General features: G+C 70.6%; 49 protein-coding genes and 3 pseudogenes (1 of these 52 running past the window's edge). 26 read left to right on the top strand and 26 right to left on the bottom strand.

Translation table 11 applies throughout. The features are described 5' to 3' along the window. The 4 genes in view from ACIRO3_RS35680 to ACIRO3_RS35665 are tightly spaced (at most 50 nt apart) and all read right to left on the bottom strand, a layout consistent with a single transcriptional unit that may run on beyond the window. Positions 1-658, bottom strand: the 5' portion of a protein-coding gene (locus ACIRO3_RS35680; RefSeq protein WP_404143804.1) for an SDR family NAD(P)-dependent oxidoreductase. Its footprint begins 95 nt before the window's first position; the window shows 658 of its 753 coding nt (coding positions 1-658); its start codon is at positions 656-658; the stop codon falls past the left edge of the window. A gap of 50 nt (positions 659-708) precedes the next feature. Then, the gene (locus tag ACIRO3_RS35675) at positions 709-1,650 is read right to left on the bottom strand and encodes a sugar kinase (protein WP_404143802.1); all 942 of its coding nucleotides are present in this window, start codon (positions 1,648-1,650) and stop codon (positions 709-711) included. Beyond that, entirely contained in the window at positions 1,647-2,273 is a 627-nt protein-coding gene (locus ACIRO3_RS35670) for a bifunctional 4-hydroxy-2-oxoglutarate aldolase/2-dehydro-3-deoxy-phosphogluconate aldolase (protein WP_404143800.1), read from the bottom strand. Before ACIRO3_RS35670 ends, ACIRO3_RS35675 begins: the two co-directional genes overlap by 4 nt. Further along, entirely contained in the window at positions 2,270-3,232 is a 963-nt protein-coding gene (locus ACIRO3_RS35665) for an SMP-30/gluconolactonase/LRE family protein (protein ID WP_404143798.1), read from the bottom strand. The genes ACIRO3_RS35670 and ACIRO3_RS35665 overlap by 4 nt, the downstream gene beginning before the upstream one ends. A gap of 139 nt (positions 3,233-3,371) precedes the next feature. Here ACIRO3_RS35665 and ACIRO3_RS35660 point away from each other — a divergent pair, with 139 nt between their 5' ends. Continuing rightward, positions 3,372-4,622 carry an ROK family protein gene (locus ACIRO3_RS35660; RefSeq protein WP_404143796.1) on the top strand — a complete coding sequence of 417 codons (1,251 nt, stop codon included), beginning with the start codon at positions 3,372-3,374 and terminating at the stop codon, positions 4,620-4,622. Between the two features lie 22 nt (positions 4,623-4,644). On the opposite strand, the gene ACIRO3_RS35655 is transcribed toward ACIRO3_RS35660, so the two are convergent. Then, positions 4,645-5,625 (bottom strand): LacI family DNA-binding transcriptional regulator, encoded by a 981-nt coding sequence (locus ACIRO3_RS35655; RefSeq protein ID WP_404143794.1) that lies wholly within the window; start codon positions 5,623-5,625, stop codon positions 4,645-4,647. Between the two features lie 537 nt (positions 5,626-6,162). On the opposite strand from ACIRO3_RS35655, the gene ACIRO3_RS35650 reads away from it, so the two are divergent. The 8 genes from ACIRO3_RS35650 to ACIRO3_RS35615 all read left to right on the top strand — a co-directional run bounded on the left by ACIRO3_RS35650 (position 6,163) and on the right by ACIRO3_RS35615 (position 19,220). Further along, a complete protein-coding gene (locus ACIRO3_RS35650; protein WP_404143792.1) occupies positions 6,163-7,176 on the top strand; it encodes a DUF4073 domain-containing protein in 1,014 nt (337 codons plus the stop codon). A 358-nt stretch (positions 7,177-7,534) separates the two neighbouring features. After that, the gene (locus ACIRO3_RS35645) at positions 7,535-9,487 is read left to right on the top strand and encodes an RICIN domain-containing protein (protein ID WP_404143790.1); all 1,953 of its coding nucleotides are present in this window, start codon (positions 7,535-7,537) and stop codon (positions 9,485-9,487) included. A gap of 60 nt (positions 9,488-9,547) precedes the next feature. Continuing rightward, positions 9,548-10,552, top strand: coding sequence for a DUF916 domain-containing protein (locus ACIRO3_RS35640; RefSeq protein ID WP_404143788.1), 1,005 nt, complete (start codon positions 9,548-9,550; stop codon positions 10,550-10,552). 280 nt (positions 10,553-10,832) lie between these two features. Continuing rightward, positions 10,833-11,675: a calcium-binding protein gene (locus ACIRO3_RS35635; RefSeq protein WP_404143786.1), complete on the top strand. Its 843-nt coding sequence runs from the start codon at positions 10,833-10,835 to the stop codon at positions 11,673-11,675. A gap of 67 nt (positions 11,676-11,742) precedes the next feature. Next, a complete protein-coding gene (locus ACIRO3_RS35630; RefSeq protein WP_404143784.1) occupies positions 11,743-12,534 on the top strand; it encodes a calcium-binding protein in 792 nt (263 codons plus the stop codon). A gap of 233 nt (positions 12,535-12,767) precedes the next feature. Next, positions 12,768-13,712 (top strand): AraC family transcriptional regulator, encoded by a 945-nt coding sequence (locus ACIRO3_RS35625; protein WP_404143783.1) that lies wholly within the window; start codon positions 12,768-12,770, stop codon positions 13,710-13,712. A 122-nt stretch (positions 13,713-13,834) separates the two neighbouring features. Next, positions 13,835-14,719 carry a carbohydrate-binding protein gene (locus ACIRO3_RS35620; protein WP_404143781.1) on the top strand — a complete coding sequence of 295 codons (885 nt, stop codon included), beginning with the start codon at positions 13,835-13,837 and terminating at the stop codon, positions 14,717-14,719. A 412-nt stretch (positions 14,720-15,131) separates the two neighbouring features. After that, positions 15,132-19,220 carry a hypothetical protein gene (locus ACIRO3_RS35615; protein WP_404143779.1) on the top strand — a complete coding sequence of 1,363 codons (4,089 nt, stop codon included), beginning with the start codon at positions 15,132-15,134 and terminating at the stop codon, positions 19,218-19,220. Between the two features lie 82 nt (positions 19,221-19,302). On the opposite strand, the gene ACIRO3_RS35610 is transcribed toward ACIRO3_RS35615, so the two are convergent. From ACIRO3_RS35610 to ACIRO3_RS35595, 4 genes and pseudogenes are all read right to left on the bottom strand, one after another. After that, positions 19,303-19,722 (bottom strand): DUF402 domain-containing protein, encoded by a 420-nt coding sequence (locus ACIRO3_RS35610; RefSeq protein ID WP_404143778.1) that lies wholly within the window; start codon positions 19,720-19,722, stop codon positions 19,303-19,305. A gap of 738 nt (positions 19,723-20,460) precedes the next feature. Then, positions 20,461-20,646 (bottom strand): hypothetical protein, encoded by a 186-nt coding sequence (locus tag ACIRO3_RS35605; protein ID WP_404143776.1) that lies wholly within the window; start codon positions 20,644-20,646, stop codon positions 20,461-20,463. Positions 20,647-20,663: 17 nt separating this feature from the next. Next, positions 20,664-21,053, bottom strand: coding sequence for a hypothetical protein (locus ACIRO3_RS35600; protein ID WP_404143774.1), 390 nt, complete (start codon positions 21,051-21,053; stop codon positions 20,664-20,666). 151 nt (positions 21,054-21,204) lie between these two features. Next, positions 21,205-21,846: pseudogene (locus ACIRO3_RS35595) on the bottom strand (IS5 family transposase); the annotation flags it as partial. Between ACIRO3_RS35595 and ACIRO3_RS35590 the strand changes: the two are divergent. Further along, positions 21,823-22,099 (top strand): annotated as a pseudogene (locus tag ACIRO3_RS35590) (transposase); the annotation flags it as partial. The pseudogenes ACIRO3_RS35595 and ACIRO3_RS35590 overlap by 24 nt on opposite strands. On the opposite strand, the gene ACIRO3_RS35585 reads toward ACIRO3_RS35590, so the two are convergent. Continuing rightward, the gene (locus ACIRO3_RS35585) at positions 22,085-22,561 is read right to left on the bottom strand and encodes a DUF4265 domain-containing protein (protein ID WP_404143772.1); all 477 of its coding nucleotides are present in this window, start codon (positions 22,559-22,561) and stop codon (positions 22,085-22,087) included. The pseudogene ACIRO3_RS35590 and the gene ACIRO3_RS35585 sit on opposite strands and share 15 nt — an antisense overlap. Before the next feature lie 191 nt (positions 22,562-22,752). Continuing rightward, the gene (locus ACIRO3_RS35580) at positions 22,753-23,829 is read right to left on the bottom strand and encodes a lytic polysaccharide monooxygenase auxiliary activity family 9 protein (RefSeq protein WP_404143770.1); all 1,077 of its coding nucleotides are present in this window, start codon (positions 23,827-23,829) and stop codon (positions 22,753-22,755) included. A 1,060-nt stretch (positions 23,830-24,889) separates the two neighbouring features. Between ACIRO3_RS35580 and ACIRO3_RS35575 the strand changes: the two genes are divergently transcribed. Together ACIRO3_RS35575 and ACIRO3_RS35570 are read left to right on the top strand one after the other, a co-directional pair. Then, complete coding sequence (locus ACIRO3_RS35575) at positions 24,890-26,236, top strand: right-handed parallel beta-helix repeat-containing protein (RefSeq protein ID WP_404143768.1); 1,347 nt, start codon at positions 24,890-24,892, stop codon at positions 26,234-26,236. 140 nt (positions 26,237-26,376) lie between these two features. Then, positions 26,377-27,015, top strand: coding sequence for a TetR family transcriptional regulator (locus ACIRO3_RS35570; protein WP_404143766.1), 639 nt, complete (start codon positions 26,377-26,379; stop codon positions 27,013-27,015). A gap of 500 nt (positions 27,016-27,515) precedes the next feature. On the opposite strand, the gene ACIRO3_RS35565 is transcribed toward ACIRO3_RS35570, so the two are convergent. After that, positions 27,516-28,307 carry an SGNH/GDSL hydrolase family protein gene (locus ACIRO3_RS35565; RefSeq protein WP_404143765.1) on the bottom strand — a complete coding sequence of 264 codons (792 nt, stop codon included), beginning with the start codon at positions 28,305-28,307 and terminating at the stop codon, positions 27,516-27,518. Between the two features lie 374 nt (positions 28,308-28,681). Between ACIRO3_RS35565 and ACIRO3_RS35560 the strand changes: the two genes are divergently transcribed. Both ACIRO3_RS35560 and ACIRO3_RS35555 read left to right on the top strand, forming a co-directional pair. After that, on the top strand, positions 28,682-29,191 hold the full coding sequence (locus ACIRO3_RS35560) for a hypothetical protein (RefSeq protein WP_404143763.1): 510 nt from the start codon (positions 28,682-28,684) through the stop codon (positions 29,189-29,191). Positions 29,192-29,267: 76 nt separating this feature from the next. Next, positions 29,268-29,369: pseudogene (locus ACIRO3_RS35555) on the top strand (transposase); the annotation flags it as partial. Here ACIRO3_RS35555 and ACIRO3_RS35550 read toward each other — a convergent pair. From ACIRO3_RS35550 to ACIRO3_RS35540, 3 genes are all read right to left on the bottom strand, one after another. After that, positions 29,349-29,495, bottom strand: coding sequence for a hypothetical protein (locus ACIRO3_RS35550; protein ID WP_404143811.1), 147 nt, complete (start codon positions 29,493-29,495; stop codon positions 29,349-29,351). The pseudogene ACIRO3_RS35555 and the gene ACIRO3_RS35550 sit on opposite strands and share 21 nt — an antisense overlap. A 238-nt stretch (positions 29,496-29,733) precedes the next feature. Further along, a complete protein-coding gene (locus ACIRO3_RS35545; protein WP_404143762.1) occupies positions 29,734-30,852 on the bottom strand; it encodes a hypothetical protein in 1,119 nt (372 codons plus the stop codon). Positions 30,853-31,384: 532 nt separating this feature from the next. Then, positions 31,385-31,951, bottom strand: a complete 567-nt coding sequence (locus ACIRO3_RS35540; RefSeq protein WP_404143760.1) for a TetR/AcrR family transcriptional regulator — start codon at positions 31,949-31,951, stop codon at positions 31,385-31,387. A gap of 173 nt (positions 31,952-32,124) precedes the next feature. Here ACIRO3_RS35540 and ACIRO3_RS35535 point away from each other — a divergent pair, with 173 nt between their 5' ends. From ACIRO3_RS35535 to ACIRO3_RS35510, 6 genes are all read left to right on the top strand, one after another. Then, entirely contained in the window at positions 32,125-33,735 is a 1,611-nt protein-coding gene (locus tag ACIRO3_RS35535) for a CocE/NonD family hydrolase (RefSeq protein ID WP_404143758.1), read from the top strand. A gap of 119 nt (positions 33,736-33,854) precedes the next feature. Further along, positions 33,855-34,808 carry an ABC transporter permease gene (locus tag ACIRO3_RS35530; RefSeq protein ID WP_404143756.1) on the top strand — a complete coding sequence of 318 codons (954 nt, stop codon included), beginning with the start codon at positions 33,855-33,857 and terminating at the stop codon, positions 34,806-34,808. Then, positions 34,805-35,662: an ABC transporter permease gene (locus tag ACIRO3_RS35525; protein ID WP_404143754.1), complete on the top strand. Its 858-nt coding sequence runs from the start codon at positions 34,805-34,807 to the stop codon at positions 35,660-35,662. Before ACIRO3_RS35530 ends, ACIRO3_RS35525 begins: the two co-directional genes overlap by 4 nt. Beyond that, positions 35,659-36,654 carry an ABC transporter ATP-binding protein gene (locus ACIRO3_RS35520; protein WP_404143752.1) on the top strand — a complete coding sequence of 332 codons (996 nt, stop codon included), beginning with the start codon at positions 35,659-35,661 and terminating at the stop codon, positions 36,652-36,654. Before ACIRO3_RS35525 ends, ACIRO3_RS35520 begins: the two co-directional genes overlap by 4 nt. Next, complete coding sequence (locus tag ACIRO3_RS35515) at positions 36,647-37,435, top strand: ABC transporter ATP-binding protein (protein WP_404143751.1); 789 nt, start codon at positions 36,647-36,649, stop codon at positions 37,433-37,435. The genes ACIRO3_RS35520 and ACIRO3_RS35515 overlap by 8 nt, the downstream gene beginning before the upstream one ends. A 382-nt stretch (positions 37,436-37,817) precedes the next feature. After that, positions 37,818-38,699, top strand: coding sequence for an SGNH/GDSL hydrolase family protein (locus tag ACIRO3_RS35510; RefSeq protein ID WP_404143749.1), 882 nt, complete (start codon positions 37,818-37,820; stop codon positions 38,697-38,699). Positions 38,700-38,927: 228 nt separating this feature from the next. Here ACIRO3_RS35510 and ACIRO3_RS35505 read toward each other — a convergent pair whose 3' ends face one another. Both ACIRO3_RS35505 and ACIRO3_RS35500 read right to left on the bottom strand, forming a co-directional pair. Continuing rightward, positions 38,928-40,376: an amidase gene (locus ACIRO3_RS35505; RefSeq protein ID WP_404143747.1), complete on the bottom strand. Its 1,449-nt coding sequence runs from the start codon at positions 40,374-40,376 to the stop codon at positions 38,928-38,930. A 29-nt stretch (positions 40,377-40,405) separates the two neighbouring features. Next, a complete protein-coding gene (locus ACIRO3_RS35500; protein WP_404143746.1) occupies positions 40,406-42,052 on the bottom strand; it encodes an ABC transporter substrate-binding protein in 1,647 nt (548 codons plus the stop codon). Positions 42,053-42,417: 365 nt separating this feature from the next. Here ACIRO3_RS35500 and ACIRO3_RS35495 point away from each other — a divergent pair, with 365 nt between their 5' ends. Next, complete coding sequence (locus ACIRO3_RS35495; RefSeq protein WP_404143744.1) at positions 42,418-42,879, top strand: DUF3237 domain-containing protein; 462 nt, start codon at positions 42,418-42,420, stop codon at positions 42,877-42,879. 216 nt (positions 42,880-43,095) lie between these two features. On the opposite strand, the gene ACIRO3_RS35490 is transcribed toward ACIRO3_RS35495, so the two are convergent. Next, entirely contained in the window at positions 43,096-43,509 is a 414-nt protein-coding gene (locus ACIRO3_RS35490; RefSeq protein WP_404143743.1) for a MarR family winged helix-turn-helix transcriptional regulator, read from the bottom strand. A gap of 207 nt (positions 43,510-43,716) precedes the next feature. Here ACIRO3_RS35490 and ACIRO3_RS35485 point away from each other — a divergent pair, with 207 nt between their 5' ends. From ACIRO3_RS35485 to ACIRO3_RS35470, 4 genes are all read left to right on the top strand, one after another. After that, positions 43,717-44,628: an SDR family oxidoreductase gene (locus ACIRO3_RS35485; RefSeq protein WP_404143742.1), complete on the top strand. Its 912-nt coding sequence runs from the start codon at positions 43,717-43,719 to the stop codon at positions 44,626-44,628. A gap of 1 nt (position 44,629) precedes the next feature. Then, positions 44,630-45,517, top strand: coding sequence for an amidohydrolase family protein (locus ACIRO3_RS35480; RefSeq protein ID WP_404143740.1), 888 nt, complete (start codon positions 44,630-44,632; stop codon positions 45,515-45,517). A 10-nt stretch (positions 45,518-45,527) separates the two neighbouring features. After that, positions 45,528-47,075, top strand: coding sequence for a long-chain fatty acid--CoA ligase (locus ACIRO3_RS35475; protein ID WP_404143739.1), 1,548 nt, complete (start codon positions 45,528-45,530; stop codon positions 47,073-47,075). Positions 47,076-47,143: 68 nt separating this feature from the next. Further along, the gene (locus ACIRO3_RS35470; RefSeq protein WP_404143737.1) at positions 47,144-47,602 is read left to right on the top strand and encodes a MaoC family dehydratase; all 459 of its coding nucleotides are present in this window, start codon (positions 47,144-47,146) and stop codon (positions 47,600-47,602) included. 112 nt (positions 47,603-47,714) lie between these two features. Here the strand turns inward: ACIRO3_RS35470 and ACIRO3_RS35465 are convergent, their stop codons facing one another. From ACIRO3_RS35465 to ACIRO3_RS35435, 7 genes are all read right to left on the bottom strand, one after another. Further along, positions 47,715-48,689, bottom strand: a complete 975-nt coding sequence (locus ACIRO3_RS35465; protein WP_404143735.1) for a Gfo/Idh/MocA family oxidoreductase — start codon at positions 48,687-48,689, stop codon at positions 47,715-47,717. A gap of 1 nt (position 48,690) precedes the next feature. Further along, a complete protein-coding gene (gene ligA, locus ACIRO3_RS35460) occupies positions 48,691-50,001 on the bottom strand; it encodes a protocatechuate 4,5-dioxygenase subunit alpha (RefSeq protein WP_404143733.1) in 1,311 nt (436 codons plus the stop codon). Positions 50,002-50,025: 24 nt separating this feature from the next. Continuing rightward, the gene (locus ACIRO3_RS35455) at positions 50,026-50,946 is read right to left on the bottom strand and encodes an amidohydrolase family protein (RefSeq protein ID WP_404143731.1); all 921 of its coding nucleotides are present in this window, start codon (positions 50,944-50,946) and stop codon (positions 50,026-50,028) included. A 19-nt stretch (positions 50,947-50,965) separates the two neighbouring features. Then, on the bottom strand, positions 50,966-51,655 hold the full coding sequence (gene ligK, locus ACIRO3_RS35450) for a 4-carboxy-4-hydroxy-2-oxoadipate aldolase/oxaloacetate decarboxylase (protein ID WP_404143729.1): 690 nt from the start codon (positions 51,653-51,655) through the stop codon (positions 50,966-50,968). 17 nt (positions 51,656-51,672) lie between these two features. Then, complete coding sequence (locus ACIRO3_RS35445; RefSeq protein ID WP_404143727.1) at positions 51,673-52,698, bottom strand: amidohydrolase family protein; 1,026 nt, start codon at positions 52,696-52,698, stop codon at positions 51,673-51,675. A 51-nt stretch (positions 52,699-52,749) separates the two neighbouring features. Next, positions 52,750-53,970 carry a 4-hydroxybenzoate 3-monooxygenase gene (locus tag ACIRO3_RS35440; RefSeq protein WP_404143725.1) on the bottom strand — a complete coding sequence of 407 codons (1,221 nt, stop codon included), beginning with the start codon at positions 53,968-53,970 and terminating at the stop codon, positions 52,750-52,752. A gap of 111 nt (positions 53,971-54,081) precedes the next feature. Further along, complete coding sequence (locus ACIRO3_RS35435) at positions 54,082-54,849, bottom strand: IclR family transcriptional regulator (protein WP_404143723.1); 768 nt, start codon at positions 54,847-54,849, stop codon at positions 54,082-54,084. A gap of 75 nt (positions 54,850-54,924) precedes the next feature. Between ACIRO3_RS35435 and ACIRO3_RS35430 the strand changes: the two genes are divergently transcribed. After that, positions 54,925-55,623 carry a substrate-binding domain-containing protein gene (locus ACIRO3_RS35430; protein WP_404143721.1) on the top strand — a complete coding sequence of 233 codons (699 nt, stop codon included), beginning with the start codon at positions 54,925-54,927 and terminating at the stop codon, positions 55,621-55,623. Between the two features lie 620 nt (positions 55,624-56,243). On the opposite strand, the gene ACIRO3_RS35425 is transcribed toward ACIRO3_RS35430, so the two are convergent. Next, a partial coding sequence (locus ACIRO3_RS35425; protein WP_404143719.1) for a hypothetical protein occupies positions 56,244-56,570 on the bottom strand: 327 nt, incomplete at its 5' end.

Below are 56,570 nucleotides of genomic sequence, written 5' to 3'. Positions count from 1 at the left end.
CGGCGGCCACTTCGTCGGGGCGGCCCAGCCGCCCAAGGGCCGTGGCCCGGGCGGAGAGCAGGCGCCCCTCCTCGTCCACGTCCGCCCAGTTCTCGGTGAGGATGGGGCCGGGGAGCACTGCGTTGAAGCGCACCTCGGGCCCGTATTCGACGGCGAGTTGCCGGATGAGCGCGCAGATGCCGCCCTTGGCCGCCGCGTAGGCCGGGTGGCCGGGCAGGCTGCACAGCGCGTGCACGCTGGACGTGGCGATGAAGGATCCGCGGGCGGCGCGCAGGTCGTCCAGGAACGTCCGCACGGCCAGGTAGGGCGCCTTGAGGTTGACTGCCAACTCACGGTCCCAGCCGCTTCCGGTCAGCTCGTGGGCGGGTGCGTCGGTGTGGATGAAGGCGTTGCTGTGCACGACGGCCACCGGGCCGAACAGCGCGTGGGTGCGGTCCTTCAGGTGGCTCCACTCCTCCTCGGAGGAGACGTCGCACCGGATGAACTCGGCGCGACCGCCGTCGGCGCGGATCTTCCGGGCGAGTGCGGTACCGGCCTCCTCGGCGACGTCGGCGAGGACGACGGTCGCTCCTTCGGTGGCCAGGCGTACCGCGCTTGCGGCGCCGATGCCGGACGAGGCGCCGGTGACGACGACGGTTCGCCCTGTGAATCGGTTCATGGGTTGTCTTTCCTGTGTTCTCGTGGGCCTGGGCGCCGGGGCACGTCCGGTCAGCGGGTGACGTCTTCGCCGTGCAGGAGGTCGAGTTCGGCGCGTCGGGGCAGGCCCTCCCAGTCGCCGGGCGAGGCCACGGCGAAGGCACCGCATGTCGCGGCGAGTCGGAGGCGGTCGCGGAGGGACGCGCCGTCGAGGAGTCCGGCGAGGTATCCGGCGACGAAGGCGTCCCCGGCTCCGATCGGGTCCACCAGGGTGACCGGCACGATGTCCTGAACGGCCTCCTCGTTGTCCGTGGCCGCGAGGGCTCCTCCAGCGCCGAGCTTCAGGACGGCCTCGCGCGGGCCGAGTCCGAGCAGGGTGCGCGCCATGGTGGCGGGGTCGGCGTCGGGGACGACCAAGGCGGCCTCGTCGGGGCCGGCGAAGACGATGTCGGCGAGGTGGACGAGGTCGGAGAGCTCGGCCGCGGCCTCCTGCCGGGACCACAGCCGGGCCCGGTGGTTGAGGTCCAGGGAGACGGTGACGCCGGCGGCGCGGGCGAGGTCGACGGCGCGCCGGACCGCGGCGCGCGGGGCGTCGCCGAGGGCCGGGGTGATGCCGGTGACGTGCAGTACGCGGGCCCGGGTCACGAGTTCGGGGTCGATGTCCTCGGGAGCGAGGCGGGAGCCGGCGAGGCCGCGCCGGTAGTAGGTGACGCGGGTGTGGTCCGGTGTACGGCGCTCGCGCAGCATGAGTCCGGTCGGCGCGGTGTGGTCGACGCGGGCGCGGGTGACGTCCACGGCTTCGCCGCGCAGCCCGTCGAGGATCATCGTGCCGGCGCTGTCGTCTCCGACCCGGCCGGTCCAGGACGCCTGGTGTCCGAGGCGGCTGACCCCGATGGCGACCGTGGCTTCCGCGCCGGCGAATCCCAGACGGAGCGAGGTGCCGGTGGCGAGCGGGCCGGGCCGGTCGGGGGCCAGGACGGCCATGGTCTCCCCGAGGGTGACGAGGGCGCTCATGAGCGGATGCCGTCCAGCAGCGTGGCGGCCCGTTCGCGCAGCGCGTCCAGGTCGCCTCCTTCGCAGGCGTCTCCGACCAGCGGGCTTCCCATGCCCAGGGCGCTCGCCCCGGCCGCCAGGTAGGCGGGGGCCTGGTCGAGTGCGATGCCGCCCGTGGGGATGAGCGGGATGTGCGGCAGCGGGGCACGGATGGCCCGCAGGTACTCCGGGCCTCCGGTGGATGCGGGGAAGAGCTTGACCATGGTGGCGCCTTCCGTCCACGCGGCCACGATCTCGCTGGGCGTAAGGGCCCCGGAGAGCACGGGGACGGCCAGGCGGCGCGCCTCCCTGATGACGTCCGGGCAGACGGCCGGGGTGATGAGGTAGGTGGCGCCGGCCTCCACGGCGCGCGCCGCGTCGGAGGGGGTCATGACGGTCCCCGCGCCGAGGGCCAGTCCGGCGGGCTTGGACCCGGCGTACTCGCGCAGCGCGTCCAGGACGCCCGGTGTGGTGAGCGTGAACTCGACGGCTCGGATGCCCGCGTCGTGGAGGGCGTCGGCGGTGGCGGCGAAGTGGCGGGGTGAGTGCGAGCGCAGGATGGCTATCGCGGGGGCCGCGGCGAGCGCGGGGGCCAGATCGGTCATGATGCGGAACCTCGGGAGTGTTGAGGGGTGGTGGGCGCGGGGAGGGCCGTCGGAGCGTCGGCGAAGGACGGGACGGGCAGACCGGTGGCCCCGGGCCGGCAGAGGAAGAGCCGGCCGGCATGCGGCTGCGCCGAGAGCTGTTCCGGGGTCAGGCCGTCGGCTGCGGTGGTGATCACGAGGAGGTCCAGGTCGGGGCCGACGAAGGCACAACTGGAGACCTGCGAGACGGGGACGGTCACGACGGCGTGGAGGGCGCCCTCGGGGGTGTACGCCCTCACCTGGCCGGCTCCCCACACCGCCACCCAGACCCTGCCCTCGGTGTCGACGGCCAGGCCGTCCGGTACGCCGGCGGGGCCGGTGTCGACGAAGGGGCGGCGGGTCGTGAGCGCGCCGGTGACGGGGTCGTGGTCGAAGACGTCGACGCGGCGCGTCGGGCTGTCCGCGTAGTACAGCAGCCGGCCGTCCGGGCTCCAGCCGAGGCCGTTGGAGATGGTGACCGAGTCGAGCAGGGTCGTCACGGTGCCGTCGGGGGCCAGGCGGTAGAGGCTGCCCGCGCCGGGCGTCCCGTCGTAGGACATGGTGCCGGCGAGCAGCCGACCGTCGGGGTCGCACTTGGCGTCGTTCATCCGACGCGGCGTTCCGTCGTCGGGCACGTCCGGAGCGGCGAACTCCGTGGCCACTCCGGCGTCGTCGACGTACAGGAAGGCCGTACCGGCCGCGACGAGGAGCCCGCCGGACGCGCGGAGCGCGACCGCTCCGACGGGCCGGTCGAGGCTCACGGTGGTTCCGGGCCCCAGGTCCGGCAGGCCGCTGTCGTCGTCGCGGGCCACCAACGGGGCCCGGTGGACGAGGCCCGCGGTGATGTCCACCCACAGCACGTCACCGCGCCCGGCGTGCCACACCGGTCCTTCGGTCAACTGTCCGGGCACGGGTGCGCACGGCAGTGCGGTCAGTTGCATGATGTCGCTCCTCACTTCCGACGGCGAAACTCTAAGCCTTCTTCTAACCCATGTACATAGTAATCGTCCAACGCCTGGAATAAGCTCTGACGTCAGCACAACCGTCTCTGCCCCCGGGCGGAGTGAGAGGACGCGCCCCATGGCCAAACGCACGGCACAGGACATCCGCCGCCGCAACCGGTTCGACGCGCTGCGATGCGTCTTCGCCGCCGCCGGCCCGGCGAGCCGGCAGGAGATCGCCGCCGCGACCGGACTGTCCTTCGCGACCGTGGCCAACCTCGTCGCGGAGTTGCTGGAGGCGGGCGTCCTGGCGGAGGCCGGCCACGAGGACTCCAAGGGCGGGCGCCCGCGGGCGCGCCTGACCGTCAACGCGGAACGCGGGGCCCTGATCGGGATCGATGTCGCGGAGACGTCCGTACAGGTGGAGTTGTTCGACCTGGCGCTCACGGTGCTGCGGAGCGTGCGGCTACCCCTTCCGCAAGCCGATGTGCGGCCCGACGACGTGGTCGAGGCCATCGTGGCCGGGGTCGAGGGTCTGACGGACACCGCGGAAGCGTCCGCGCGCATCCTCGGCGCGGGTGTCAGCGTCCCCGGCCACGTGGAGCGCGAGGGCGGCGTGTCGGTCTTCTCGCCGTACTGGTCCTGGCGCGACGTACCGCTGCGCTCGCTCCTCGCCGAGCGCCTCCCGATGCCCCTGTACCTGGACAACCCGCTCAAGGCCGCCACCGTCGCGGAGATGTGGTTCGGAGCCGGGAGCGAATTCGACGACCTCGTCGTGGTGACCCTCCGGGCCGGCGTCGGTGCGGGCATCGCGATCGACGGCGCGCTGTACCGGGGTGCGACCAACAGCGCCGGCGAATGGGGTCACACCTGCCTGGTCCCCGGCGGCCGGGAGTGCCGGTGCGGGAGGCGGGGATGCGTGGAGGCCTACGTCAGCACGCGCGGCATCGCCCGGACCGTGCGGGAAGTGGACGAGAACAGCCCCCTCTTGGAAGCCGACGAGGACGCCGTCGTCGCGAAGGTCGCCCGCGCCCGCGCGCGGGGAGACGCCGTGGCGGCCGAGACCGTGACGCGGACCGCCCACTACCTGGGAACAGCCGCGGCCGATCTCCTCAACCTGTTCAATCCGCAGGCCCTGGTGCTCGGCGGTCCGGTGGCGGAGCGGCTCGGCGAGCCGCTGCTACGGCAGACCCGCGACGTCATCGCGGAACACGCCCTGCCGGCGACCCGGCAGGCCCTCACCTGCCGGCTCAGCACCATCGCGGACAACCCCGTGACCCTGGGGGCGGCCACCTTCGCCTTGGAGGGCTTCCTCGACGACCGCGAGACCTTCGGCACCGTGGCGGCGGGACGTCGCGCCGCCAGGGCGGCGAGGGAGCGGACGCCCTGAGGCGGACCGGCGCCCGGCCGGTTCAGCCGGCCGGGGCCGCCGTGCTCTCGCGCACCACCAGAACCGGCTCCACGGACGCTTGCCGTGTGGTGTCGGCCCCGCCGATCTGCTCCAGGAGCAGCGTGACGCAGTGCCGGCCGACGGCGTCGAAGTCCTGCCGGACGGTGGTGAGCGGGGCGGGGAAGAACGCGGCTTCGGGAACGTCGTCGAATCCGGCCACGCTGACGTCGTCCGGCACCCGCCGCCCGGCCTCGTGCAGGGCGCGCATGACGCCGAGGGCCATCTGGTCGTTCGCGGCGAAGATCGCCGTCACGTCCGGGCGGGTGGCCAGTTCACGTCCGGCGCGGTACCCCGAGGCCGCGGACCAGTCCCCGTACAGGAGGGGCGGGGCGACGGCGCCCGCGTCCTTGAGCGAGCGGTGCCAGGCCTCGGCCCGGCGGCGCGCCGCGTAGGAGTCGCGCGGTCCCGCGATGTGCCAGACCGTGCGGTGGCCGAGTCCCAGCAGGTGCGCCACGACGCTGCGGGTCCCCTCGGCCTGGTCGATGTCCACGTTCGCGTAGCGGTGGCCGGTGTCCCCGTCGGCGAAGACCACGGGGACGGCGGACGGCAGCCGCAGTTCGGGGGTGTCGAGGATCTGCGACTCGATCAGGATGATGCCGTCCACCGACTGCACCATCAGCTGCTGGAACGCCTGGCGCACGGCGGCACCGGTCTGCGCACGGGCTCCCATGAAGTTCACGAAGAGGTCGGCCTCGCGAGCGGCGTCGGTGATGGCCGCGAAGGTCCTGGCGTTGCCGTAGGCACTGATGTCGAAGCTGATGACGCCCAGCGTCCCGAACCTGCCGGTCACCAGCGCCCGCGCGGCCGTGTTGGGCCGGTAGCCGAGCAGCTTCATGGCGGCCAGCACCCGCTCGCGGGTGGACGCGTCCACGTTCTCCCGGTTGTTGGCCACACGGGAGACCGTCTGCGAGGAGACTCCCGCCATGGCGGCCACGTCGGCCATGGAGGGCGACTGGCGCAGCGGACGGGACCTGGGTGATCGTGATCCGACTTCGCGCGGCATCTGGACCGGACCTCCGAACCGGGGCTTCCAAGGGAACTGCGGGCACTTCCGTACGGATGTTAGCGCTACCCACCCGGGGAGGTGCAGGCCGCCGGGATTCAGGGGGAGGGCGACTTCGACAAGGCAGGGCGGACCCCAAGCGGTGGCCGCGCTCGCGCCGGCTACTCGCGGTTTCCTTGGCACGGCCCCCCACCGCTTCGACGTCACCCCGAGCCGAACATGTTGACGTGAACCCACGGCACGGAGGGCCCTCCCCCGGTGCGGGGCACGGGCGGTGCCGCCGCCGCGCGGTGCGGATGCGGCGGGGAGGCCCACGGCGGACCGGTACAACCTCGACATCGGCTCCGTCCACGATTCAGGCAAGTCGGTGCGCGGCATTCACCTGACGGCCTCTCTGGTTGCGTAAACACAAGGGGTCCAGACCCACCTGCGGGACTTATCCGAGCCCGCGTCTTCGACAGCGGAAGGACCCCCTCCATGAAGCGCAGGTCTCTGCTCACCGCGACGGCCGGCGCCGTCGCCCTCGGCGCGTCAACGCCGATGACCGCGCGAGCGCACACGCTTGACCGGGCTTCCACGCCCCTCACCACCTTCAACGTCATCAGCGACATCCAGGGCGACCTGGGCGACTTGACCGTCGCCCTGAAGGACATGGCCGCCACCGCCCCGCACGGCGCGGGGCTGGCCGTCGCCGGAGACATCACCCCGCGCGGCTACGACTTCGAGTACGCGGCGGTGCGGCAGGTGTTGGAGCGCGGCCCACGCCCGCGCAAGGTCGCCTGGGCCATCGGCAACCACGAGTTCTACGTCCCCAAGTACTCCGATCCGCAGACGCTCGCCCTGTCGACCTGGCCCAACGGCGCCACCGAGGACTCCCTGTTCCGCAGCTTCCACCGGTTCGCCGGGCGCGGCCGGGTGTACGACGAGACGACGTTCGACGGCATACCGGTCCTCAGCATCGGAACCGAGCGCTACATGCACTACCACGACCCCGAGCTCTGGGACGATGTGTGGTTGACCGAGGCGCAGTTGACGTGGCTGGAGGAGCGGCTGTGCCACTGGGCCGGTCGCCGCAAGCCGGTCATGGTGATCGCCCACCACCCGCTGCCGGACACGGTCTCGGGTACGCGCAACAAGCTCTACATGAGCGACTACCTCCAGGCCGACGCGCTGCTCGACCTGTTGGGGCGCCACCGGGACGTGTTCCTCTTCAGCGGGCACACGCACTGGAACCTGGCCCTGTCCGACTGGCACGTACGGCGGGTGGTGCCCGGCACCGCGAACCTGGACGGGTTCTCCGTGTTCAACACCGGTGCGGTACAGACCGGTTACACCGACAACGGGCAGGGCGGTGAACACACGGTTCCCGGCGTCTTCAACCAGGGTCTCCAGGTCGAGGCGCACCGGGACCGCATCGTCGTGAAGGCCCGCGACTTCGCGGCGGGACGCTGGCTGAAGCAGATCTCCGTCCCCCTGGCCACCAGGATCTGACGAGGCATCCACGGACCGCAGGCAACCTTCGGGCGCGTGTGCGCATCTCCTCCTGCGAGCACCGCGGGGACCCCGGCCGCCGACATCCTCCTGACAGCGAACACCCCTCCAACCGGGCCGACTTGGATGAAGGGCCCGCGCAGACGCCGGCACGCCCGGAGAGGGTGACTCTCCGCTCCGACTCCATGCACAAGTCGTCACAAGTGTTTACAAGCTGTTGACATTCGGGCAACCGACAGGCCACCCTCTGGGCACAAATGTTGGTTCACGCGCAAACTTGTTGGTTCCTGTGTGAGTGGAGGGCGGGACCTTCCCCTCACACGGGAACCACGCCCGCGCGGTGACATCAAGGATCTGCATGCGAAGAGTGAGATGCCTTCTCGTGGGCCTGAGCCTGCTCCTCCCCGTCCTGGGCGGAGCGCCCACAGCGCTTGCCGCACCCGTCACCACCGAATCCGGCACCCAGTTCCCGGACACCTCGGGAGCAGGGGTGCAGGCCCATGGCGGTGGAGTGCTCAAAGTCGGCGACTTCTTCTACTGGTTCGGCGAGGACCGGGGCGAGGACAACAAGTTCCGCCATGTGTCGACGTACCGCTCCAAAGACCTCAAGACCTGGGAACCCCGGGGCCATGCCCTGACCCAGGAGGCCGACCCCGAGATCCGCTCCGCGGTGATCGAACGCCCCAAGGTCCTCTACAACGAGAAGACCAAGCAGTACGTGATGTGGATGCACAAGGAGGCGGACGACTCCTACGGCGAGGCGAGGGCCGCGGTGGCGGTGTCCTCCACGGTGGAGGGCCCGTACGAGTGGAAGGGCTCCTTCCGCCCGAAGGACGCCTCCGGGGCCGAGCACATGTCCCGCGACATCACGGTGTACGAGGACAAGGCCGCCGGCAAGGCCTACATGATCTCCGCCGCGAACCACAACGCCGACCTCCACATCTACGAACTCAGCGACGACTACACACAGGTCAAGCAACTGGTGGCGAATCCCTGGCCCGGTCAACACCGGGAGTCGCCCGCCCTGTTCAAGCGCGGGGACGTCTACTTCATGCTCACCTCCGGCACCAGCTATTGGGACCCGAACCAGCAGAAGTACGCCACCGCCACCAGCCTCGCAGGTCCGTGGTCGCCGATGAGGGACGTCGGCAACCACAACGGCCACCACTCGCAGACCACCTTCGTCCTACCGGTGGACGGCAGCGAAACCACCAGCTTCCTCTACATGGGAGACCGGTGGGCGGGTGTGGGCGCCGACCCCAAGCGGGTCAACGACTCGACCTACGTGTGGCTTCCGTTGGACTTCCCGACGGCCACGAGCATGGCCCTCCCCTGGTACCCCCAGGTCTCGATCGACACGGAGACGGGCCGGGTCTCCGGCTCCGGGGGTGACCCCCTGCACACGATCACCGGCCGGCAGGGCGGCGCCTGTGTGACCGTGCCCGACAGCCTCTCCGACAACCAGGTTCCGGTGACCCGGGAGAAGTGCGCCGGCGGCCTGAACAGCCAGTGGCGGTTCACGGACAACAGCGACGGACACGTCCGCGTCCTCGCCCAACACAGCGGCAAGTGCCTCGACGTCGCGGACAAGTCGACCGCCGACGGCGCCGAGGTCAAGCAGTACGACTGCGGGAGGGACGACAACCAGCGCTGGCGCTTCGAGACCCTCCCCGACGGCTCCGTCCAGATCGTCGCCCGACACAGCGGCAAGTGCCTGGACGTCCAGGGCGGGGCCGCCGCGGCGGCGGGGGCCAAGGTCGTCCAGTCGGAGTGCGACGGATCGGCCGGTCAGGCGTGGAAAGTCGACGCCGCCACGCATCCCACCGACCCCACGGACCCGAACCAACCCCCGGCTCCCGGCACGGCAGACCAGCAGCTCACCACCTCGGTCAAGGCCGGCTTGCTCACGATGTCGATCACAGCGGACCCCGTCCGATTGCCCCCGGTCGATTTCGGCGCCGGAGGCACCTCGACCGGACACCTCAACACGGTCGCCGTCAAGGACTTCCGCGGCGGCAAGGCCGGCTGGTCACTCACCGGCAAGGTCACCGACTTCGCCGGGTCGCGCGGAAGGATCGACGCCGACCGGCTCACATGGACACCCACGTGCACCACGAAGGCCGACAGCCCCGGCACGTGCACCGCGGGAAGTCCGGGAACCGTCGGAAAGGGCGGTGCGACCCTGGCTTCCTCGCCCGACGGTGACGTGACCGGCGGAGAGTTCACCGCCGACGCCGCCGTGTCCCTTGACGTCCCGAAGTACACGCCCGTCGGCGAGTACGCCGGAACCCTCACCCTCACCCTCCTCTGACCGCGCCCGCGTGCCGGACGCCACGCGTCCGGCACGCGACGCCCAGAAAGCTGAAGAGCCATGCGCGCAGCCTCCGTCGCCCTCCTCCTCATTGTCCTGACGGCCCTCTCCCCCGCACCGGCCGGCGCGGCGGACAACGGAGAATGGTCGGTCAAGCCCGCGGACTCCGCGATCACGCCGCGGGCCGCGTTCCGGCTCCCGGCACACCCCGGCACGACACTCTCCGACCGTGCCGTCGTCAGCAACACCACGGACAAGGACCTGACGTTCCGCCTGTACGTCGCCGACGCCCACAACACGGAACGCGACGGAGGACTTGCCGTGCGCGGCGTCGAGGAGACCCAGCGGGACGTCGGCGCCTGGGGAAGGCCCGAGCGGGACGTCATCACGGTTCCGCCGCGTTCGGCGGTGACGGTCGGCATCACGTTGCGCATCCCGCGGGACGCCTCGCCCGGGGACCACGTGGGAGCCCTGGTGGCCGTGGATGAACGCGTCCGGCCCGGAACCGGCTCCCGTCTGGGCGTCCAACGCGGCGTCGGAGCCAGGATCTACCTGCGCGTCGACGGTCCGGAACGGCCCGGCGTCACCGTCGAGGACGTACGGTTCGACGCGCGGAACCCCTCGATACCGTGGACCGGCGCCGCCGAGTCCACCGTCTCCTACACCCTGCGCAACACGGGCAATGTGAACCTCGATCCCCGGGTCTCCGTCCACGTGGGCGGGGTCTACCTGGGAGGGCCCGCCGAGCGCCGGTTGACGAACGTGCCCGCCGAACTCCTCCCGGGACAGAAGGTACGGCTCTCCGCGTCCTGGCCGGGCGCACCCCTCGCGGGCTGGGGCGATGTGGCCGTGACGGCGACCGCGGACGGCTCACGCGGCTCCGGATCCGACGGCTTCCTGGAAGTGCCGTGGTTCCTCGTGGGATGCCTGGCGCTCCTGTCCGCCGCCGGGATGACGGTCCTTCGGCGCAGGCGCAGGCGCGGGGCGACACCGGCAGCGGAGGCAAGGTCGGCCGCACAACCAGAACCGGCAGCGCCCGCAGCACGGCCCGCCGACCCCGAGTGACCTCCCCTTCGAGCGACGGACCCACGCGATCGAGCCGACATGTGGCCGAAGCCGGTGGTGTACGCGCTCGGTGGCGAGCGGTTTCGCGCAGGTCGGGGCTCCCACGCGGTCGCACGGGCCGCAGGGGAGCACTTGACAGGGGGCTCCCGAACACGCAACCTTCCAGCGCTGATCGATTCTGTGGGGATGCGTTGGATTCTGAGTGTTCTTGAAGAATCCTTTCCCTCTCCTGCTCGGTCGGCCCCGATGTCCCCGACGCTTTCCAGGAGGCAGATCAATCATGGCCAAGGCGTTACCTCGCACCCTCGCACTCGCGGCAGCGGCACTCAGTCTCGCCCTCGGCTTCGCCGGCCCGGCCGGCGCGACCCCCGGCACCGGGCCGGTCAACGGCCCGGCTTCCGGTACGTCGGTGACGGGGACATCGGCGAGCGGTACATCGGCGATCGAGACGTTGGCGACCGGGACGTTGGTGAGCAAGGCGGGCACGTCCGTCACTGTCACGGCCGGCGTGGGCCTGGGCAACACCATCTCCGTGTGGCAGGTCGGCGACACGATCCGGGTGAGGGACACCGGCGACACCGTCACCGCCCTCGGCGGTTGCACCGCGGTCGGGGACAACGAAGCCGTCTGTCCGGGGGCCGGGAGCCTCACCGAACTCGTCGTCAACGCCGGTGATCAGGACGACGACGTCACGTCCTTCCTCGCGAGTCCCGGAGTGACGCTCGTCGGCGGCGCCGGGAACGACAGTCTCTACGGCGGGAGCGCCAACGACACCCTGGAAGGCGACGAAGGATCCGACTTCCTCTCCGGGGGAGGCGGCAACGACACGCTCACCGGCTCCAGTGGCCCGGACCGGCTCTTCGGGGGGCCGGGCAACGACTCGATCGACGGCCGGGGCGGCTCCGACATCATCAACGCCGGAGCGGGAAACGACGTGGTGAGCGGCGGCAACGGCAACGACCACGTGATCGCGGGCACCGGCAACGACTACGTGGAGGGCGGCGCCGGCCGGGACACCCTCGACGCCGTCGACGAGGTCGGCGGCAACGACCACGTCCTGGGGGGAACCCAGGACGACACGTGCCGGGCCGACCTGGGCGACAGCGTCACCGACTGCCCGTGACCCGCAGCCAGGATCCGTGCGGGACCTGCCCGCCACGCACGTGCCCACGACGAAGGAGACACCTCACATGGCGATGCGACACATCCGCACGATCCGCACGCTCCTCGCGGCGGGAGCCCTCCTCGGCGCCGCGCTGAGCGGCACCTCGGCCTCGGCCGCGCCGCTCACGGCAGGCCCCCGACACCTCGCGAGCGCCACGGTGGTCGAGATGTCCGGCGGAACCCTGCTCGTCACCGCCGGCCAGGGTGTGGCCAACGAGATCACCGTCCGCCGTCAGGGCGGCGTCGTCCTCGTGTCCGACACGGCGGCGGAGTTACGGGCGGCGGCCCCCTGCAAGCCCGGCTTACAGGGCGGCGCGGAGTGCCCCGTCCCCACGGCCGTACAGGTCGACGGCCAGGACGGCGACGACTCCCTCACCGTCTCCCCGAACGTCGACGCCCCCGCCACCCTCTACGGGGGCAGTGGCAAGGACCAGCTCAACGGCGGCCCGCAGGCCGATCGCCTCGTCGGCGACGCACCGGCCGGCGCACTCGGCTCCGCGTCCGCGACTCCGGGCAACGACACCATCAACGGCGGGCCGGGCAACGACACCATCTTCGGGCTCGGAGGCAACGACACCATCAGCGGCGGCCCGGGGAACGACACGCTGACCGGGAACGAGGGCAATGACACCCTCAACGGCAACGCCGGGAACGACACCCTGATCGGGGAGGCCGGCAACGACACCCTGAACGGCGACGAGGGCACCGACACCCTCGACGCCGTCGACGGCGTCAACGCCAACGACAGCCTCGACGGCGGTCTCGCGATCGACTCCTGCACCCGCGACTCCGGCGACACCGTGGCCAACTGCCCCTGACCGCCGCGGTACTCGCCGCGGGCCGTGCCCTCACCCGGACGCGGCCCGCGGCGCCCCGCCGGATCCCATTTCTGCGACATCGAGAGAAACAATCCGCCACGGCCGGAATCACAGGTTCGACGGAACTCCCGCCTCCGTCTCGGCCCGTGGCCGACCCCGGCGGCGACTTTTGGTCTGGACCAATGGGTGAGCCGGTCGCAGACTGTTCCGATGAACCCGTTACGGATCAGCTCGTGAGCACGCCCCGGACCGGCGATCTGCCACTGCACCGGCTGGAGGTCCCATTCCCGCACCTCCTGCCCTTCGCCGTCGGATCCTTCGACTCCATCGGACCGCTCTCCCGCGCGAACTTCCCGCACCGGCACGCGTTCTATGAGATCGTCCACGTCACCGGCGGTCGCGGCGCGCACGTGCTCGACTTCGTCCACCGGCCCCTGGAACCGCCGCACCTGTGCGTGATCACACCCGGCCAGGTCCACCACTGGGAGAACGCCGAGGAACTCACCGGTCGGGTGATGCTCTTCAACGAGGACTTCCTCCTCTCCCACCCCCACGACGCCGTCGCCCTGGACCTGCTTGCCGACCGGCCATGGCTGCGTCTGAGGGACCCCCAGGACGGGATCCCGGATCTATTGGCGGAGATGGAACACGAGTACCAGACCCTGGGCACCGGATACGCCGGGGTGCTGCGCGCCTATCTGCACATCCTGATCGCCCGGGCCCTGCGCAACCGCGAGCCGGGTGCGGAGCGGGGAACCGCGGCGCCGGGACGTGCCGCCGAGCTGGGCGCCGCGTTCATCCGCCTGATCTCGTCCCCGGGCGGTACGGACTCCTCCGTGGCCTCCTGCGCGAAGGAGCTGGGCGTGTCCGCCGGGCACCTGCACGCGCTGGTGAAGGAGGCCACCGGTCAGACCCCCGGCCGGCTCATCCGCCACCGGCAGACATTGGAGGCCAAGCGGCTGCTGGCCCGTACCGACCTCACGATCCGACAGGTGGCACGGGACACGGGCTTCGCCGACCCGGCGTACTTCTGCCGCTTCTTCCGGCGCGAAACCGGCCTGACCCCGGGGGACTACAGGGCGGCGATCGGCCCGGGGAGCAGCCCGCAGAGCGGAGGAATTCACCATGATCCCCGGATCCCGTCCATCGCGGCCGCCGCGAAGCGAACCGTAGGTTGACAGCGAGGGGTCCGGGCGAGCGGGTGCGCGCCTCCCGTCCCCGGGCCGCGCCCCACCGCGGCCCGGGGGCCCGGATCAGCCCACCACCTTCCCCGCCCCACGAGTGAGAAGGAGTCCGACCCGTGCCCAGCCCCGGAGAACACACCACCGACCCGTCACGGTCCGCACCGCCGAACGGCGCCCCCGCTCCCACCGGCCGGCCGAGCCCGCTGAGCCGCAAGAACTTCCTCAAGGCCGCCGCCCTCGCGGCCGGTACGCCGCTGCTCATCGGCGGTGGAGTGGCCCTGGCCCGTGAGCAGCGCGGGGCCGGCACCGCGCCCGGGCTGACCCCGGCCTGCGACGACGGAGACCATCCCACCGTGCCGCAGACGGAAGGTCCCTATTTCAAGCCGAACTCCCCGCTGCGTACCTCCCTGGTGACCGCGTCCACCCCGGGCACCCGGCTCACGGTCAGCGGATACGTCTTCGGCCGGGCCTGCCTGCCCGTCGCGGGGGTCCTGCTCGACTTCTGGCAGGCCGACGTGAACGGCGCGTACGACAACACCGGATTCGCGTTCCGGGGCCACCAGTTCACCGATTCCCAGGGGGCATTCCGGCTGGCCACCATCGTGCCGGGGCTCTACCCAGGACGCACCCGGCACGTCCACGTCAAGGTGCAGGCCCCGGGCCGGCCTGTGCTGACCACCCAGCTGTACTTCCCGGGGGAGCCGCGCAACAGCACGGACTCGATCTTCGACGCCCGGCTGCTCATGAACGTACGTGCGAATGGCCCGGCGAGGGAGGGCACCTTCGACTTCGTCCTGGACGTGCCGCAGACGCCGTCGCCGTCCCCCACGGTCACGCCTCCCCCGAGTACCCCGCCCGGGGGCTCCTGGGCGCCAGGAACCGCGTACCGGACCAGCGACCGGGTCACCTACGGAGGGTCGGCGTACACCTGCGTCCAGGCCCACACCGCGGTTCCCGGCTGGGAGCCTCCGAACGTTCCCGCCTTGTGGAGCCGCGGTTGAGCCACCCGCCGGCGGCGCTCCCGGGCAGGCCGGCGCGGAGGGAGGAAACTCCTCCGCGCCGGCCCCGCTTCGGGGGTCCGTCGCCGTCCCGGTCTAGGTGTGATCCGTACCCGGCATCGCCACGGCGGACGATCAAAGGCCCCTTGTACGAGGAGCCGCCCGCCCCGATCCGTGTCGTCGCCGAGCCACGGGGCACCGCCGCCGAAGAGGCCCTCGCGGTCGCGCGCGGAGTTGGTCCGGCCCCCGCCGTACCGGCGGCCGCGAACCACGGGTCTCACAGGACGCCCCGAACGCCCCCGCGGTGCCGACCCGTCCGAGGGCCGCGAAGTCGCCATGAGCGGGGCAGCCCAACGACTCCTGACGCCCAGGTCCACCGGACCCGCTGTCAGTACCACCTGACAAGATCACACCTATGACCAGCAGCACCGGAACCCCCGTCTCTCTCCCTGCCAACCACCGGATCTCCGAGACGTACGCCGACTGGGCACGTACTCAGGGGCAGGGCATCGAAACCGACGCCCGCGACACGCTGGAACGGGCGGGCAGCAGTCGACACCGGGCTTGGGAGAAGCCCGGTCGGTTCCTGGACGACGCGGAGCGCCTGGCCCGGGGCCTGCCTGCGGCCCACCTGCCCTGGTTCTGGGACACCATCGGGCATTGGATGCTGGAGACGCACCGCCGCACCGCCGCCCGTGCCTACGGGCAGGCACGCGCCGCTGAACACACCCACGGGTTGCCGGTCGACCCCGACTGGCGGCGGGCGAATCTGCTGCTGTTTGCCCGGTTCGGCGCCCTGCCCGCCAGTGAACTCAGCAGTGCGGCGGCCTGGTTGAGCGGTGTCCTCGAACCGGTCGACGCGCACCACGAGTTCGTCCGCCTACTGACCGCCTGGGCGGCATCACCCGGCGAGCTTCCCGCCGACCTGGCCCGCCGGGTCCGGAACTCGGCCCGTGCGGCCGGCCTCGGCACCGAGGAGGAGGCCCGGGTGCTGGGCCGGCTGCTGGCCGCGGCCCGCGGCAAAGCCGTACCGGACCGCCTGCTCGACACGGCCGCCGGACCGCTTGGCGCCCACCCGCCCGCCGACGAGCAGGCCACTGCCCTCCTCGACGTGTTTCCCGAGTCGAAGAACGACGCGGCTGCCTGGCTGCGCCTGCTCATCGCGTGCGGCGCCGCCGACGCGGCCGCGGCCGGGCGGATCACCCCGGAGGGTGGCCTCGGCGACTGGCTGCGCCGGTACGCTGCCGGATACTCCCACCGCACGGTCGGCGGCGGCGGGGTGACCCGCCAGCCCATGCCCGCGGAACTCTTCGACCTGGTCAGCCGGTTCGCCCCGCTGCTGCGTGCGAACGGCACCCCGGTCCGGCTGCACGAGGACCGCTACCGCTGGCAGCATCTGGACGCCGACCTGCTCGATCTCTGCCTCGCCGAGGGCATCCCCGTCCACGATCCCGGCGCTGCGATCAGCCTGGAGTTCTGGGGTGACCGCTCTCAGCGCGACCTCAAAGCGCTCGCCGCGGACCCGGTGTTCGGCCCCCGGCTGGAAGGCACCGTGCACGCCGAGCTCCGCACCCGTGGCGGCACCGCCATCAGCCGGCTCCCGCACAACCCGGGCATCACCGCCGAGGTGCACACCCGTGTCGAGAAGCTGCTCGAAGCCCTGCGCGGAGGCGGCCTCGCCGCCGCCGACGAGGCCGTCGACGAGCTGTACGGCCTCCTCGACCGGCCCACCGCCATCGCCCTGGACGGCATCGAGGAAGCCCTCGACACGCTCGACCTCACCGGCCCGCTGGCCCGCGCCCTGCGGGCCGGGCTCCCCGAGGAGCTGGGCTGGCCCGCCTTGGACCAGGCCCTCGCCGCGTTCCGGCCCGATGAAACCGTGCACGTCACCTGCACCTGGCCGGTGCTCACCGTGTACGGGGAGACCCGCGCCCTCGCCGTCGACCACGCCGGGCTGCGCGCAGAGCACACCCTGGAACTGCCCGACGGCGCACTCGGCCACACCGTGCACTGGGTCGGCGGACAGTTCCTCGTCGCCTGGAACGAGCAGCACCAGGAGAACCCCGGTACCACCGCCTACTGGTCCGACCACCCCGGTGAGAGGTTCGAACCGGAGCAGACGTACGGACTGCGCCCCTACGGCGGCAGCATCCAGGGCGGCCTCGGCTACCAGTTCGAAACGCCGGACGGTGGCGGCCGGTTCGACGGCGAGCGCGTCCTGCGGGCCGGCGGCCGTGAGGGCATCGGCCACCGCGACTACCAGATGAACGACGGCCACGACCTCTGGAGCACCGAGGTGTTCAGCGGGGACCACAGCGGCTGGAACCGCCTCGACCCAGCCACCGGTGTTCCCACCGCCGACCGCACCCTGCCCGCTTTCCACGACCCCGCCGGTTCCCCGCCCGGCACGAAGCCCTTCCCCGACCACCGGATCCTCGCCGCACTGCCGCCCGGCGCCCCGTCCTCTCCGCTCGGTCAGGACGGCGCACTCACCGGCTGCCGGGTCGACTACCGCACGCCGTACGCGGGTCCCTCGCCCCGCGAGTTCGTGCTGGAGTCCATCGACGGCCGTACCGCCTCCTACCGCAGCAACACCTGGGGCCGCCGCCCGTGGGGAATCCTTGCCCTGCCCCTCGGCGGTGAGGACGCCGTCCTGGCCGGTGGGACCACCATCCGCTGCCACGCCGCCGCCGACAACTCACTGCTCTGGCAGGCCCAGGGCTTCCCCGGCAGCCGCAACAGGTCCCGGAGCCGGGCCACCCTGGGGGAACTGGCCGGGCCGGTGCCGCCACCTGCTTTCTGGCACTTCCTCACCCCGCGCGACGAGCCTTCGTCCCGTGTCCTGCGGACGGTCACCGACGCCGCGGTGCGCGAGCTGCTGCACCAGGGCGCCGGGAGCGCCCTGCCCGGAGTGACCGACCCGCGGGTCCAGGAGGGCGTCGACCGCGCCGTCCGGCTCGCCGCCGACGTACTGCGCCGCCGCCGGGAACTGTCCCACCGGGTCGCCGTCATGCGGGCCGGGCCGGTCGTCGACCTGCCCGACCCGGCGCCGGACAACCGCCTCGTCCCGGCCCTCCACGGCCTGCTGACCCGGTTCCGCGGCTACGAGGAACGGCAGCCGCAGAAACAGCCCGCCCTCCTCACCTCGGTCGCCGCTGACGGCCGGTACCTGCGCGGTGAAATCGACGACGAGGTGCGGGTGCTCGCACTGCCCGCTCCGCCCCCCGAGTGGGCGGTGCTGACCGGCCGGATCGACGCCGTTGTCTGGCGGACCGTCGTCGCGGCCACCCCCGACGAGCAGCGACAGCCGCTCGCGGCACTGCTCGGCGTATGGAGCCGGCAGCCGTTCGCGGAGGCCGGCAGCTCCTGGCGGACCGGCCGGGCCCCGCAGCAGCGGATCGCCGCACTGCGCGCGGACGGTTTCGCCGTGGCCTCCGGGCCGGACCGCAGCGGCCTCGCCCCCTTCCTCCAGGGAGCAGCCGATCCGGTGCCCCCCGATGCCGAGGAGTGCGCCACGCACACCGTGACCGCCGATGACACCACCCGGCTCCCCCGCCTGCCGGCCCTGCTCGCCGGAAAGGGCCCGCTGCCGGTGCCCGAGGAGGCCGTGGACCTGTTCCGCTGGCGCACTGGGGTGCCGCGCCCGATCGCCGCCCTGGTCCTCGACGGATTCGCCGGCAGCGACGACTACGGTGCGCACCGCAAGCTGGTCCGCTCCAAGCCGTACAAGGCGGACCAGAACACCCTCTACGCGTACGACGAGTTCCAGCGACGGCTCGGTCCGGCCGGCCGACGCACCGTGCTCGCCGCCGCTGTGCCCGGCGACCCGGCGGAACTCTGGGCCCCCGGCGGGGTGACCGCGGCCGCGGAACGCATGGCCGCGGCCTGGACCCAGTTGCTCGGTAGCGCCTCGTACACCGATGACGGCAGCCACGCCGCCGCGCTCGCCGCGGACCACGGGCTCCCGGAAATCTGGGCCACGGCCCTGCTCACCGGCCGCCTCCAGGAGCCTCTGGAGGCAGACGGCATACGGGCCGCCGTCACCGCCGTCAGCTGGGCACTCGCCGAGCGCCCGGTCGCAGACCCCGCCGCGCAGGGTGCCCGTGTTCTGCTCGGCCGGCTCACGGACCTGCCCGCCGATCAGCTCGCCGCTCTGCGCAGGCTGGCGGACCGGTCCGCCACCACCCCCGTGCCGCCGGGCCAGTACGAGACCAACCCGCTGTTCAGCGTTCCGGACCTGGTGGACGAGGTGGCGGCGGCTCTCGGTGTCAGCCGTGACGCGGCCGCCCTCCAGCTCCAGCTGCACGCTTTCGACCGCCCGGCCGACCGCACCGTCCGCCGCTGGAACTCCTGGTCAATCGATCATCACCACACCGTTCGCAAGGAGTTGACCGCTGCGAAGGCCCCGCGCCCCACGCCCGTCGCCCCGGCGGAAACCCCCGCGGCGGTCCCGGCACCCGCGCACGAGCGGTTCGCCCGCGCCTGGGCGGACAGGCTGCCGTAGGCCGGGGAAGGCACGGCGTGGGCCAGGCCGGCTCCCACCTCCAGACCGCCCACCGCTCGGCCGGCGCGAAGACCCCGGAGTGTTAGGCGAGCATCGCCAGGACCTCACCGCGGGCATCGTCGACGGCCTGGTGTTCGGTGTCGGAGACCATGCCGAGCCGCCCCACGTGGGCGTACTCGTCTTCGTCCTTCCACTCCCAGCGGGTGAGGTCGGGCGTGACCACCAGGTCCACGGTGAGGTCGAGGGTGTCGAACCCGCCCGTGGCGCGGCGGGCGGGGTGCTCGAAGTTGACGTACCAGTTCCGCAGCCGGCGCCCGTGCCTGTGCCCGTGCCCGTGCCCGTCGGAGATGTAGAAGGCGTTGATGCTGAACCCGGCCGTCGGCGGCTTCCACAACAGCAGGTCGGTCTCCTGCCACACCGCGCCCGCGAGCTCCCACCGGCTGGCCGCCATCTCCCCGAACGCCTCCGTGCGCAGCGACCGGTCCCCCTCCACACGGGCCATCGCGTGCAGGACGGGCCTGCGCTCCGGGCACGTAGGCGGTCACCAGCGCCGCGCCGGTGTCTAGACGACCTGCAGTGCCTGCTCGCTCCACACCCGGCCCGAACGGTGCACGTCACGCCGTACGACCGTCCGGCCCCGTGTCGAAACCGCGCACCCCGTCCTCCGCCGGTCCAGGGCCTTGGACTGTCCGGGGCCTTGGACTGTCCGGCCCGGCTTGCCCGCCCGACAGATCGGTCATTGGGGCAGGCGTGACCGATCTCCTCGGGCCATCGGTCAAACCGCGCGTCAGGCGCCGTGACCGATCCATACAACTCCCCCGCCGTCCGGTCCCCGGCCCTCGGTCAGCCGCAGCCTGGCCGGGAGACTCCGCGGGGGCCGTGACCGACGCCGCCCGCCCGACGTGCTCCGGTCAGGGTGGGCAAGCCACCGGTCAAGGTGGCTTGCCCAGTGTCCCCTTGGGCTTGCCCACTCGCTTGGAATGCCCTGTTGCGGCAGTGCGCGCGGGGTAGCCGCCGGGCCCTCGATGTCTGGGCTTCGGCCGCCGTGCCCGCCGCGACGTCCTCGGCCTGTGGCCGCGCCACCCGCTCAGTCTCCATGCGACCGACGGACTCCTCCTTGCACGCCCCGCACCGGTCGTTCCACGCACCTGGTACGCGGCCTGCTCGGGCAGTTGGCCGACTGACAGCAGTGATCGGCGAGCTGGGCCGATCGTTCACCATGGCAACTGAAAGCCGACCGCTACCCGGCTGGTCCACCGAAGCCGGCCACGCGGAGGACATCGGGTGGCGCCGGGCCCGCACCACGCTGCTGCTTGAGGCCGTCGCACGCCACCACCACGCTCACCTGCTCGCCGCCATCGTCGAGCCCGGCGGTGAGCCGGAGTTCCCTGCTACCCGTAACGGGCGCTTCAGGGGGCGCGGTCATCCCAGGAGCCTGCGCGGTCAGCGCCGGCCGCCGCCCATGCGGCGGTCGTCGGCCAGTGCGGTCAGCGGGCCGAACTCGCGGGCAAGCTGGTTCCACGTCAGAACCTCGCCACAGCGGGCCGGGAACTCCTTCGGGTTGAACTCGGGCATGGTCCAGGTGCCAGTGCCCCGGTCCCGCAGCCACAGGTCCCCGTCACCGTCGACCACCGTCGGCGGGACCGGTACGGGCTCGGCCTGATCGGTGGGCTCCCAGGTGACCCGGCCCGGATGGGAAACGCGGCGCAGCTCGGTGGTGGCCAGCCGCGCGGCCATGTCACGGGTGGCCTCTTCGGCGTCCTTGACCGACGCGAGTCGGAATGCGTCGTCAAGTACGGGCAGGGCTGGAGTCTTGCTGCGCTTTGAACTCATACGTTGACTACCTCCGGTGGGGGGCGTCACATCCGTTATGGCGCCCCGTAGAGGAACACGGTATCCGAGGCGGGGGCCGGTCCTGCTACGGCCACTGTCCAGGTGGAGGCGCCGGCACACCGGGCGGTGGGGTTGGGTTCTGTTTCTTTGGTCAGTGGCGGGTCCAGATGAGGATGCCGGCGAGGTGGGGTGCGGCCTGGTAGGCGATGGCTAGTTTGTCGGTTCGTGTGGCCAGGCCGCGCCACTGCTTGAGGCGGTTGATGCAGCGTTCGGCGGTGTTCCGCTGCTTGTAGACCTCGCGGTCGAAGCCGGGCGGGCGCCCGCCCCGGCGCCGCAGGTGGGCTCGGATGGCGTGTGAGGAGTACGCACGGTCGGCCAGGACAGTGCTGAATTTGGTCCGGCCTGCCCGGACCGGTGCGGGGCACACGGATCAGGGCCATCACCGTCTCGAAGGCAGGCGCGTCACCAGCCTGGCCTGCGGTAACGGTCAACGCGAGTGGGTCGGGCCCGGTCGTCGGCCGCCAGATGGATTTTGGGTGCTCAGGCCTCCGCAGGAGCGTCCGAGTGCGTGATCGGCTGGCTCCCCGCCTCCCGCAGCCCCCTTTGAGTGCTCCCGCGGCGTGCTGGTACGTCCGGACGACGGTCGAATCGGCCGAGACGGTCCAGTCGATGTCGTCGCAGGCGTCCGCCGCGGCATGGCGTCGCAGGCGTCCGCCGCGGCCAGGACGGACGTCAGGATCCGTTCCCAGGTTCCGTCGACAGCCCACCTGACCCCCCGTTTGTGTTCCGCCTGCTCAAGCAGACGCTCCGCTGGACCCGACCCAAGCTCCGGGACTCCGCCGCGCCGACCGCTGGACCTGGCTCGTCCTGGCCGCCCACGCCCTATTCGGCTCGCCCGGCCACTCGCGCGTGACCTCCGTCGGCCGTGGGAACGGCCGGCGGAACCGAACAGGCTCACCCCCGCCCGAGCCCGCAGGGGGTTCGGGAACCTCCACGCGAAGACGGGCACTCCAGCGCGTGCACCAAAATGTTCAGGCGTTCCACCACTCGTCGGTGCCACATCCGACCTCGTAGTGCCACCATCCCTCTGTCTGCCCCTGTGCCAGGAGAGTCTTGATCCCGGCGAAGTCCGCGCCTGCCGGTGCGGTGAAGGCCACCATGGGAAAGTCCTCGCTGAAGATCTCGCCTCCGAGCTCGAACACTGAAAGGCGCTGATGCACCGCCTGCGGACTGCGTCCCAGGGGACCGGTGGGAACAGGCACCACACGAATCGTGCAGTTGCCGGACGAATTGACCCGCCCGACAGCCCAGTGGGGCCCGTCGGCGTCGGTCTGGTATCGCACTACATCGCCCTCGGCGACCCCATTCTGGAGAAACGGAATGTTCTGCACACACGCCGTGTCATCGCCGAGCGGCGTGGCCCACAGGCCCTCGATGTCTTGGGGAAACCATCCCTCGCGAGGGATGAACCGGAACCAGACCTTGATCTTCTCGACCACGTTCTCCATGACGGCCATCATGCGCCGACCGTCAACAAGGTCTTCCACCGGGTCTGAGCTGGAGATCAACCTCAGCACGGCGCGGCCGGAGGTTGACGACAAGCTGAGCGCCGGCGACCGGGCCGTCGTGGGGGCCCGGACGCCGGCGCGCGCGACATTACGTGCGCTGGCCTGCGTGAGTACGCAGATCTGGCGTTCGGCTACCGCAGCGTCACGTCACACGTGGAGGCGAAGAACTCTCCCGTCTTGCCGCCGTTTCCACCGTCTGGGGTGTCCGGTCCACCGTGCCCACCCCAGATCTGCACGATCGCCGCGCGCCCCGTCCGGCGTGGGAACGACGCGAACTCCCACTGGCTGGATTCCTCTTCTCGGTGCGATCCCTGGACCTCGACCAGGAAGGGGATGGGCTCCAGGTCCTGCCAACTCAAGCCGTTACCGGGCTCCCAGTCCGCACGAGTGATGAACCACCGGTGGGACCAGGACTCATTCGTGTGATACGCCGTGTAGTCGTAGGAGAAGGTCTGGGTGCCGACGGAGGTGTCCAGCTGCGTCAGCGGCCACTCTCCCAGCGTGTCGTCCGGCGCCAGATCCAGACCGCGGAAGGCCGGGTTGCCCGCGGACGGGACGGCGTCGTCCTCGAAGAACTTGCGGTACTCCAGGTACTTTTCGGTGTTGTTCCACGGGTAATCGGCGAGCATCCGCTCGGCTCCAGGTACCACCTCCTGCCAGACGTTGCTCGTGTTCAGACGGCGCGCCTCGACACAGATCGGGGAAGGGTCCTCGTCCCGGATGGCAGCGGCGGCGCGGCTGCGCGGGTGGTTGACCGTGCCATGCCGCGGCGCCGCGGCAAGGTCAGTGGAAGCTGCTTCGGGCCGGCGGGGAGCCGACCACCGACGGGCGCCTTTGGGACTCACCGTCACCTCGTTGGAGAACGGGGTGAACTGGCCGTCGACCTTCGCGCGGATCTTCACACTGGATTCGCCGTCCGGTTCCTCACCGAGATCCACCCAGTGAGTGTTGGACGGCGTCCAGTCCCAGGCCGGCCAGTAGAGGAAGACCGTTTGCCGTACCTCACCGTTGATCCACACCTCGTAGACGTGTGGGTAGGGCGCCTTGCCGTCATTCCAGTCCTCCGGAGGCGGCCAAGCCCCCTGGTCAGGCGCGTTCATGCCGATCTGCCAGCGCAAGCTGATGCCGTACATGGTGTGCTTGCCGTCACTGCGGTGCCTGACTTCGCCGCGAAGATCGGACGGAGTAGTGCCCTGGGAGCCGCTCATCGTGTCCCTCGTCTGGTCGGAATCCTCTTTGCAGGCTGTGCCTTGCCCGCGTCCTGAGTCCACCAGCCGCGAATACCTATATAGGGCATAAAGCTTTCTTCGGGCGTGGCTGTGACGAGGACCGGCGCGACCGGGATCTACCGCGCCCTACGGCGGCCACCCACATACAGACGCCCCCGACGGCGCAGAGCTGGAAATAGACGTCCCTAAATCCTTTCGCACCGGTCGACCGGTCGGGACGAAAGAGCCGCTCCGTCGCCAGGGTGCTGTCCCGCATCGTTCCTGCGGTGGCGGAAACCCGGTGCGCGACGCCCCCAGACGCAGGTTGCCAGGCGTACGGCCTCGGTTTCAGTGGCGCACTGCGCGGTGTACAGCTCGTGGACCAGCCGGCTGCCGGGACGGCGGCGGACTCTCACGCCTCAACGACACCGGTGCGCGAAGCACTCGAGCGAAGCAGCGCGCCAACCGACCACGCATGTGCGGGACTTCCTTGAATGTTCCCGTCGCCCTCCCACTCCAACCGCACAACTGATGAGTCATCAGAACGTTTACAGCACGTCCGGGGTTGCGCCTGTTTTTCGGGTCTGCGACCGTCGGGCACGCAGCTCCCCCCTAACCCAGGCAACCCGGAAGGGTGAGATCACGGCTGCGGCACTTCGACCCGGCGACCTGACCCGGCACCGCGCCGGCGCGGTGCCACTGCCATACCCGTCGTGTACGTACTCGGCCTGCGCGCAGGGCTTGTGAGTCGCCGCGGGGCCCCCCTTCCGCCCGGACAATTCTCGGAGACCAGCCAACCATGAACCGCACACGTAGTCTCGCCGCGACCACGGCGCTACTCACGTCCGCCGTCCCCCTCGCACTCGTCACCATAGGAGCCGGGCCGGCCCAGGCCGCTGCCCGCACCTACTTCGTCAGCTCCAGCGGGAACGACAGCAGTCCGGGGACCTCACCGGGAGCCCCCTTCCTCACCATTCAGAAGGCCGCGGACAGCGCGGGTCCGGGCGACACCGTCTCCATCATGAACGGGACGTACTCGGAGCGCTCCGCGGGCTCGAACGTGCTGACCGTCAAGCGCTCGGGGCGTCCCGGAGCTCCCATCACCTTCACCGCGCACCCCGGCCATAGCCCGGTGATTCACCCAGTACGGGCGTGGAACGGGATCAGCGTCAACGGCGCGTCCTACATCACCATCAAGAACCTCGACGTCAAGGGCAACAACGCGGCTCTGACCCTCGCCGGCGCAGAGCGCGGCTCGAAGAAGGGCGACCCCACCTTCAATACCAACTCCATATCCATTGAGCAGAACAGAACCACGGGCGATATGTCGCACCACGTCGAGGTGACCGGCAACCAGGTGCACGACTGCGCCGGCGGCGGCATATCGGCAATCGACGCCGACCACGTGACGATCGCCGGCAACCACGTCCATTCAAACTCGTGGTACACGGTCTACGCGACCAGCGGCATCTCCGTTCTCACCCCCCGCGACATCGGCGGGGGGAACTCCAGAACGTACAAGATCCGCATCACGGGCAACCGCGTCCACGACAACGAAACCAAGATCAAGTGGGAGAAGTGCCGCTGCTACTCCGACGGCAACGGCATCATCATCGACACCCTCAAGGGTGACTCGGACCACCCGGCATACGGCGGACGCACTTTGGTCGCCGACAACATCTCGTACGACAACGGCGGCTCAGGGATCCACTCCTACAAAAGCCGGCACGTCGACATCGTGCACAACACGGCGTACATGAACGGTCGCAGCAGCCGCATGGACAGCTACGCCAACGTCTTCGCGAACGACAGCACCGATGTCCGGCTGCTGAACAACATCGCGTACGGTCGGCCCGATCAACCGAGCAACAGCAAGTCCCGCAACACGGACGTCACTTACGACTACAACGTCTACTTCGGCGGCAAAGCACCAGAGGTGAAAGGCACTCACGACATCGTCGCGGAACCGAAGTTCGTGAACGCCTCCACCGGCGCGACCGCCGACTTCCGGCTGCGACAAGGCTCCCCCGCCATCGGCTCGGGAGTCCCGTTCGCCGCCGTGACCACGGACTTCACCGGTGCCCGCAGGAGCGGTGGTGCAACCGACCGCGGCGCGTACAGCTTCGGCGCCGAAACAATCGACGCGTCGCAGGGCCATTCGGACGCCGGCCACGGCCAGTCCTCCGCACCCGCCGGGAAGAGCGCCGGTGGAAGCGCTATCGGCTCCACGCCCGCCGCAGACGCATCCACCGGTGGCAACAGCGACTCCGGCCTCAACGCCAACGGCGCCGGCGATCCCCTCGCCGAGACAGGCGGCTCTGATCCCACGATCCCGCTCGCCATGGCGGCAGCGGTCCTCTCCGTCGGCGGTGGCCTCGTCTTCGCCGCCCGACGCAAGCGACCCTGACGACCGTTTCGCCAGGCCTTCCTAACGTGGCGTCGGCCCCGTTCCCCGGCGGAGAGAGGCCGGCACCACCGCCCGCTCCGCCGGCGGGCTCCCGCAGACCTCCCTCCGTTCCGACCTACCTCCCTGACAGAATCGCGACCATGGCGGCGTACCAGAACAGTGGAACGGAAGTTTCAACCGGTGAGCCGGGACCCGACCCGCCTCGCGTCGCCTGGCGCAAGCACATGAGAGTGCGCGTACTGGACGCCGCTCACGACCTCACGTGCGACGCCGGATGGGATCAGGTCAGCCTCTCAGCGGTCGCGGCCCGCGCCGACGTCTCACGCCCCTCCGTGTACAGGGAATTCGGGAGCCGGGCCGGTTTGGGCCGTGCGCTGGTGATCCGCGAAACTCAGCAATTCCTCGGCGGCGTCGCCAACACCCTCTACCCCGGGCTCCCCGACACTCACGACTGCCTCGAAGCCGCCATCCACCACGTCCTCACCGAAGCCGATAAACAACCCCTCATCCGGGCAGTCATCGCAGCCGCCCGCAAAGGCTCAGACAGCCTGCTCCCCTACCTCACCGCACGCGCCGACCCCATCTTCGACGCAGGACAGGCGCTATTGCAGGACTGGCTCGGCAAGCGCTATCCGGCACAGGACGAACAGCGCATCGAGGTCGCCGCAGACATCACCGTCCGCATGACGATCAGCCACCTAATTCTGCCCGCCAAACCCCCGCAGCACACCGCCTGTCGACTGGCTACAGCGGTGCTGACACTGCTGGAAAGCCCCTGACGGGCCGGCCGCCCCTACACGCCACCCCTACACGCCACCCCTGCCCGACCATCTTCCGCTCGGCTATCACGCGGGGCGGGGGGTGTCATTCCCTCAGCCCAGCTTCCGGCGTCTGTCGGGGCCGGTCAGCCCGGTAGGTGGGCGGGCAGGCAGTCCCTGGGGATGAAGTACCAGCCCTGCTGGCCGGTACCGTCGGTGCTGCCGGCACGGTGCCAACTGTCGCACCTGGGACGGCTCACACATCACCGGATACGGCAACGTCCGCCCCTGGCAAGTGCCCGCCAGCGCCGGTACACCCGTAAGCGGCCAGGTCGCAATCGGCCAGAGCGTACTGTGGAGATACGTCTCACGCGACGGGAAGTGGGTCATGATCCGGGACCCGGTGGAGCCGCCGATCTGGCCGTTGGTGAACAGCGAGGGGGTTCCGGGCCGGGTCCGCTTGTACGGACTTTCGCCTGTGGCATGGTCCTGGGTACCGACCAGCGGCGTGCGAGCAGGGGTCAGGCGGCCGAGCGGAACGCGGGCAGGTATCCGCCCGACTGCCCGGCGGCCTTGGGGTGGTAGGAGTTGCACACGGGGACGGACACGCTGTGCAGCCAGGGGCTCGCCGAGCAGATCTCGTGGCCCGTGAACTCGTCGACGACACTGGAGAAGGTGAAGCCGGCGCTCGCGGCCTGCTTCGCCAGCACACCGTTCAGGGTGTCGGAACCCCGGTTGATGGCTGCCCGCTCGGCCTCGCCGAGTCCGGCAACACAGCTTCCCGACAGCTTGTAGAACCGGGGGTACCCGAGGACGACCACGCGCGCCTGGGGCGCGCGGCTGCGGATGTCCCCGTAGAGGGCGGAGAGGCTTCCGGGCAGGTTGTTGTTCATCTTCGCCATGGCACCCTCGACGGCCGCGACGCAGGTGGCCTCGCCGTTGAGCACGCATGTCTGCATGACGTCTGCGAACCCGACGTCGTTGCCGCCTGCCGTGACGCTGACGAGGGTCGTGGACGAGGTCAGGGGGCCGAGCTGGCTGCTGCGAACGGTTCCGGTTGTCGCACCCGAGCATGCGGTGAAGGAGAACGAGGAGGGGGAGTTGGCCGCGGCCCACAGGTGGGGGTACGCATTGGTACTGCGGCGGCAATCGCCGCTGTCCAAGAGGTAGTTGCCGGCGCCGACGCCGGCGGAGTACGAGTCGCCGAGGGCCACATAGCGGTGCCCGGCAGCGGAGGCCGGCTGGGCGGCGCCGAGGGCCGCGACGGCCACGAGCGCGGTGGATACGGACAGCGCGATTCTTCGCCAGAGCATGGCGATCAGCCTCAAATCCTGTGTGGGGGGAAGTGAGTTGGGGAAGCGCGCTACTTCTAGCAGGGCGGAGGTACCGGCGAGTAGCCCCCGGTACGGATGTCGTCCGTTATGGGCGCATGTTTATTTCTCCGCGCGTAGACTCGTCCTTTTTGCGCCACGCACGCGCGTCGAGCGGCGCCGGCCCTGGATGGTGCGGACACAACAGGCGGCGCACCAAAGGCGCTTCGACATCTGCGGAGAGTCCGCCAAGACGGTGCGTCCTCCCTCTGGCGGACGCGCGTAGACCTAGGGCACCATCTCCTTGCTCGATCAGCACACCCCGATCCACCTGCACTGCCGTCCCACCGTCACGGTCCCAAGCAGGAGGCCCCCCGATGAAACTCCGCTCCGTCCTCACCTCTCTCGCTCTGGCCCTCGGTACGCTTTTCGCCCCTGGCGTCGGCGTCCTTGGTGGCGCCACCGACGCCCACGCAGCGGGCAAGATCAGCCACGCCACCGCCACCTCGAAGTTCAACAGCTCCGGGATCACCTGGTCCTCGTCCGGCAGCTGCTCCAACCGCAACAACCCGACCTGCACGTCCTTCGATCAGCTCAACCTGGCCACCGCACAAGGCGCTCAGACCCTCAAGAGCGCCAGCGGCTGCACCCTGAACATCACCGGCGGCACCGAGACCGGGCACGCCGGCGGCACCTACTCACACTGGAACGGCTACAAGCTCGACTTCAGCAAGTACACGTGCGTCGGCAACTACATCAAGAACACGTTCACCTACATAGGCGTGCGCGGCGACGGCGCGCCGCAGTGGAAGTCCGGCGCCGGCAACGTCTACGCCGACGAAGGCAACCACTGGGACGTGACCTTCTACAACTGCGGCGGCTGCTGACCCCCGCGGCGCCACGTGGGGTGGACCACTGCAAGCCACCCAGGTTGGGCTCGGCGGCGGTCACGGGCAGGCCCTCTTGTCCACGGGTGCGGCTTGGCGGGACCTCCCCGGACGGTACGGGCCGCGGAAGACCGTCTGCGAACTGCTCCGCCGCTGGTCAGCCGACGGAACCAAGGACGTCGCGGACGGCGGGGACCGTCCGGCGCGCGGACAGCTGGGTCGGGAGGCGGTCGGAGAGCACGGTGAAGCGATTGCGCTCGGTCAGCGAGTCCTGAAACGGTGAGAGGGCGATGTCTTCGAGCATGATGCGGATCACGGGGTGGGCGTTCGTACCGTCGCTGCCTGCGGGAGCTTGGGGCGCTGCGGGACGGAGAACAATGTGCCGCCGGCTCCGGGGGTGCCGCCAACAGCTCGTCCGCGGACTTTCGACACGGTGGCGGGGCCTTGCGACTACCCGTCGACCGTCGACCCGAACGCGAAACAACCACGCCCGATCCATCAGCGGAGCCTCCGTACCCGGACAGCTGAGGTCTTCCGGCCAGTCAGTCCTCTTGGTCGTCCTGCTGCGCGTCGCGACGTTGCTGTTCGCGCTTGGAGAAGGCGGCTGCCCTGATCGCCTCGTCGCTTTCCAAGCCCGACCCCAAGGCGCCCCCCGTTGTGGCGATCGAAGCGACGAACCAGGACAACGTCCAGTACTCCACGGCGTGCAGAGGGGTTCGTGTCGCGGAGGCGAACACTTGGTCGTTAAGGATGAACAGCGCCGACAGCAGGTTGATGACCAGAAGACCCACATAGCAGGCGAGGACCCCGATGCCCACGGTCACCACCGTCGAGGCGTTGTAGAGGGCCGCCCTCTTCCGCGCTTCCGGCGAGTCCTTGGCCGTTCGATGCCACAGGTTCGCGTCCACGATCAGCCAGCCGATCATCAGCGCCAGGGAACTGACCATGGCGATCACGAGGCGGGGCGTGCTCAGGAACGCGGCCAGGCTCCAGACGGTGGAGTTGACGGTGGCGATCGCTCCCGTGGCGAGCGCGGCGGCCAAGGCTTTCGACAAGCCCGGCACCAATCGCCACGGCCGGTTGGCGCGCACCATACCGGCAAGCATCCTCGCGTACCCGCGCGGGCCGCTGACGACGTACCGGAGATCAGTGCTCTCCGCCTCATCGACCTGATCCCGGTGAACAGGTGCGAAGCGGCCGGCGAAGCGATCCGGAAGCAACCGACTCCGCGGCGGCTCCTCGACGCCGGTGGCCTGCGGACCCGCCAGGCTGAGCACGATTTCTTCCACGGCCCGCCGGGCCCTCGCCTGCAGACACAGCCCCAGCGACGGAAGAGACAGCAGCGCCACGCCGTGCTCGTGACTCAGATTCACCATCACCTTGTGCCCGTGCGAGTGCAGCGGAAGATCGGTGAGGGCCACGACGACGTCCCAGGCCTCCCCGCTCCACCGGTCCACGATCCGGCGCATCAAGGTGGACAGGTCTTCCGTTCCCGCGGTGAAGGGCTCGCTGACCACCTCGAACTCGAACCGGCGCCCCTCACCCCACCTGTCGGCGAGCCGGTCGGGGAGTACGCGAGCCATGCGCTGCGCGATCTCCGTCGGCGCGTCCGGATCGGCCAGAAGAGCAACGACCGTAACGCCCTGAGACGACACCCGCATGAGTCCTTCCCGTCGGATGCCCCCCGTGATCGACCGTGCCCACAGGATGCTTCGTTGCTTCTGCGGGCACCACGCGCCGCGCCGACTCGTCGCCTTGATGCCGGCTCGCGCCGATCCGGCACTCGACGCAGCCACTCTTGAAGCGGCCGGATTCTCGAGCTGTGACGGGGTGGTCAGGGCCCCGCGGCACCCTCCGAGCTGTGACGGGGTGGTCAGAGCCCCGCGGCACCGGATCGGCGCAGATGGTTCACCCTCTCGTGGAGGTGAGCGCCTTCACTAGGTCGTCGCGTGTCATGTGTGAGCGACCGGGGAGGTTGGCGGCGGCCTTCTTGTAGAGATCGGTCTTCGTCAGGGCGTCGAGGCCTTCGGTGGACGCGGAGCGGATCCCCGCCCCGAAGGCCGCTGCAAACCCGTCCGGCAGCGCGGCCCACCACACCCACCGCCGCCGGGGTCCGTGCCCCTCGCCGTCCCGGGGGTCCCGCCGCGCGAGACGTTGCGGCCCCGAGGGCACGTCCCCTTCAGGCACCCGTGTTCAAGCACCCATGAGGGCGTCCACGACGGCTCTGGCGACGCGACGTGCCCGCTCCGGGGCCCAGTAGGTGGGCTCTTCCACGGTGGAGACGTAGTAGCCACGGGTCAGTAGGGAAAGGACGTCGGCGGCGAGGCCGGGGTCCGGTACTCCTGCGGCGGTGGACGCGTCGAGGAACTCCTCGCGCGCTTCGCGCGGTTCCCGGCGGTCGACGCCATTCGGGTCGGAGTGGGCCGACGAGAGCATCTCGACCCAGAGTGTACGGAGAAGCAGATCCTCGGGGTCCGTGCTGAGGTGCCACTCCACTGTGGCTCGCAGCCGGTCCGCGCCGGACAGGTCGCCCAGGTGGGCCTCCAGGTCGGCCCGCCACCGGGATTCGGCGGCGCGTACGGCGTTGGTGATCAGCGCGGTACGGGTGGGCACGTAGTTGGTGACCATGGCCGTGGAACCGCCGAGTTCCTTGGCCACGGCGCGGATGGTGATGGCGCGCGCGCCGTCCCGGGCGGCGACAGCAAGGGTCGCTTGGGCGATTGCCTTGCGGCGCTGGACTTCGTCGACGTCGATCGGCATGGAATCAACCTAGCTCAGAGGGGGGTTGACGTTGAGCTCACCTAGATGCAACGCTGTTATATCACGTTGTTATCTAAAGGTTGGCTTCCCTGGAGGGGCTTCACATGGGCCTTGCTGTCCGACGCGTAACACCGGAACCCGTGCCTCCGTCCGCGCAGCAGCGCATGGTGCGCATGCGTGACGGAGTGCAGTTGGCCACCGACGTGTACGGAGGCGCCGATCAGAGGGCGGCGCCGGCGCCGACGATCCTGGCCCGCCTGCCCTATGACAAGAACAGCCGATATGCCTTCTTCGACAAGATCGCGGACAGGTTCACGGCGCATGGCTACGTCGTGGTGGTCCAAGACGTCCGGGGCAAGTTCCGCTCGCAGGGCCGGACGCTGGGCTGGACCGGAGAGGTCGACGACGGCTACGACACCATCGAGTGGATCACCCACCAGCCCTGGTCCGACGGGATCGTGGGGATGTTCGGCGACTCGTACTACGGCTTCACCCAGTGGTCCGCCGTCTCCAGCCAGCACCCCGCCCTGCGCGCCATCGTCCCCCGGGTGACCAGCACCACCAACGCCCCCGGCATCGCCACCTACGACTCGGGCTCCGGGCGACAGCCGCTGTGGCTGGAGGGGGCCACCTATCAGGCGCAGGTGTGGACGGACAACGACATCCACGAGTTCGACGTCGATCTCAGCAAGCGCCCGATCATCGCCGCCTACGAGGAGGCGTTCACCGCGATCGGGAAGCGCTCCACCGGTTTCGACCTCATCGTCGGCGGCATCCCCCTCGACCCGTACAACGGGCCGCACCCCTACGACTCCCGCCCCGTACCCGTGCTGCACTGCGTCGGCTGGTTCGACAACCTCGGCATCGCCCACATGCGCGACTACGCGGAGCTGGCCAAGCGCCCCGGCTGGGCGGCCGTCCAGTACCTGATCGCCGACACGATCGACCACGAGAACTACTTCCTGGAGGACGCCCCGGCGACCCCGGAGACGGACCACTTGGCCGGCGACGCCGCCCTCGCTCGCATGCTGGACTCCTATACCGGCCCCGCGATCGAGTTCTTCGACATCTTCCTCAAGGGCCTCGACCATCCCGACTCCCTGCCCCGGGTCCGGTGGAAGCTCGGCCACGAGGGCTGGCGCACCGCGGCCGCCTGGCCGCTGCCGGAGGCCAGGGCTGCCGAGCTGTACCTGACGGAGCCGGCGGCGGCGACCGGCACGGTTCCCGGTGGAAGGCTGGCCCCGCGTCCGGACGCCACATCGCAAGCAGCGGAGTGGAGGTACGGCCCCGACGATCTCGTACCGTCGGCCGCGGCCGATACGTTCCTGCAACTGCGTGACCACGTCGACGAGCGCCGCACACTCGACCGGGACGACGTCCTCGTGTTCACCGGCCCCGCCTGCGACCGGCCACTCGACCTCGCCGGCCCCGTCCACGCGGTGCTGCACGTGGAGAGCACGGCCCCCACCTTCGACGTATACGTACGACTTCTCGACCTGGCCCCGGACGGCACAGCACGCCTCATCGTCCGTGGCTGCGGCCAAGCCGACAGGCCGGGCGAGGTCGAAATCGCTCTGGGACACACCGGCTACCGGGTGCGCCCGGGCCACCGCTTGGCGCTGATGATCGCCGGCAGCGACTTCCCGAACCACCTGCCCAACTCCGGCTCCCTGGAGAGTCCGTGGCTGACGACCGCTCCCAAGGCGAGTCTGCAGAAGCTCCGGACCGGTACCACGCACCCCTCCCGCCTGTGTCTGACCGTCCTGCCCGAAAGCGGCGAATAGCCCCTGCGCCCAGGAGGGCCCATGCTCCCTCTGCGACATCTCCCCCACACGACTGCGGCAACCGACTCATCAGTGCACCACCCGGCCGTCGAACGGTGCCGTGAAGGAGGCGGTCCGAGATGAGTCTCCGATTCGTCGCGGCCAGGCTGGGCATGGTCATCCTGACCGTGCTCGCCTCCAGCCTGGCCATCTACGGCGCCATGTTCCTCACTCCCGGGGATCCCGCCACTCTGCTCGTCGGGGGCAGCAGGAACCCCGACCCCGCCGTACTGGCGCAGATCCACCGTGAGTACCACCTGGACGATCCGTTCATTCAGGGCTACTGGCACTGGCTGAGCAACTGCCTGCAGGGGGACTTCGGCAAGTCCCTCGTCTACCGCGACTCCGTCGCCGGCCTCATCGGCGCCCGCGCCGGCGACACCCTGGCACTGGTGGCCTACGCCTCCGTCCTCGTCCTCGTCGGCGGCACCCTCATCGGCACGGTCGCCGCGCTGCGCGGCGGACGCACGGAGACGCTGGTCACGACCCTGACGGCGGGTGCGATGGCGGTACCGACCTTCGTCATGACGGTTCTGCTGATCTGGCTCTTCGCCGTCCAACTCCCGTGGTTCCCCGTCTACGGCTCCGGCGAGGGCTTCACCGGCACCCTGACGCACCTGACCCTTCCGGCCGTCGCGCTGGCGCTGAGCTGGATCGGCTACGTCGCCCAGGTGACCCGGACCGCCGTCCGTGCGGAGATGCACTCCGAGCACGTGGAGACCGCCCGCAGCCGCGGCGTCCCCGAGCACACGGTGATCAGACGACACGTCCTGCACAACGCCTCCGGCCCTGTCTTCGCCGTCTCCGGCGTCGGCATCGCCGGACTCATCGCCACCGCGGCCGTCGCCGAGCAGGCGTTCGGCACCGGAGGGCTCGGAGCCCTCATGATCGAGGCCGCGTCCAAGCAGGACATGGCGGTGGTCCAAGCCGTGTCCCTGATCTTCGTGATCGTCTTCGTCGTCATCAACACCACCGTCGACCTCATCAGCGCCGCCCTCGACCCACGAACCGCCCAGAAGGGGGTTGCCCGATGACGACCGCCCTGTTCACCCGCACCGCGCCGAAGCGACGGGCCGGACGCCCACGAGACCGCCTGACGCTCGGTGCGGGATGCGTCGTCGCCCTGTTCGTCCTGCTGGCCGTGCTCGGGCCGCTGCTCGCCCCGCACGACCCGAACGCCGTCGACCCCATGAACGTCAACGCCGGACCGTCCACCACCCACCTTCTCGGCACGGACGACACCGGCCGCGACCTGCTGTCCCGACTGATCACCGGAACCCGCGCGAGCCTCGCCGCCCCCGCCGTCGTCATCGCCGTCTCCACCACGCTCGGCACCCTCCTCGCGCTGACGGCAGCCTGGTTCGGAGGCCGGCTGGACCGGCTCGTATCAGGGGCCCTCGACATCGTCTTCGGCTTCCCGGGGCTCATCCTGGCCGTCCTCGTCGCCGCCGTCTTCGGCGCCGGACTCACCGCACCGGTCGTCGCCCTGTCGATTGCCTACCTCCCCCTGATCACCCGCGTCGTACGATCCGCCGCGGCCAAGGAACGCCACCTGCCCTACGTCTCGGCGCTCCAGCTCCTCGGCGCCCCCACCGCCCGCATCTGGCTGCGTCACCTGCTGCCGAACCTGCTCCCGCTCGTCCTCGTGCAGGCCACCATCGGCTTCGGATACGCCCTGCTCGACGTGGCCGCCATCTCCTTCCTCGGCCTCGGCAGCCAGCCCCCGGACCCGGAGTGGGGACTGATGGTCTCCAACGGAGCGCCCTCGATCCTCGCCGGCCAGCCGCAGCAGTCGCTGTACGCGGGCATCGCCATCCTGATCGTCGTCGTCGCGTTCAACCTGCTGGGGACGGGACTGTCCAGACGTCTGCTCGGAGAGAACGCATGAGCACACCACCCCTGCTCCAGATCGACGCGCTCGGCATCGACCTGCCCCTCGACGGAGCGCCGCGCACGGTCGTCCATCGCGCCGACGTCACCATCCCCGAAGGCACGGCCGTCGCGCTGGTCGGCGAATCCGGATCGGGCAAGTCCCTGACCGCCCGCTCCGTCATGGGGCTGCTGCCCGCAAACGCCCGCGTCCGCGGAGACGTGCTGTTCGCCGGGGAGTCCGTTCCGGCGATGAAGCCCGAGCGCCTGCGAGCATTCCGCGCGACCGAGGCCGCCATGGTGTTCCAGGACCCCCGCGCCCACATCAACCCCGCCCGCAGCGTCGGCGACTTCCTGATCGAAGGGCTGACCACCACACGTCGTGTCCCCACCGCCGAGGCGGTCAAGAAGGTCACGGGAATCCTGCGGGAGGTCGGCATCGCCGATGCCGAGCGGCGCATGCGTCAACGGCCCCACGAACTGTCGGGCGGTCTGCTCCAGCGGGTCATGATCGCTGCCGCTCTGGCGGCCGACCCACGCCTGCTGCTCGCGGACGAGCCGACCACCGCCCTCGACGTGACCACCCAGGAAGAGGTGATGGCCATCATCGGGGAAGCCCGCGAAGCCCGCGGCCTCGCCCTGCTGTTCATCACCCACGACCTGGAACTCGCGGCCGCCGTGTGTGACCGGGTCGTGGTGATGTACGCGGGCACGACCGTGGAAGACCTCCCCGCAGGCCATTTGCGCGGGCGCGCCGCCCACCCTTACACGCGCGCCCTGCTCGCCTCCCGTCCCTCGCTCTCCGACGCGGCCGCGGAACTCCGCTCGATCCCCGGAAGGCCGCTGTCCGGCTTCGAAGCACCCGATGGATGCGCCTTCAGCGGACGATGTCCCCACGTTCAGGACGTGTGCCGCAGCGACCGGCCACAACCGAGCTCCGCCGGTGACGCCACGGCGGCCTGCCACTTCCCTCGCACGTTCACTCCCGAGGAGGGCGGCAGCCATGCTTGAGGTACGCAACCTCCGCAAGGAGTTCGGTGACTTCGTCGCCGTGGACGACGTGACGTTCGCGCTCCCGGAGCGAGGTTCCCTGGCGATCGTCGGCGAATCCGGATCCGGCAAGACGACCACCGCTCGCATGATCGCGGGACTCGAACCGCCGAGCGGCGGTCACATCGTCGTCGCCGGCGACGAGCGCAGGCCCGGCCGGCTGCGGTCACGCGAGCGCCGCGCCCGCGGCCGGCAGATCCAGATGGTCTTCCAGGACCCTTACTCGTCCCTCGACCGACGCCAGCGCGTCGGCGACGCCGTCGCCGAGGCGGTCGGGCTCCACCGGCCCCTGCCGGTGGACCGGCTCCGTGCCCGCGTGACCGAACTGCTCGACATGGTGGGCCTGGACGAACGGCAGGCACGCGCCCTGCCGAAGGCCCTCTCCGGCGGACAGCGCCAGCGCGTCGCCATCGCCCGCGCCCTGGCCGCCGAACCACGGGTGCTGATCCTGGATGAGGCGATCGCGGCCCTGGACGTGTCCATCCAGGCGCAGATCCTGACCCTGCTCACCCGCATCCGGACGGACACCGGTACCGCCCTGCTGTTCATCACGCACGATCTCGGCGCCGTCCGGCACATCAGCGACGACGTCCTGGTGATGCAGGCGGGAAGGGTCGTCGAACACGGCCCCGTCGCAACGGTTCTCGGCGACCCTCAAGACCCCTACACCCGACGCCTCATCGCCTCCATCCCGAAGCCGGGCTGGAAACCGCGGAGAAGGGCGCACAAAGCCGCCGCCTGACGTTCCCCACGCCACGCGGCCCAGTGAGCGAAGGCGCCTGTCCCGGCGAGGGGGCGGGACAGGCGCCTTCCTCTTGTCGCACCCGAGTCACGGGCCCCGGAGAGCCGGGGCCCTACGTGCGTCCTGTGCTCGACGACGCGGCGTTCCGCGTCCGTCGCCCGCTCCTCGGTGACGGAGAAGTTGGTGTCCGACATCTTGACGACCCGTCACACCGGCCACATATTACGAGCGAGTACAACCGACTGGTAACTCTGCGCGCAGCGCACTCGACTTTCCGACGGCAGGCGAACGGGACCGCCCTGCCGCCGGCCCGGCGTGCCGACTGGCCCTCCCCGGCGGCCAGAAGGCGCCCGCCCCCCACCCCGTCACGAGAGGCACTGCCATGCGATCAGTTCCACCGATCCGTCGCGCCCGCGCCACTGTCGCCCTCACCGCCGTCACCGCCGCTCTGGCCACCGTTGCCGGCGTCGGCGCCGGGCCCGCCGCGGCCGCAGGCACCGTGCTCGACCGCTATGTGGCCCTCGGCGATTCCTACGCCTCGGGAGCCGGCGTACCGGAGCAGGCTGATTCCAACTGCATGCGCTCCGCTCGCAATTACCCCGCCCTGCTGAACGCCGCGCTCTCTCCCGCCACCCACAAGGACGTCACCTGCGGAGGGGCCACCACGGTGCACATGACCTCCGCGCAGAACGCGTCCGCGCCACCTCAGCTCGACGCGCTGAGCGCAGACACGGACCTGGTCACCGTCACCATAGGCGGCAACGACGTCGGCTTCGCCAACATCATCGTCCGCTGCGTGGCTCTCGGGGCGTTCAACCTCGGTGGCTCGCCCTGTAAGAACAGCTACACCTGGACAGGCACCGACCAGCTCGCCGCCACCGTCAACGCCACCGCTCCCAAGATCGCCGCCACCCTCGACGGCATCCGCCGGCGCGCCCCACGGGCCCGCATTCTGGTCACCGGTTACCCGGCGATCCTTCCCGACAACGGCACCAACTGCCCCTGGGTCGCCACCATCGCCAAAGGTGACGCCCCCTGGCTGCGGGACACCCACAAACGACTCAACACCATGATCGCCACCCAGGCCGCCGCCCACGGAGCCGTGTACGTGGACACCTACGGCAAGTCCATCGGCCACGACATCTGCAAGCCCGCCGGAACCCGCTGGATGGAGCCGCTCCTCACCAACGCCGCGGCGCCCTTCCACCCCAACGCGGCGGGTGAACGGGCCATGGCGGACGCCCTCCTCGCCGACGCCGACTGACCGACGAACGACCTTCGACGGGTCGCCGTTCGGTCGCTGCGGGCCCGGCGGGCTCGCGGGAACGCTCGCCCTGGCCGGGGCTACCGCTCAGGGCGCTTCCACCAACGGGGCGCCGGTTCGGCAGGACTCACGGAGGCTGTGCGCGGAAGGGGAAGGAGAAGGAAACGGCGTGCCCCGGCGGGTGGTGCAGACCGCCGGGGCACGCCGTCGATGGGCCGGGGCGGGCGGTCAGCCGGCCTGCGCCCGGGAGAGGGTAGGCCTGGTGCGCGTGGCTCGGGTCTCGATCGCCGTGGCGACGTGGAGCAGCAGGTCCTCCTGGAAGCGGCCGCCGATCAGCTGTACGCCGGACGGCAGCCCGTCGCGCAGGCCGGTGGGCACGGAGATGGCGGGGAACCCGAGTACCGGTACCGCTTGCATCGGCCACTGCGAGGCCAGCAGCTCGCTCACCCGGGCATCGCCGGCGAGGTCGGCGTCCTGCTCGAACGGCGGCTCGGAGCAGACGGGCGTCAGCACGACCCGGTCTTGGCCCAGGAACTGCTGGAAGCGGCTGATGAGGGTGCCGCGGCGGGCGTACCCCCGGATGTATTCGGCGAGGGTGGGCTGCTCGCCCCACATCTGCGCAGCGGCGGCGAAGCAGGACGCGAGGGAGACCCGTACGGCGTCGTCACCGAACAGCTCGATCTCGGACATCATCGTCCTCAACTCCTGGTAGATCAGGAGCGACCACAGCCGGGCCGCCTCACCGAGGAGGGGAAGCTCGATCTCCTCCACCTCGTGGCCGGCCTCGCTCAGCCACCGGGCCGCGTCGTCGATGGCGGCGTCGACGCTGGGATGCGACGTGGTGCCTCCGACGGAACGGACGACCGCGACCTTCACCCGGCCGGGCGTGCCCAGCGGCGGCCGCACCGGGAGGCCCACGGGGTCGTTCAGGTCCGGGCTCACCATGGCGTGCAGGCCGAGCCGGACGTCGTCGACGGTCCAGCCCAGCGCCCCGTGGACGGCCATGGTCTGGAAGGACAGCGGGCTGTCGAACTCCTCCGCGCCGCGCGGCTCGACCCCGGAGACGAGCCCCATGGTGGGGCGCAGGCCGACGGCGCCGCAGCAGTACGCGGGGAAGCGGACGGAACCGCCGATGTCGTTGCCCTGCGCGATGGGGGTCATGCCGGCGGCGACCGACGCGGCGGCGCCTCCCGAGGAGCCGCCCGGTGTGCGTCCGGGTTCCCAGGGGTTGAGCGTCGTGCCGTGCAGGTCGTTTCCGGTGAACCAGCGCACGGCGAAGGCCGGGCTGTTGCTGCGGCCCATCAAGGTCGCCCCCGCGTCGCGCAGGCCGGCGATACAGACCGCGTCGTCCTGTGCGACGGCGCCGGCCCAGGCGGCGACGCCGTGCGAGCTGGCGTATCCGCGCTGTGAGGTGTTGATCTTGGTGGACACCGGGACGCCGAGCAGCGGGGGCAGCTCCCCGCCCGCGGCGACCGCGGCGTCGGCGGCCGCGGCCTGGGCGAGGGCTTCCTCGGGCCGGATGTCCACGAGGGCGTTCAGCGCAGGGTTGGTCTCCTCGATGCGCGCGAGGAACGCCTCGGCGACTTCGGTGGCCGAGAAGGCCTTCGCGCGGATACCGGCGGCCAGTTCGGCGGCCGAGTGGTGCCACAGCGGCGTGCCGCCGGTGGTGTCGGTCATCGTCGTCTCCTGATTCGAAGGGGTGGCGGTCACTTGTCGGTCCCGCCGAGGTGGGCGGCCCACGGCATGCCCATGTAGGCGAAGGAGGTCGGCGCACCGCTGATGCGCTTGTTCATGAACATCCGCTCGTGCGTGGTGGCCAGGAACACCGCCGGGGTGGTCGGGGTGAAGAGGGTCTGCGCCTGCGCGTACGCCGTGGCCGAAGCGGCTGGATCGGAGGAGGTGCGGGCCCGGTCGAGCAGCCGGGTCACCTCGGGGTTGTCGTAGCCCGTCCAGTTGAAGAGACCACGGGGGGTGACGCTCTCGGCCACGTAGGACGACGGGTCGGGCATCGTGACGTAGCCGAAGGTGAGGATGAGGTCGAGGCCCTCGCGGACCGAGGCGTCGTAGAAGAGCGAGGACATCTCGGTGGGCTGGAGCTGCTTGATCTCGATGTCCACGTCGATCTTCTTCGCCGCGGCCTGGACGAACGTCAGCGCCTGCAGTCCGCGTTGGTCCCCGGCGGGGATGGCGGCCACCAGCGGGAGCCGGACCGGGCGCGCCTGCGCGACCAGCTTCCTCGCCTTCTCCACGTCGGGCTCGGGGACGTCGGGCAGTGCCGCGTAGGCCGCGTCGAACTGAGCGGCTGCCTTGTCTCCGCGCCAGGTCAGGGGCGGGACGAGCGACTTCAAGGTGGTGGCGTCACCGCCGAAGACGTTCTTGATCAGTGCGTCGCGGTCGATGACCAGGGAGAGGGCGTCCAGGAGCTTGCGGTCGGCCGCGGGCGACTCGGCGTTGCCGGGGATCAGCAGGACGTTCTGGGTCGACGGGCCGAGGTGCACCGCGCCGTTGTTCGCCTTGCCGAGCGAGGTGGCGCTGTTGGGCGGTAGTTCGTAGGTGCCGTCCACCTCGCCGGACAGCAAGGCGCTGGTCAGCGTGTTGTTGTTGGTGATGAAGCGGAACTCGACCTGCTTCACCCTCGGCTTGAGCCCGCTGTCCCAATAGGCGTCGTTGCGTTCCAGCGTGATGTCGGCGCCGGACTTCCAGGACCCCAGCTTGAACGGCCCCGTACACATCAAGCCGCCCTTGGCGCTGCCGTAGGCGGCGCCGGCCTTCTCGGTGTACGCCTTCTGGTTGACCGCGCCGAACGACGTGGACAGCGCCTTGGGCAGCGTCTGGTCGTATCCCTTGGTCCGCAGCGTCACCTGGTGGGAACCGGTGGCCTCGATCGCGGTCACCGCGGCGAGGTGGTTGCCGTACAAAGCTTGCGTTCTCGGGTCCCGTTGTCTTTCCAGGCTGTGGATCACGTCCTCGGGGGTCATGGGCGAGCCGTCCCAGAACGTGACGCCCGGGCGCAGGTCGAGCACCAGGGTCGTGTTGTCGGTCCAGGTGACCTTCTGGGCGAGGCCAGGACTCAAGGAGAAGTCCGCGTTCATCCGGGTCAGGGTGTCGCAGAGGTTGGCTCCGACCGTCTGGGGAGAGTAGTCGCCGATCCTGGCGGGGTCCAGGGTCGTCGGCTCGCCGTACGGCAGGGCCCAGACCACCCGGTCCACCTCGGAGCTTCCGGGTGCGGTGGTGGTGGTGAGGCGTCCGGCGTTGGGGGGTGTGCCGTTTCCGGTCGCCGAGCCGCTACAGGCTGTGGCAGCCAGCAGTCCTACGCTCGCGAGCACTGTCAGCGCCGATTTCTTCGCAGCCATGGCTGATGCTCCTTGCCGAGGGGAGTGAGCAAGAGGGGACGCTCGACATGGGGGTGTGGGGAGCGCCGCCCGCGAGTCGTCATAAACGAACGTCATATAACGCTGTTGCATGTCACGCTTGCATCTGGTGAGCTAGGGCGTCAAGAGCAAGACGCGACGCTCTCTCGGATCGGGCGTCCGGCCCGCCAGGCGCGGCCCGGCGCCGGACCGTGCCCGACCGGCGGCGATGTCGAGCGGGCTCGCACCCTCCGCCACACGCCCACGTGCCGGGTCCGCGACCCGTCCTCACCCGTGCCGGCGCGGGCGGGCGGATCGCGCCGGCCGCGAGGGCGCGCCGGCTTCACTCACAGAATCGGAGAACCGCCATGTCCTTCACTCCCGCCCTCGACTTCGCGTTCGAGATCCGGGCCGAGGTGTCCGACACGCTGCACATCGGCCATGGCGACGGGGAGGTCACCGAGTTCACCCCCATCACCGGGGGCGGCGTGGACGGCCCCCGCCTGCGCGGCACGGTCCTCCCGGGGGGAGGCGACTGGAGCAGCACGCGCGGGGAGGTGTGTGAGCTGGAGGCCCGCTATCTGCTCCGGGCGGAGGACGGCGCGGTGATCGACATCGTCAACCGCGGTTACTACCGCCCCACGGCCGACACGCCGGACCAGTTCGACGGGGAGCTGCAGGTCTCCGAGGCCGGGCACTACTACCGCACCTCACCGGTCTTCCGCACGGACGCCCCCGCCCACCGCTGGCTCGCGGAGACGGTCTTCGTCGGGCTCGCCCGCCCGGACGGCGACCGTGCCGTGGTCATCCGCGTGTACGCGCTCAAGTAACGGGCCCGCCCGCGGCCCGGGCACAGACCGCGCGGGCCGTGGCCAACCCCGCCTGCCAGTGCTGTGGCCGGAAAGGTTTGCCGGGTCGCGGTGTCCGGTGCGGTGCATCGCAAGGCGGAGGACCGCCGCTCGTACTGAACGCACTCGGGCGGTCCGACAATGCGGCGAGGTGCCGTACCGGGCGCCGTGACACGGTGAACCTTGCAGGTCACAGCACTAGGACAGGGATCGCCAGGCCCCGATCAGGGCTTGGCGGAGCACGCCGATCTCCTCGGCGCTCAGGTCGGCCACCATGCGCTCCTCCAGACGGCGGGCCGGCCCGGCGTACTCGGCGAGCAGTCGCCGCCCGGGATCGGCGAGCAGGATGAGACGTTCGCGGCGGTTGGCGGGATTGGGCTCGCGCCGGATCAGTCCGCGGCCCTCCAGTGCCCGGACCATGTCGGCCATCGACTGGGCGGTGACGAACGAGTCGCGGGCGAGTTGCGCGGCGGAGATGCCGTCGTGCCGCTCCAGCACCGTCAGGGCGGTGTACTGCAACGCCGTGATCCCGGCGGGTTTCAGCAGTTCCTCGAGGCGGGCGCGGACGGCCAGCTCCGTCCTCTTGAGCAGGTAGAGCAATGAGGTGCTCACGTTCGTCCTCCCGTGGTGGCCGCGTGCGGTGGGCTCACCGAGCCCCCGCAGCCGGTGCCACCAGGGCGGTGGCGCCTCCTCAGATTAGGTCATTGACAGGAATCCTGTTGATTGAACAGACTGGCGTTCATCAGGATTCCTGTCGATCCCGGCTCGTGCCGGCGCCTTCGGCATTCCCCATTCCCGTACGTACGAGAGGCACCTCTCATGAATCTTCAGGGCAAGGTCGCGGTCGTCACCGGCAGCGGACGCGGTCTCGGGCTGGCGTACGCCCAGGCCCTCGCGGCGGCCGGCGCCGCCGTAGTCGTCAACGACGTCGACCGGGCTGTCGTCGACGCCGCCGTCGCCTCGATCTCCTCCGCGGGGGGTACGGCGACCGGCGTCGTCGCGGCGGTGGGCGACGGCGGGTCGGCGCAGCAGCTGGTGGACGCGGCGGTCGAGGAGTTCGGCCGTCTGGACGTGCTCGTCACCAACGCCGGCATCCTGCGCGACCGGGTGCTGTGGAAGATGACCGACGAAGACTTCGACGATGTCGTCCGCGTCCACCTGCGCGGCACCTTCACCTGTGCCCGCGCGGCCGCCGCCCGCATGCGCGAACAGGGAACCGGGGGCCGGCTCGTCCTCATCTCCTCGCCGGCCGGACAGCGCGGCAACTTCGGCCAGACCAACTACGCCGCCGCCAAAGCGGGCGTCGTCGCCATGGCCCGCACCTGGGCCATGGAACTGGGCCGATCCGGCATCACCGTCAACGCCGTCGTCCCGGTCGCGGCCACCGAGATGACCAAGACCATCCCGGCCTTCGCACCGGTCATCGAGGAGTCCGAGCGCACCGGCAGCCCGCTGCCGGACTGGCTGCGCAAGGACGAAGGCCTCGGTACCGTCCAGGACGTCGCCGCCCTGATCACCTTCCTCGCGTCCGACGCCTCCGCCGGAGTGACCGGGCAGGCGATCGGCATCGGCGGCGACCGGCTGGCCCTGTGGGCGCACCCCAAGGAGAAGTCGGTCGCCTTCGCCGGCGGTGGCTGGAGCGCCGACGCGATCGCCGCCCACTGGGCGGACGGCGTCGGGGCCGAGCCCGAGACCTACGGCATCGCGGCGCCCAAGGCCCCGGAGGCATGAGATGGGCGACCTCACGCTCGACATCGACCGGCTGACCGCCATCGACGTGCACACGCACGCCGAGGTCTCCAAGGACGGCCACGGGGCGCTGAGCCCCGAACTGTTCGGCGCCTCCGAGAAGTACTTCAATGCCCACGGACACCGGCAGTCGACCATCGAGGAGATGGCCGACCACTACCGCGAACGCCACATGGCCGCCGTGGTGTTCACCGTCGACGCCGAACACGCCACCGGCCACCCGCGGATCTCCAACGAAGAGATCGCCGAGAGCTGCGCCGCCCACGCCGACGCGCTGATCCCCTTCGCGAGCATCGACCCGCACAAGGGCCGCGCGGGCGTGCGCGAGGCACGGCGCCTGGTGGAGGAGCACGGCGTCCGCGGGTTCAAGTTCCACCCCAGCATCCAGGCGTTCGCCCCGAACGACCCGATGGCCTACCCGCTGTACGAGGCCATCGAGGAACTCGGTGTGCCCGCGCTCTTCCACACCGGCCAGACCGGCATCGGCGCCGGCGTACCGGGCGGCGGGGGCATCCGCCTGAAGTACTCCAACCCCATGCTGATCGACGACATCGCCGTCGACTTCCCGGAACTACGGATCATCCTCGCCCACCCGTCCTTCCCCTGGCAGGACGAGGCCCTCGCGGTGGCCACCCACAAACCGCACGTGTACATCGACTTGTCCGGCTGGTCCCCGAAGTACTTTCCGCCGCAGCTCGTCCGCTACGCGAACACGCTGCTCCAGGACAAGGTGCTCTTCGGCTCCGACTATCCCGTCATCACCCCCGACCGGTGGCTCGCGGACTTCGAGAAGCTCGACATCAAGCCCGAGGTCCGGCCGAAGATCCTCAAGGAGAACGCCGCCCGCCTGCTCGGTCTGACCACGGGCTGAAGGAGACGCCGTGTTGAACCAAGGCATCGGCTCCTGGCCGGCGCGCCGGGCCCGCAAGACCCCCGACCGGGTGGCCGTCGTCCATGAGGACCGCACCCTGACCTACCGCGAGTTGCACGGGCGCGTCCTGCGCCTCGCCCACGCCCTGCGTGGGCTGGGCGTGGCGCGGGGGCACCGGATCGCGTACCTCGGGCCCAACCATCCGGCGTTCCTGGAGACCCTGTTCGCCGCCGGGGCGCTGGGGGCGGTCTTCGTCCCGCTCAACGTTCGCTTGGCGGCACCGGAGTTGGCGTACAACCTCGCCGACTCGGGCAGCGCCATCCTCGTCCACGGGCCGGAGCAGGCCGCCGCGGCGGGTGCCGCGGCGGCCGAGGCGGGTGTACGGCACCGCATCGCGGTCACCGGCCCCGACGAGGACGGAGCCCTCGGTTACGAGGAGCTGCTCGCCGGCGCCCGGACCGGCCCGCTGGACGAGGCCGTGGCGCCCCAGGACCCGTGCATGATCATGTATACCTCCGGGACCACGGGCCGCCCCAAGGGTGCCGTCCTCTCCCACGCCAACATCACCTGGAACAGCGTCAACGTCCTCGTCGACACCGACCTGGCCGGCGACGAGGTGACCCTCGTCGTGGCGCCGCTGTTCCACACCGCCGGGCTCAACATGACCTGCCTGCCGACCCTGCTCAAGGGCGGCCGAGTGGTCCTCCTCGGCGCCTTCGACGCCGAGCGCGTCCTGGAGCTCATCGAGGACCTTCGGGTGACGTACATGTTCGGCGTCCCCACCATGTACGACGCCATGGCCGCGCGGCCCCGCTGGGAGACCGCGGACCTGTCCAGCCTGCGCACCCTGAACTGCGGCGGCGCTCCCGTGCCCACCCGCACCATCGCCGCGTACCTTGACCGGGGCCTCGCCTTCAGCCAGGGCTACGGCATGACCGAAGCGTCGCCCGGAGTCCTCTACCTGGACAAGGAGCAGGCCTCGGCCAAGGCGGGCTCAGCCGGGGTGCCGCACTTCTTCACCGACACCCGCGTGGTTCTGCCCGACGGCAGCGAGGCCGAACCCGGCGAGCGCGGCGAGATCCTCGTTCACGGCCCCCATGTCATGACCGGCTACTGGGGACGGCCCGAGGACACGGAGGCAACCTTCACCGACGGCCACTGGCTGCGCACCGGCGACGTGGCCCGAACCGACGCCGAGGGCTACGCCTACATCGTCGACCGGGTCAAGGACATGTTCGTCTCGGGAGGCGAGAACGTGTACCCGGCCGAGGTGGAGGACGTGCTCCTCTCTCATCCCGCCGTCGCCGAATGTGCGGTCATCGGTGTGCCGGACCCGCTCTGGGGCGAGGTCGGCCGAGCTGTCGTCGTCCTCGAACCCGGCGCCCACGCCGACGAGGACGACATCCTCGACCACTTGCGGGGCCGACTCGCCAAGTACAAGATCCCCAAGTCCCTCGCCGTGACCGAAACGCTGCCCCGCACGGCCTCCGGGAAGATCATCAAGCCCGCCGTACGGGCCACCCATGCGACCGGTCCCACCGATCGTCCCCACCCTTGACAGACGTACATGCAGCGTCCCTGCACGGGCCGCGCCCACCGTTGCCCACGCCATCGAAAGGAACCTCCATGCCCACGACCGCCAACGGCCTCGACGGACTCAAGTCCCTCAGCGGAGCCGACCTCGGCCGCACCGAATGGCTCGACATCACCCAGCAGCGGGTGAACACCTTCGCCGACGCCACCGACGACCACCAGTGGATCCACACCGACCCGGAGAAGGCCAAAGAGGGCCCCTTCGGCGGCCCCATCGCCCACGGCTACCTGACCCTCTCTCTCATCATCCCGCTCTTCGGCGAGCTGCTGGAGATCACCGGCACGAAGCTGAGCGTCAACTACGGCCTGGACAAGGTTCGGTTCCCCAGCCCCGTCCCCGTCGGCGCGAAGATCCGCCTCCACGGTGCCGTCGGAACAGTGGAGGAGGTCAAGGGCAACGGCGTTCAGATGCCGCTGACATTCACTGTCGAGGTCGACGGCAGCGACAAGCCGGCCTGCGTCGCCCAGGCCGTCTACCGCCACTACGCCTGATCGGCCCGTGCCGTCCCGTACGAAGGCGGGTCGGGGGGAGCGGTACCAACCTCGTGTCGGTACCTGCTCCCCCCGACCCGCCTTCAGCCTGCTCGCCCACGCGCCGGCGCGGTCACGCGCCCGCGGCGGCGGTGAGTTGCTGTTCCAGCGTCGCCAGTGTCCGGTAGCAGGGAAGGACCTGGGCGACGGAGGAGTTCGGCTCGCGCCCCTCGCGGATCGCGGCGACGAACTCGCGGTCCTGGAGCTCGATGCCGTCCATCGACACGTCGACACCGCTCACGTCGATCGGGTCGTCCTTGCCCGTGAACAGGTCGTCGTACCGCGCGATGTAGGTGCCGGTGTCGCCGATGTAGCGGAAGAACGTGCCGAGCGGCCCGTCGTTGTTGAAAGACAGCGACAGCGTGCAGATCGAGCCGCCGGCCGCGCGCAGCTGGATCGACATGTCCATCGCGATGCCCAGCTCGGGGTGGATCGGACCCTGCACCGCGTTGGCCTGCACGATCGGCGAGCCGGTCTGGTACGCGAACAGATCCACCGTGTGCGCGGCGTGGTGCCACAGCAGGTGGTCGGTCCAGGAGCGCGGCTCCCCCAGCGCGTTGAGGTTCTGCCGGCGGAAGAAGTACGTCTGCACGTCCATCTGCTGGATGTTGAACTCACCGGCCTCGATCCGTCGGTGCACCCACTGGTGGCTGGGGTTGAAGCGACGGGTGTGGCCCACCATCGCGACGAGCCCGGTGCGCTCCTGCGCCGCCTGGCACGCCTCGGCATCGGCGAGGGAGTCGGCGAGCGGGATCTCGGTCTGCACGTGCTTGCCCGCGTCGAGGCAGGCAAGGGTCTGCGCCGCGTGCATCTGGGTGGGGGTGGCGAGGACGACGGCGTCGATGTCGTCCATCGCCAGCACCTCGTCCAGGGAGGCGACGGCGCGGCCCACGCCCTGCTCGGCGGCGAACTTCTGGGCTCCTTCGAGGCTGCTGCTCACGACGGCGGCCACCTCGACGCCCTCGATGCGACGGAGTGCGGCCGCGTGCTTCGCGCCGAAGGCGCCGCCGCCGGCCAGGGCGATCCGCAGGGTTCGGTCGTCGGTCATGTCAGTTCTCTCCTTCGGCGGGCGTCTCGGCCCGGGGATGGTTCTCCAGGATCAGGTGGCCGACGGCCGTGTTGGACGCGGGCACATGGTAGAAACGGTGCTTGACCTCGACGGCGCCGGTGCCGTCCACGTCGCTCAGAGCGCCGCGGGCGATCAGCCACATGACCAGCTCGATGCCTTCGGAGCCGGCCTCCTCGACGTATTCCAGGTGCGGCACCTCTGCCAGCCCCGCGGGGTCGGCGATCAGCCGGTCCAGGAAGGCGTTGTCCCACTCACGGTTGATGAGGCCGGCGCGCGGTCCCTGGAGCTGGTGGCTCATGCCGCCGGTGCCCCACACCTGCACCTGGAGGGGGCGGTCGTAGGACTCGATGGCCTTGCGCAGAGCCTGGCCGAGTTTGAAGCAACGGGCGCCGGAGGGTACCGGGTACTGCACCACGTTGACGTGGAGCGGGATGACCTTGCACGGCCACTTCTCCATGTCGCCGAACATCAGCGACAGCGGGACGGTCAGACCGTGGTCGACGGCCATCTCGTTGACGAGGGTGAGGTCGAAGTCGTCCCGGATGAGGGAGTGTGCGATGTGCGCGGCCAGGTCGGGGGCGCCCTCGATGCCGGGCACGGGGCGGGGCCCGTACCCTTCGTCGGCGGTGGGGAAGGCGGCTCCGGTGCCGAGGGCGAAGGTCGGGATCATCGACTGGTCGAAGGCGCTGGCGTGGTCGTTGTAGACCAGGAAGATCACGTCGGGGGCGTTCTCCCGCTCCCAGGCCTTGGAGTACTCGTACCCCTCGAAGACCGGCTGCCAGTAAGGCTCTTCGGTCATCCCGTGGTCCAGCGCCGCGCCGATCGCCGGCACGTGCGAGGTGAAGACGGCGCTGGTGATGGTGGCGTGTTCGGACGGCGGCTCCGGGTTGGTGTACGCCGCGTCCAGGACGGCGTGGTCGATCCGGTTGCCCTCGACCGAGCGCCCGCCGCCGACCATCATGGCCCGGTACTCCTCCTCTGTCATGCCGGTCATCGAGCCTGCCATCTGCTGGAACGAAAAGCCCAGCGTGGCGCCCCACTTGGCGAGGAAGTAGATGTTGCCGCCCTGGCGCATCGCCGCGTTGAGGTCGCGGTCGAGGAGCGCCCGCTTCTGCTCCTCGCGCAGCGGCCACGCGGCCAGGTAGGCCTGCTCGTCGGCGAGGTAGGCCGCGCGGTTCTCCGCGGTCATCAGCGACATGCAGAACTGGTTGAGGTGATAGCCCTTGGCGGACTGCTCGGCGTCGAAGATGGTCGTCCCCGGCACCAGTTTGTAGGTCTTGTCCAGTGACATGGTGGGCTTCCAATCGTACGGAGGTCAGTCGGCGTCAGGCCAGTACAGGCGCGTCGGGTTGTCCACGAGGAGCTTGTGCCGGAGTTCCGACGTGGGCGCGATGTGCGGGACGAAATCGACCATGAGGCCGTCGTCGGGCATGTGGTCGGTGAGGTTGGGGTGCGGCCAGTCGGTCCCCCACAGCACCCGGTCGGGGAACTCCTCGACCACGCGCCGCGCGAAGGGGACCACGTCGCGGTACGCCTCCTGCTCGCCGTCGAGGGCTGCCGGACCGCTCGCCGTCAGCCGCTCCGGGCAGGTCACCTTGCACCAGATGTCCGGCCGGGCCCGCAGGAAGTCCAGGAACGCCTTGAACTCGGGACCGTCCGGGTCCTTGGTGACGTCGGGCCGGCCCATGTGGTCCACGACCAGCGGGACCGGGATCGACAGGAAGAAGTCGCGCAGGTCGGGCAGGTCGGGCGCCTCGAAGTAGACGACGACGTGCCAGCCCAGCGGGGCGATCCGCTCGACCACGTCCAGCAGGTCCCGGCGCGGCGCCGCGTCCACCAGCCGCTTCACGAAGTTGAACCGTACGCCGCGCACGCCCGCCTCGTGCAGCTCGCGCAGCTCCTCGTCGGAGACGTCGGGGCGTACGGTGGCCACGCCCCGGGCCATGCCCTTCGATGCGCGCAGGGCATCGGCCAGGGCGCGGTTGTCGGCGCCGTGGCAGGTGGCCTGCACGATGACGTTGCGGGTGAATCCGAGGTGGTCGCGGAGCGCGAAGAGCTGGTCCTTGGACGCGTCGCACGGCGTGTACTTCCGCTCGGGCGCGTACGGGAACTCGGCGGCCGGGCCGAAGACGTGGCAGTGCGCGTCGACGGCGCCCTCGGGGAGCCGGAACCGCGGTCGGCTCGGGCCGGCGTACCAGTCCAGCCAGCCCGGGGTCTTCTCGAAGTCTGTCGTCATGGGTTCTCGTTCCTCTCCGTCAGTTCTCGTAGCGCAGGCCGAGTTCGGCCAGCGGGCCGCGCATGCCGTACATGTCCAAGCCGAGCTTCCCGGCACGGAACCGCGTGCGCTTGCCCTCCTCGTCGGCCTCGCGAGCGGCCGACGCGGCGGCCACCTCGGCGGCCCGCTCGCGCGGCACCACGACGACGCCGTCGGCGTCGGCGTCGATGACATCACCGGGGCGCACGAGGGCGTTGCCGCAGACGACGGGCACGTTGACCGAGCCGAGGGTGGCCTTGACGGTGCCCTTGGCGTTGACGGCGCGGGAGAAGACGGGGAAGTCCATGCCCTCCAGGTCGATGACGTCACGGACACCGCCGTCGATGACCAGGCCGACGCAGCCTCGGGCGCGGAAGGAGGTGGCGAGCAGCTCGCCGAAGAATCCGTCCTCACTCTCGGTCGTACAGGCCGCGACGACGACGTCCCCGTCCTGGATCTGCTCGGCGGCGACGTGCAGCATCCAGTTGTCGCCGGGCTGGAGCAGCACGGTCACGGCGGTGCCGCACATCCGGGCCTTGGGGTAGACGGGGCGCAGGTAGGGGCGCATCAGCCCGACGCGGCCCATCGCCTCGTGGATCGTCGCGACGCCGTACTTCGACAGCTCGGCGACGGCATCGGGGTCGGCCCGGACGATCTTGGTGTGGACGACGCCGACCTGGGTGTGTTCCATGGGTGCTTCTCCTGGGTTCAGCGGCCGGCCGCGGCGAGGCGGGCGGCGAGTCGGGGGTAGACGCGCACGGCGTTGTCGGAGTAGACGGCTGCGCGTTCCCCGTCCGACAGGTGCGGGGTGGCGTCGACGTAGCGCTTCGTGTCGTCGAAGTGGTGGCCGCTACGCGGGTCGATGTCGCGGACGGCGCCGATCATCTCGCTGGCGAAGAGAACGGACCGGCTGGGGATCACGCGGGTCAGCAGGTCGATGCCCGGCTGGTGGTAGACGCAGGTGTCGAAGAAGACGTTGTCGAGCAGCGTCTCCGGGTCCGGCTTGCCGAGTGCCATCGCCAGGCCGCGGAACCGGCCCCAGTGGTACGGCACGGCGCCGCCGCCGTGCGGGATCACGAACCGCAGCGTCGGGAAGTCGGCGAACAGGTCGCCCTGGACGAGCTGCATGAACGCCGTGGTGTCGGCGTTCAGGTAGTGCGCGCCGGTGGTGTGGAAGGCCGGGTTGCAGGACGTGGAGACGTGGATCATCGCTGGGATGTCGTACGCGACCATCGCCTCGTAGAGCGGGTACCAGCTCCGGTCCGTCAGTGGCGGCGCCGTCCAACGGCCGCCCGAGGGGTCCGGGTTGAGGTTGACCGTCACCGCGCCCAGCTCCTCGACCGCGCGGCGCAGCTCGGGCAGGCAGGTCGCCGGGTCGACGCCGGGAGACTGCGGCAGCATCGCGCCCATCGCGAACCGGTCGGGGTAGAGCGCACTGACCCGGTGGATCAGGTCGTTGCAGATCCTCGCCCACGCCGAGGAGACGCCGAAGTCGCCGATGTGGTGGGCCATGAAGCTGGCCCGCGGGGAGAAGATCGTCAGGTCGCTGCCCCGCTCGTCCATCAGGCGCAGCTGGTTGTCCTCGACGGCCCGGCGCAGGTCCTCGTCGGTGACGACAAGGTCGTCGGGGTCGGGCGCGTCCGCGCAGGAGCCGACGGCCGCGATCTGCCGGTCGCGCCACGCGGCAAGCTGCGGCGGCGTGGTGGTGAAGTGACCATGACAGTCGATGATCAAGGGAGGTCTCCTGGAAGTGTCGGGCGGGATCCGTCCATGCCGGGGACGCGATCAGCCCTGGGCGCTGACGGGCCAGCCGGTGTACTGCTCCGAGAGGTACGTCCGTCCGGCGCGCGTGCCCACCACGTTGTCGAGCTCGCCGAGTTGGCGCCGCAGGTCAAAGGCCGAGGCGCCGGGCGCGGTGTGGAGCAGCCGGGTCATCCAGTACGAGAAGTTCTGCGCCCGCCACACCCGCTGGAGGGCTTGCGGCTGGTACGCGTCCAGCGCGGCCCCGCCCTCGCGGCTGAGGGCCCGCAGCAGCACGTCGGCAAGGACCTTCACGTCGTGCAGCGCCAGGTTGAGCCCGCGGGCACCCGTCGGCGGCACCGTGTGCGCCGCGTCACCGGCGAGCACCATCGAGCCCCAGCGCATCGGCTCCTGCACGAACGACCGAAACCGCAGCACCGTCTTCTCGAGGACGGGCCCCTCCTTCAGCCGGAAGCCGTCCTCACCCGCCACCCGCGCCTGGAGGGTCTCCCAGATGCGCTCGTCCGACCAGGCGTCGACGGACTCGCCGGGGCCGCACTGGAAGTACATCCGCTGCACGGACTCGGTGCGCCGGCTGATCAGCGCGAAGCCGTGCTCGGAATGGGCGTAGACCAGCTCGGGCGCGCTCGGCGGGGCCTCGGCGAGTATGCCGAACCACGCGAAGGGATACTCCTTGCCGTACCGCGTCCGCCGCTCCTTCGGCACCAGGTCGCGGCACATGCCGCGGGACCCGTCCGCGCCGACCACGTACCGTGCGCGGATCTCGTGCCGGGACCCGTCGGCCGCCGTGTACCGGACGCGCGGCGCGTCCGTGGTGATGTCGAGGACCTCGGTGTCCCTGACACCGAAGTGGACCGTGCCGCCGTCACGCTCCCGCGCGTCGGCCAGGTCGATGAACACGTCGGTCTGCGGGTAGAGCCACACCGACTCGCCCACCAGGGCCTTGAAGTGGATACGGTGCGCCCGGCCGCCGAACCGGAACTCGGTGCCCTCGTGTTCGTGGCCGTCCCGCAGGATCCGGTCGGAGACACCGGTCTCGACAAGGTCCCGGGCCACGTCGGCCTCCAGGATCCCGGCGCGCTGCGTCGTCTCGATCTCGTGCCGGGTACGGGTGTCGAGCACGATCGTCCCGACGCCGGCACGACCGAGCCGGTGCGCCAGCATGAGGCCGGCGGGGCCGGCGCCGACGACGGCTACCGGGACCGAGGCGACGGTGTCGACGGTGTCGACGGGGGCATCGGCCATGGCATCTCCTCAGCGACTGCGAACGTTCCGAACACCCCGAACGTTGACACCCGATCCGATGCCAGGTCGCTGCTGTTTCCGTCAGGCGGAAGCCCGTCCCGATCCGGGACCTCAGGAGGTCGTACGAGTACGGCGGCCGAGCTCGTCGGAGATCCCGTGCGCGGCCCGCAGCAGCGGCTCCCGCAGCCGGCGCGCACGGCTCGCGCCCTGCGCCGTGATCACCACCCCCAGAGCGGCGCTCACCGGCCCCACCCGCCCGATCCGCACGGGCGCGGCCAGCGCGACCGTGCTCTCGGACAGCTGCCGGTCGCTGAGGAAGACGTGCTCGCGGCGGATCCGGTCCAACTGCGCCCGCAGAGCCGTCGGATCGACGACCGTGTGCGGGGTCCACGCTCGCAGCGGCGCGTCGAGGACCTCCTCCTGGATCGCCTGCGGCGCGTGCGCGAGGAGCACCCGCCCCATCCCCGTGGAGGCGATCGGGAAACGCGTCCCGACCATCGTCAGCAGTTTCGCCGACCGGTGCCCGGCGATCCGCTCGACGAACACGAGCTCCGTTCCCTCCCGCACCGCGAGCTGGATGTTCTCGTGCGTGACCTCGTACAGGTCCTGCATGAACGGCAGCGCCACATCGCGCAGGATCTGGGTGCGCGGGCAGCCCGAGGCGATCTCCCAGAGCCGCAGCCCCACATGCCACGACCCGTCCTCGGCCCGCTCCAGCACGCCCCAGCCCGCCAACTCGGCCACCACCCGGTGCGTGGTGCTCAAGGCCAGGCCCGTGCGCTGAGCGATCTCCGACAACGTCTGCGACGCGTGCTCGCGGTCGAAGGCCGAGAGGACCTCCAGGACCTTTCCAGCCGCCGTGCTCCGGGTTGTGCTCACTTCGCCAGTCTCGCAGACCGGCGTTGAGGCAAGCGGCCGGGCACCGTACCATCTGCCGGACACCAAGGAGGCGACGTGAACCGAGACATCTCCGGGCTGTCTTCGATGGCGACGCGGCCCCTACTGGCCGAGCTGTCCGAACACATCCGGCTCGCTCACGGGCTCCCCGTACGTTTCGATTCCGCCGGCGGGGTCGAGATCGCGCGGCGGGCGCGCGAAGGCGCCGAGGCCGACTTGCTCGTCCTCGCCGACGGCGCCTTGGCCGAGTTGGAGAAGGAAGGGCACATCCTCCAGGGCACGACACGACCGCTGTGGGTCTCGCAGGTCGTCGCCGCCGTGGCGGAGGGAGCACCCGTTCCGGCACTCGGCTCGGAACCCGACCTGCGAGCCGCGCTGACGTCCGCGGAGGGGATCGCCTACTCCACCGGGCCCAGCGGCATCGCCCTCATCGATCTGATCACCCGGCTGGATCTCGCCGACACGCTGTCTGATCGGCTCGTCCAAGCGCCACCGGGGGTGCCGGCAGGCAGCCTGCTGGCGTCCGGCCGAGCAGACCTGGCCTTTCAACAGCACAGCGAGTTGATGGACCTGCCGGGCGTCGTCGTCATCGGCCCGCTGCCGGGTGACACCGCCATCAGCTCGACGTTCAGCGGAGGTGTACTCACCGCCTCCAGCCGGCCAAGCCTCGCCCGCGAAGTCCTTGACCTGCTTGGCTCCGACGCCGCATCGAGGACCGCCCGCGCCAAGGGCATGCGGGGGGTTGGGGACCAGTGACCCGAGTCTGAGATCCGGTGGCAGTAGGCGGCGACGTTGTCGAGGATCTCGTCAGGGGTCTTCGTCCGGACGAAGGGCCTGGGCTGGTCGTTCCAGTCGGTCAGTCAAGCCCGGATGTCGCGTTCGAGTGCCTGGACGGAGCGGTGGACTCCACGCTTGAGTTTCCTCTGTGCGATCCGCCGGCCGACCACCGCTCGACCAGGTTGAACCAGCCGATGAGCGAGACCCCAGGCCACCGGCAGGCAGTGGCCGCCGACGGACCGTGGCCGCCCGAGGGCGGGTGTTGCCCGTGGCACGAGGAGCCGGCCGGATCCGAGCTCCGCGCCTGCTGGGCCATGCCAAACTCAGCCAGACCATGCGACCTCTGTGGCGGACTGCCGCGCGCCACAGCCCGACACCTGTGGCAGGGTGGCCCCGCGACCACGACGACGCTGCAATGCGCGGACACTCCCCTCCCCCGGCCCAGAGCCTGCCCTGGGCGGTCGGCGTGGGCCGGGCCGGCGTCGCCCTTCACATCCACCACTCCCCCGCACCCATCCCACGGAACGTCACCCCGCACACCACGACCGCGGTGAGCAGAGCCCGTGTCGATGTGGCCGAGGCGGCTGACCGTTGGCACGTCACCGGACGTGCTGGACGTGCTCGTAGTAGTCCGGCAGCTCCTTCAGGTAGGGCGGGAGGTTGGGGTTGGCCAGCAGCCGGGTCATCCAGCCCGGGTCCTCCGAAGTGGTCAGGGGGCTCAGGGGGGTCTCCTCGAAGGGCAGGCCCAGGCGGCACCTCAGGACGCGCGCGATGTCCGCCGCCGTCAGCTCGCCCTGCGGGGTACCACCCGGGCAGTGGGCCAGTTCGGACCGGATGCGCCGTACGGAGTCCGGTTTCGGCCGTACGCGCTCCAGCAGGAACCCCGGATCCATCGCCAGGGCGCGCCGCAGCCGGTCCTCGGTCTC

The organism is Streptomyces sp. NPDC102278 (genome assembly GCF_044766345.1).
Classification (GTDB): Bacteria; Actinomycetota; Actinomycetes; order Streptomycetales; family Streptomycetaceae; genus Streptomyces.
Note: the sequence above shows the minus strand (reverse complement) of the source record. Positions and strands in the feature narration are given on the sequence as shown.

What these genes read in the sequence shown, in the direction of transcription:
- ACIRO3_RS35675 (WP_404143802.1), bottom strand. Translation starts at nt 1,650, where the DNA reads ATGAGCGCCCTCGTCACCCTCGGGGAGACCATGGCCGTCCTGGCCCCC.
- ACIRO3_RS35670 (WP_404143800.1), bottom strand. Translation starts at nt 2,273, where the DNA reads ATGACCGATCTGGCCCCCGCGCTCGCCGCGGCCCCCGCGATAGCCATC.
- ACIRO3_RS35665 (WP_404143798.1), bottom strand. Translation starts at nt 3,232, where the DNA reads ATGCAACTGACCGCACTGCCGTGCGCACCCGTGCCCGGACAGTTGACC.
- ACIRO3_RS35660 (WP_404143796.1), top strand. Translation starts at nt 3,372, where the DNA reads ATGGCCAAACGCACGGCACAGGACATCCGCCGCCGCAACCGGTTCGAC.
- ACIRO3_RS35655 (WP_404143794.1), bottom strand. Translation starts at nt 5,625, where the DNA reads ATGGCCGACGTGGCCGCCATGGCGGGAGTCTCCTCGCAGACGGTCTCC.
- ACIRO3_RS35650 (WP_404143792.1), top strand. Translation starts at nt 6,163, where the DNA reads ATGAAGCGCAGGTCTCTGCTCACCGCGACGGCCGGCGCCGTCGCCCTC.
- ACIRO3_RS35645 (WP_404143790.1), top strand. Translation starts at nt 7,535, where the DNA reads ATGCGAAGAGTGAGATGCCTTCTCGTGGGCCTGAGCCTGCTCCTCCCC.
- ACIRO3_RS35640 (WP_404143788.1), top strand. Translation starts at nt 9,548, where the DNA reads ATGCGCGCAGCCTCCGTCGCCCTCCTCCTCATTGTCCTGACGGCCCTC.
- ACIRO3_RS35635 (WP_404143786.1), top strand. Translation starts at nt 10,833, where the DNA reads ATGGCCAAGGCGTTACCTCGCACCCTCGCACTCGCGGCAGCGGCACTC.
- ACIRO3_RS35630 (WP_404143784.1), top strand. Translation starts at nt 11,743, where the DNA reads ATGGCGATGCGACACATCCGCACGATCCGCACGCTCCTCGCGGCGGGA.
- ACIRO3_RS35615 (WP_404143779.1), top strand. Translation starts at nt 15,132, where the DNA reads ATGACCAGCAGCACCGGAACCCCCGTCTCTCTCCCTGCCAACCACCGG.
- ACIRO3_RS35610 (WP_404143778.1), bottom strand. Translation starts at nt 19,722, where the DNA reads ATGGCCCGTGTGGAGGGGGACCGGTCGCTGCGCACGGAGGCGTTCGGG.
- ACIRO3_RS35605 (WP_404143776.1), bottom strand. Translation starts at nt 20,646, where the DNA reads ATGACCGCGCCCCCTGAAGCGCCCGTTACGGGTAGCAGGGAACTCCGG.
- ACIRO3_RS35600 (WP_404143774.1), bottom strand. Translation starts at nt 21,053, where the DNA reads ATGAGTTCAAAGCGCAGCAAGACTCCAGCCCTGCCCGTACTTGACGAC.
- ACIRO3_RS35585 (WP_404143772.1), bottom strand. Translation starts at nt 22,561, where the DNA reads ATGGAGAACGTGGTCGAGAAGATCAAGGTCTGGTTCCGGTTCATCCCT.
- ACIRO3_RS35580 (WP_404143770.1), bottom strand. Translation starts at nt 23,829, where the DNA reads ATGAGCGGCTCCCAGGGCACTACTCCGTCCGATCTTCGCGGCGAAGTC.
- ACIRO3_RS35570 (WP_404143766.1), top strand. Translation starts at nt 26,377, where the DNA reads ATGGCGGCGTACCAGAACAGTGGAACGGAAGTTTCAACCGGTGAGCCG.
- ACIRO3_RS35565 (WP_404143765.1), bottom strand. Translation starts at nt 28,307, where the DNA reads ATGCTCTGGCGAAGAATCGCGCTGTCCGTATCCACCGCGCTCGTGGCC.
- ACIRO3_RS35560 (WP_404143763.1), top strand. Translation starts at nt 28,682, where the DNA reads ATGAAACTCCGCTCCGTCCTCACCTCTCTCGCTCTGGCCCTCGGTACG.
- ACIRO3_RS35550 (WP_404143811.1), bottom strand. Translation starts at nt 29,495, where the DNA reads ATGCTCGAAGACATCGCCCTCTCACCGTTTCAGGACTCGCTGACCGAG.
- ACIRO3_RS35545 (WP_404143762.1), bottom strand. Translation starts at nt 30,852, where the DNA reads ATGCGGGTGTCGTCTCAGGGCGTTACGGTCGTTGCTCTTCTGGCCGAT.
- ACIRO3_RS35540 (WP_404143760.1), bottom strand. Translation starts at nt 31,951, where the DNA reads ATGCCGATCGACGTCGACGAAGTCCAGCGCCGCAAGGCAATCGCCCAA.
- ACIRO3_RS35535 (WP_404143758.1), top strand. Translation starts at nt 32,125, where the DNA reads ATGCGTGACGGAGTGCAGTTGGCCACCGACGTGTACGGAGGCGCCGAT.
- ACIRO3_RS35530 (WP_404143756.1), top strand. Translation starts at nt 33,855, where the DNA reads ATGAGTCTCCGATTCGTCGCGGCCAGGCTGGGCATGGTCATCCTGACC.
- ACIRO3_RS35525 (WP_404143754.1), top strand. Translation starts at nt 34,805, where the DNA reads ATGACGACCGCCCTGTTCACCCGCACCGCGCCGAAGCGACGGGCCGGA.
- ACIRO3_RS35520 (WP_404143752.1), top strand. Translation starts at nt 35,659, where the DNA reads ATGAGCACACCACCCCTGCTCCAGATCGACGCGCTCGGCATCGACCTG.
- ACIRO3_RS35515 (WP_404143751.1), top strand. Translation starts at nt 36,647, where the DNA reads ATGCTTGAGGTACGCAACCTCCGCAAGGAGTTCGGTGACTTCGTCGCC.
- ACIRO3_RS35510 (WP_404143749.1), top strand. Translation starts at nt 37,818, where the DNA reads ATGCGATCAGTTCCACCGATCCGTCGCGCCCGCGCCACTGTCGCCCTC.
- ACIRO3_RS35505 (WP_404143747.1), bottom strand. Translation starts at nt 40,376, where the DNA reads ATGACCGACACCACCGGCGGCACGCCGCTGTGGCACCACTCGGCCGCC.
- ACIRO3_RS35500 (WP_404143746.1), bottom strand. Translation starts at nt 42,052, where the DNA reads ATGGCTGCGAAGAAATCGGCGCTGACAGTGCTCGCGAGCGTAGGACTG.
- ACIRO3_RS35495 (WP_404143744.1), top strand. Translation starts at nt 42,418, where the DNA reads ATGTCCTTCACTCCCGCCCTCGACTTCGCGTTCGAGATCCGGGCCGAG.
- ACIRO3_RS35485 (WP_404143742.1), top strand. Translation starts at nt 43,717, where the DNA reads ATGAATCTTCAGGGCAAGGTCGCGGTCGTCACCGGCAGCGGACGCGGT.
- ACIRO3_RS35480 (WP_404143740.1), top strand. Translation starts at nt 44,630, where the DNA reads ATGGGCGACCTCACGCTCGACATCGACCGGCTGACCGCCATCGACGTG.
- ACIRO3_RS35470 (WP_404143737.1), top strand. Translation starts at nt 47,144, where the DNA reads ATGCCCACGACCGCCAACGGCCTCGACGGACTCAAGTCCCTCAGCGGA.
- ACIRO3_RS35465 (WP_404143735.1), bottom strand. Translation starts at nt 48,689, where the DNA reads ATGACCGACGACCGAACCCTGCGGATCGCCCTGGCCGGCGGCGGCGCC.
- ligA (WP_404143733.1), bottom strand. Translation starts at nt 50,001, where the DNA reads ATGTCACTGGACAAGACCTACAAACTGGTGCCGGGGACGACCATCTTC.
- ACIRO3_RS35455 (WP_404143731.1), bottom strand. Translation starts at nt 50,946, where the DNA reads ATGACGACAGACTTCGAGAAGACCCCGGGCTGGCTGGACTGGTACGCC.
- ligK (WP_404143729.1), bottom strand. Translation starts at nt 51,655, where the DNA reads ATGGAACACACCCAGGTCGGCGTCGTCCACACCAAGATCGTCCGGGCC.
- ACIRO3_RS35440 (WP_404143725.1), bottom strand. Translation starts at nt 53,970, where the DNA reads ATGGCCGATGCCCCCGTCGACACCGTCGACACCGTCGCCTCGGTCCCG.